At 69.3% G+C, this 55340-nt stretch carries 57 protein-coding genes, 1 pseudogene and 1 riboswitch (2 of these 59 cut by a window edge); of the genes and pseudogenes, 33 read left to right on the forward strand and 25 right to left on the reverse strand.

Annotated elements, in window-relative coordinates:
* The 13 genes from trmD to ACFYMC_RS12480 form a co-directional block, all read left to right on the forward strand.
* A protein-coding gene (gene trmD / locus ACFYMC_RS12420) for a tRNA (guanosine(37)-N1)-methyltransferase TrmD (RefSeq protein WP_388522840.1) crosses the window boundary here: on the forward strand, positions 1-174 show its final stretch. 648 nt of this gene lie to the left of the window's left edge; 174 of the gene's 822 nt are visible here — the last part of the coding sequence; its start codon lies off the left edge, out of view; its stop codon occupies positions 172-174.
* Positions 175-307: 133 nt separating this feature from the next.
* A complete protein-coding gene (gene rplS / locus ACFYMC_RS12425) occupies positions 308-658 on the forward strand; it encodes a 50S ribosomal protein L19 (protein WP_388522843.1) in 351 nt (116 codons plus the stop codon).
* Positions 659-701: 43 nt separating this feature from the next.
* The gene (gene lepB / locus ACFYMC_RS12430; protein ID WP_388522846.1) at positions 702-1469 is read left to right on the forward strand and encodes a signal peptidase I; all 768 of its coding nucleotides are present in this window, start codon (positions 702-704) and stop codon (positions 1467-1469) included.
* The gene (gene lepB / locus ACFYMC_RS12435; protein WP_388522849.1) at positions 1462-2505 is read left to right on the forward strand and encodes a signal peptidase I; all 1044 of its coding nucleotides are present in this window, start codon (positions 1462-1464) and stop codon (positions 2503-2505) included. The genes lepB (ACFYMC_RS12430) and lepB (ACFYMC_RS12435) overlap by 8 nt, the downstream gene beginning before the upstream one ends.
* On the forward strand, positions 2411-3271 hold the full coding sequence (gene lepB, locus ACFYMC_RS12440; RefSeq protein WP_388522850.1) for a signal peptidase I: 861 nt from the start codon (positions 2411-2413) through the stop codon (positions 3269-3271). Before lepB (ACFYMC_RS12435) ends, lepB (ACFYMC_RS12440) begins: the two co-directional genes overlap by 95 nt.
* 70 nt (positions 3272-3341) lie before the next feature.
* Positions 3342-4106: a signal peptidase I gene (gene lepB / locus ACFYMC_RS12445; protein WP_388522853.1), complete on the forward strand. Its 765-nt coding sequence runs from the start codon at positions 3342-3344 to the stop codon at positions 4104-4106.
* The gene (locus ACFYMC_RS12450; protein WP_388522856.1) at positions 4096-4602 is read left to right on the forward strand and encodes an NUDIX hydrolase; all 507 of its coding nucleotides are present in this window, start codon (positions 4096-4098) and stop codon (positions 4600-4602) included. The genes lepB (ACFYMC_RS12445) and ACFYMC_RS12450 overlap by 11 nt, the downstream gene beginning before the upstream one ends.
* A 55-nt stretch (positions 4603-4657) precedes the next feature.
* On the forward strand, positions 4658-4966 hold the full coding sequence (locus ACFYMC_RS12455; protein WP_003965949.1) for a DUF2469 domain-containing protein: 309 nt from the start codon (positions 4658-4660) through the stop codon (positions 4964-4966).
* A gap of 88 nt (positions 4967-5054) precedes the next feature.
* A complete protein-coding gene (locus tag ACFYMC_RS12460; RefSeq protein ID WP_388522859.1) occupies positions 5055-5426 on the forward strand; it encodes a YraN family protein in 372 nt (123 codons plus the stop codon).
* Entirely contained in the window at positions 5426-7072 is a 1647-nt protein-coding gene (locus ACFYMC_RS12465) for a YifB family Mg chelatase-like AAA ATPase (RefSeq protein WP_388522862.1), read from the forward strand. Before ACFYMC_RS12460 ends, ACFYMC_RS12465 begins: the two co-directional genes overlap by 1 nt.
* The gene (gene dprA / locus ACFYMC_RS12470; RefSeq protein ID WP_388522864.1) at positions 7069-8262 is read left to right on the forward strand and encodes a DNA-processing protein DprA; all 1194 of its coding nucleotides are present in this window, start codon (positions 7069-7071) and stop codon (positions 8260-8262) included. Before ACFYMC_RS12465 ends, dprA begins: the two co-directional genes overlap by 4 nt.
* 233 nt (positions 8263-8495) lie before the next feature.
* Positions 8496-9335, forward strand: a complete 840-nt coding sequence (gene whiG / locus ACFYMC_RS12475; protein WP_388522867.1) for an RNA polymerase sigma factor WhiG — start codon at positions 8496-8498, stop codon at positions 9333-9335.
* Positions 9336-9430: 95 nt separating this feature from the next.
* Entirely contained in the window at positions 9431-9973 is a 543-nt protein-coding gene (locus ACFYMC_RS12480; RefSeq protein WP_388523084.1) for a TetR/AcrR family transcriptional regulator, read from the forward strand.
* A 119-nt stretch (positions 9974-10092) separates the two neighbouring features.
* Here ACFYMC_RS12480 and ACFYMC_RS12485 read toward each other — a convergent pair whose 3' ends face one another.
* Positions 10093-10695 carry a M23 family metallopeptidase gene (locus ACFYMC_RS12485; protein WP_388522870.1) on the reverse strand — a complete coding sequence of 201 codons (603 nt, stop codon included), beginning with the start codon at positions 10693-10695 and terminating at the stop codon, positions 10093-10095.
* A 270-nt stretch (positions 10696-10965) separates the two neighbouring features.
* Here ACFYMC_RS12485 and rpsB point away from each other — a divergent pair, with 270 nt between their 5' ends.
* The 5 genes from rpsB (at position 10966) to ACFYMC_RS12510 (ending at position 15493) form a co-directional block, all read left to right on the forward strand.
* The gene (rpsB, locus tag ACFYMC_RS12490; RefSeq protein ID WP_388522873.1) at positions 10966-11877 is read left to right on the forward strand and encodes a 30S ribosomal protein S2; all 912 of its coding nucleotides are present in this window, start codon (positions 10966-10968) and stop codon (positions 11875-11877) included.
* Between the two features lie 132 nt (positions 11878-12009).
* Positions 12010-12846, forward strand: a complete 837-nt coding sequence (gene tsf, locus ACFYMC_RS12495; RefSeq protein WP_388522876.1) for a translation elongation factor Ts — start codon at positions 12010-12012, stop codon at positions 12844-12846.
* 159 nt (positions 12847-13005) lie between these two features.
* The gene (pyrH, locus tag ACFYMC_RS12500) at positions 13006-13794 is read left to right on the forward strand and encodes a UMP kinase (protein WP_388522879.1); all 789 of its coding nucleotides are present in this window, start codon (positions 13006-13008) and stop codon (positions 13792-13794) included.
* 50 nt (positions 13795-13844) lie between these two features.
* Positions 13845-14402 carry a ribosome recycling factor gene (frr, locus tag ACFYMC_RS12505; RefSeq protein WP_388523087.1) on the forward strand — a complete coding sequence of 186 codons (558 nt, stop codon included), beginning with the start codon at positions 13845-13847 and terminating at the stop codon, positions 14400-14402.
* Positions 14402-15493 (forward strand): phosphatidate cytidylyltransferase, encoded by a 1092-nt coding sequence (locus ACFYMC_RS12510; RefSeq protein ID WP_388522882.1) that lies wholly within the window; start codon positions 14402-14404, stop codon positions 15491-15493. The genes frr and ACFYMC_RS12510 overlap by 1 nt, the downstream gene beginning before the upstream one ends.
* A 253-nt stretch (positions 15494-15746) precedes the next feature.
* On the opposite strand, the gene ACFYMC_RS12515 is transcribed toward ACFYMC_RS12510, so the two are convergent.
* From ACFYMC_RS12515 to ACFYMC_RS12590, 16 genes and pseudogenes are all read right to left on the reverse strand, one after another.
* A complete protein-coding gene (locus ACFYMC_RS12515; protein WP_388522885.1) occupies positions 15747-16367 on the reverse strand; it encodes a DUF4145 domain-containing protein in 621 nt (206 codons plus the stop codon).
* 143 nt (positions 16368-16510) lie between these two features.
* On the reverse strand, positions 16511-17746 hold the full coding sequence (locus tag ACFYMC_RS12520) for a tyrosine-type recombinase/integrase (protein WP_388522887.1): 1236 nt from the start codon (positions 17744-17746) through the stop codon (positions 16511-16513).
* Positions 17747-17821: 75 nt separating this feature from the next.
* A complete protein-coding gene (locus ACFYMC_RS12525) occupies positions 17822-18049 on the reverse strand; it encodes a helix-turn-helix transcriptional regulator (RefSeq protein WP_388522890.1) in 228 nt (75 codons plus the stop codon).
* 166 nt (positions 18050-18215) lie between these two features.
* The gene (locus ACFYMC_RS12530) at positions 18216-19424 is read right to left on the reverse strand and encodes a DUF3631 domain-containing protein (protein ID WP_388522892.1); all 1209 of its coding nucleotides are present in this window, start codon (positions 19422-19424) and stop codon (positions 18216-18218) included.
* Positions 19421-19771, reverse strand: a complete 351-nt coding sequence (locus ACFYMC_RS12535; protein ID WP_388522895.1) for a hypothetical protein — start codon at positions 19769-19771, stop codon at positions 19421-19423. Before ACFYMC_RS12535 ends, ACFYMC_RS12530 begins: the two co-directional genes overlap by 4 nt.
* Entirely contained in the window at positions 19768-20685 is a 918-nt protein-coding gene (locus ACFYMC_RS12540; RefSeq protein ID WP_388522898.1) for a bifunctional DNA primase/polymerase, read from the reverse strand. The genes ACFYMC_RS12535 and ACFYMC_RS12540 overlap by 4 nt, the downstream gene beginning before the upstream one ends.
* 87 nt (positions 20686-20772) lie before the next feature.
* Positions 20773-21303, reverse strand: coding sequence for a hypothetical protein (locus tag ACFYMC_RS12545; protein WP_388522901.1), 531 nt, complete (start codon positions 21301-21303; stop codon positions 20773-20775).
* Between the two features lie 19 nt (positions 21304-21322).
* The gene (locus ACFYMC_RS12550; protein WP_388522904.1) at positions 21323-21517 is read right to left on the reverse strand and encodes a hypothetical protein; all 195 of its coding nucleotides are present in this window, start codon (positions 21515-21517) and stop codon (positions 21323-21325) included.
* A gap of 254 nt (positions 21518-21771) precedes the next feature.
* A complete protein-coding gene (locus ACFYMC_RS12555) occupies positions 21772-23946 on the reverse strand; it encodes a hypothetical protein (protein WP_388522906.1) in 2175 nt (724 codons plus the stop codon).
* Between the two features lie 111 nt (positions 23947-24057).
* Complete coding sequence (locus tag ACFYMC_RS12560; RefSeq protein WP_388522909.1) at positions 24058-26037, reverse strand: hypothetical protein; 1980 nt, start codon at positions 26035-26037, stop codon at positions 24058-24060.
* 3 nt (positions 26038-26040) lie between these two features.
* Positions 26041-26426, reverse strand: a pseudogene (locus tag ACFYMC_RS12565) (RRQRL motif-containing zinc-binding protein).
* The gene (locus ACFYMC_RS12570; protein ID WP_388522912.1) at positions 26423-26932 is read right to left on the reverse strand and encodes a hypothetical protein; all 510 of its coding nucleotides are present in this window, start codon (positions 26930-26932) and stop codon (positions 26423-26425) included. Before ACFYMC_RS12570 ends, ACFYMC_RS12565 begins: the two are co-directional and overlap by 4 nt.
* Entirely contained in the window at positions 26929-27933 is a 1005-nt protein-coding gene (locus ACFYMC_RS12575) for a DUF2637 domain-containing protein (RefSeq protein ID WP_388522915.1), read from the reverse strand. The genes ACFYMC_RS12570 and ACFYMC_RS12575 overlap by 4 nt, the downstream gene beginning before the upstream one ends.
* Complete coding sequence (locus tag ACFYMC_RS12580; protein WP_388522919.1) at positions 27930-28214, reverse strand: DUF6303 family protein; 285 nt, start codon at positions 28212-28214, stop codon at positions 27930-27932. The genes ACFYMC_RS12575 and ACFYMC_RS12580 overlap by 4 nt, the downstream gene beginning before the upstream one ends.
* Positions 28211-28513, reverse strand: a complete 303-nt coding sequence (locus ACFYMC_RS12585) for a hypothetical protein (RefSeq protein WP_388522922.1) — start codon at positions 28511-28513, stop codon at positions 28211-28213. Before ACFYMC_RS12585 ends, ACFYMC_RS12580 begins: the two co-directional genes overlap by 4 nt.
* A gap of 698 nt (positions 28514-29211) precedes the next feature.
* A complete protein-coding gene (locus ACFYMC_RS12590) occupies positions 29212-29928 on the reverse strand; it encodes a GntR family transcriptional regulator (protein ID WP_388522925.1) in 717 nt (238 codons plus the stop codon).
* A 56-nt stretch (positions 29929-29984) separates the two neighbouring features.
* Here ACFYMC_RS12590 and ACFYMC_RS12595 point away from each other — a divergent pair, with 56 nt between their 5' ends.
* From ACFYMC_RS12595 to ACFYMC_RS12615, 5 genes are all read left to right on the forward strand, one after another.
* Positions 29985-30806 (forward strand): class I SAM-dependent methyltransferase, encoded by an 822-nt coding sequence (locus ACFYMC_RS12595; RefSeq protein WP_388522928.1) that lies wholly within the window; start codon positions 29985-29987, stop codon positions 30804-30806.
* A gap of 171 nt (positions 30807-30977) precedes the next feature.
* A complete protein-coding gene (rlmN, locus tag ACFYMC_RS12600) occupies positions 30978-32084 on the forward strand; it encodes a 23S rRNA (adenine(2503)-C(2))-methyltransferase RlmN (protein ID WP_388522931.1) in 1107 nt (368 codons plus the stop codon).
* 109 nt (positions 32085-32193) lie between these two features.
* Positions 32194-32304, forward strand: a riboswitch (TPP riboswitch).
* Positions 32305-32398: 94 nt separating this feature from the next.
* Entirely contained in the window at positions 32399-33505 is a 1107-nt protein-coding gene (locus ACFYMC_RS12605; protein ID WP_388522933.1) for a thiamine ABC transporter substrate binding subunit, read from the forward strand.
* 80 nt (positions 33506-33585) lie between these two features.
* Positions 33586-35217: an ABC transporter permease gene (locus ACFYMC_RS12610; protein WP_388523089.1), complete on the forward strand. Its 1632-nt coding sequence runs from the start codon at positions 33586-33588 to the stop codon at positions 35215-35217.
* Complete coding sequence (locus tag ACFYMC_RS12615) at positions 35217-36248, forward strand: ABC transporter ATP-binding protein (protein WP_388522936.1); 1032 nt, start codon at positions 35217-35219, stop codon at positions 36246-36248. Before ACFYMC_RS12610 ends, ACFYMC_RS12615 begins: the two co-directional genes overlap by 1 nt.
* A 38-nt stretch (positions 36249-36286) precedes the next feature.
* On the opposite strand, the gene ACFYMC_RS12620 is transcribed toward ACFYMC_RS12615, so the two are convergent.
* The 5 genes from ACFYMC_RS12620 to ACFYMC_RS12640 all read right to left on the reverse strand — a co-directional run bounded on the left by ACFYMC_RS12620 (position 36287) and on the right by ACFYMC_RS12640 (position 41418).
* The gene (locus tag ACFYMC_RS12620) at positions 36287-37408 is read right to left on the reverse strand and encodes an LOG family protein (protein ID WP_388522938.1); all 1122 of its coding nucleotides are present in this window, start codon (positions 37406-37408) and stop codon (positions 36287-36289) included.
* A 27-nt stretch (positions 37409-37435) separates the two neighbouring features.
* Complete coding sequence (locus ACFYMC_RS12625; RefSeq protein WP_388522941.1) at positions 37436-38518, reverse strand: hypothetical protein; 1083 nt, start codon at positions 38516-38518, stop codon at positions 37436-37438.
* Positions 38500-39234, reverse strand: coding sequence for an ABC transporter ATP-binding protein (locus tag ACFYMC_RS12630; RefSeq protein WP_388522943.1), 735 nt, complete (start codon positions 39232-39234; stop codon positions 38500-38502). Before ACFYMC_RS12630 ends, ACFYMC_RS12625 begins: the two co-directional genes overlap by 19 nt.
* A gap of 319 nt (positions 39235-39553) precedes the next feature.
* The gene (locus tag ACFYMC_RS12635; protein ID WP_388522946.1) at positions 39554-40933 is read right to left on the reverse strand and encodes an aspartate aminotransferase family protein; all 1380 of its coding nucleotides are present in this window, start codon (positions 40931-40933) and stop codon (positions 39554-39556) included.
* Positions 40918-41418 (reverse strand): Lrp/AsnC family transcriptional regulator, encoded by a 501-nt coding sequence (locus tag ACFYMC_RS12640; protein WP_388522949.1) that lies wholly within the window; start codon positions 41416-41418, stop codon positions 40918-40920. The genes ACFYMC_RS12635 and ACFYMC_RS12640 overlap by 16 nt, the downstream gene beginning before the upstream one ends.
* Before the next feature lie 183 nt (positions 41419-41601).
* On the opposite strand from ACFYMC_RS12640, the gene ACFYMC_RS12645 reads away from it, so the two are divergent.
* On the forward strand, positions 41602-43038 hold the full coding sequence (locus ACFYMC_RS12645; RefSeq protein WP_388522953.1) for a gamma-aminobutyraldehyde dehydrogenase: 1437 nt from the start codon (positions 41602-41604) through the stop codon (positions 43036-43038).
* Positions 43039-43153: 115 nt separating this feature from the next.
* Positions 43154-44353 (forward strand): spermidine/putrescine ABC transporter substrate-binding protein, encoded by a 1200-nt coding sequence (locus ACFYMC_RS12650; protein ID WP_388522956.1) that lies wholly within the window; start codon positions 43154-43156, stop codon positions 44351-44353.
* Between the two features lie 30 nt (positions 44354-44383).
* Here the strand turns inward: ACFYMC_RS12650 and ACFYMC_RS12655 are convergent, their stop codons facing one another.
* Both ACFYMC_RS12655 and ACFYMC_RS12660 read right to left on the reverse strand, forming a co-directional pair.
* Positions 44384-45127, reverse strand: coding sequence for a glycerophosphodiester phosphodiesterase (locus ACFYMC_RS12655; RefSeq protein ID WP_388522959.1), 744 nt, complete (start codon positions 45125-45127; stop codon positions 44384-44386).
* Positions 45128-45147: 20 nt separating this feature from the next.
* Positions 45148-46191 carry an adenosine deaminase gene (locus tag ACFYMC_RS12660; protein ID WP_388522962.1) on the reverse strand — a complete coding sequence of 348 codons (1044 nt, stop codon included), beginning with the start codon at positions 46189-46191 and terminating at the stop codon, positions 45148-45150.
* A 108-nt stretch (positions 46192-46299) separates the two neighbouring features.
* Between ACFYMC_RS12660 and ACFYMC_RS12665 the strand changes: the two genes are divergently transcribed.
* Complete coding sequence (locus tag ACFYMC_RS12665) at positions 46300-46887, forward strand: DUF4190 domain-containing protein (protein WP_388522965.1); 588 nt, start codon at positions 46300-46302, stop codon at positions 46885-46887.
* A gap of 45 nt (positions 46888-46932) precedes the next feature.
* Here ACFYMC_RS12665 and ACFYMC_RS12670 read toward each other — a convergent pair whose 3' ends face one another.
* Positions 46933-47484, reverse strand: a complete 552-nt coding sequence (locus ACFYMC_RS12670; RefSeq protein ID WP_388522967.1) for an NADAR family protein — start codon at positions 47482-47484, stop codon at positions 46933-46935.
* A gap of 174 nt (positions 47485-47658) precedes the next feature.
* Between ACFYMC_RS12670 and ACFYMC_RS12675 the strand changes: the two genes are divergently transcribed.
* From ACFYMC_RS12675 to ACFYMC_RS12705, 7 genes are all read left to right on the forward strand, one after another.
* The gene (locus ACFYMC_RS12675; RefSeq protein WP_388522970.1) at positions 47659-49173 is read left to right on the forward strand and encodes a gamma-aminobutyraldehyde dehydrogenase; all 1515 of its coding nucleotides are present in this window, start codon (positions 47659-47661) and stop codon (positions 49171-49173) included.
* A gap of 54 nt (positions 49174-49227) precedes the next feature.
* A complete protein-coding gene (locus tag ACFYMC_RS12680; RefSeq protein WP_388522973.1) occupies positions 49228-50478 on the forward strand; it encodes a PotD/PotF family extracellular solute-binding protein in 1251 nt (416 codons plus the stop codon).
* Positions 50479-50532: 54 nt separating this feature from the next.
* Positions 50533-51684, forward strand: a complete 1152-nt coding sequence (locus ACFYMC_RS12685; RefSeq protein ID WP_388522976.1) for an ABC transporter ATP-binding protein — start codon at positions 50533-50535, stop codon at positions 51682-51684.
* On the forward strand, positions 51681-52610 hold the full coding sequence (locus tag ACFYMC_RS12690) for an ABC transporter permease (protein ID WP_388522979.1): 930 nt from the start codon (positions 51681-51683) through the stop codon (positions 52608-52610). The genes ACFYMC_RS12685 and ACFYMC_RS12690 overlap by 4 nt, the downstream gene beginning before the upstream one ends.
* A complete protein-coding gene (locus tag ACFYMC_RS12695; protein ID WP_388522981.1) occupies positions 52610-53425 on the forward strand; it encodes an ABC transporter permease in 816 nt (271 codons plus the stop codon). Before ACFYMC_RS12690 ends, ACFYMC_RS12695 begins: the two co-directional genes overlap by 1 nt.
* A 37-nt stretch (positions 53426-53462) precedes the next feature.
* The gene (locus ACFYMC_RS12700) at positions 53463-54878 is read left to right on the forward strand and encodes an NAD(P)/FAD-dependent oxidoreductase (RefSeq protein ID WP_388522984.1); all 1416 of its coding nucleotides are present in this window, start codon (positions 53463-53465) and stop codon (positions 54876-54878) included.
* 172 nt (positions 54879-55050) lie between these two features.
* Positions 55051-55340 carry the 5' portion of a hypothetical protein gene (locus tag ACFYMC_RS12705; protein ID WP_388523092.1) on the forward strand. 154 nt of this gene lie beyond the right edge of the window, so the window shows 290 of its 444 coding nt (coding positions 1-290); its start codon is at positions 55051-55053; its stop codon lies off the right edge, out of view.

A 55340-nucleotide genomic window follows, 5' to 3' on the forward strand; every position in this document is an offset into this window, starting at 1 on the left:
CGCTGGCGGCGGGACGAGGCATTCCGCCGGACGGCCCGGAACCGACCCGATCTGATCGAGCGGTGTCCGGCCGCCGTCTTCGACAAGAAGGACCGGGAACTCCTTTCGATCCTCGGCTGGAGCCCCACCCCGGACGGCCGATTTTGGCGTAGGCCGAAGGCCGTGGAAGAATAAGCGGCTGCTGTACGCCCGACCCCGCGCCCCTGCCACAGGGGGACCGTCGCGGACGGGGCGGCACGGCTTCGAATTCTCTACGAACTCCCGCCCGGCGACCTGTGGCGTCGTGCGAAGAAAGCAGACGAAGAACATGTCTCACCTGCTCGATGGCGTCAACGCCGCCTCGCTGCGCTCCGACGTTCCGGCCTTCCGTCCGGGTGACACGGTCAACGTGCACGTCCGCGTGATCGAGGGCAACCGCTCCCGTATCCAGCAGTTCAAGGGCGTTGTCATCCGCCGTCAGGGCTCGGGGGTCTCCGAGACCTTCACGGTCCGCAAGGTCTCCTTCAGCGTCGGCGTGGAGCGTACTTTCCCGGTGCACTCCCCGATCTTCGAGAAGATCGAGCTGGTCACCCGTGGCGACGTCCGTCGCGCCAAGCTGTACTACCTCCGTGAGCTGCGCGGCAAGGCCGCGAAGATCAAGGAGAAGCGCGACAACTGAGCTCCCGCCCGGGTCCGGGGGGCGGCCGGATAGGCTCCCCTCGATGGACACCGAAGCACAGCTCTCCAAGCGCGACCTCTCCCCGGCACCGGCAGGTGTGGGGGAGCGGTCGCGCTTCGTGCGTTCGGCGGCGATCACCGGAGCCCTGCGGTTCCTCCGCAGCGGCGGGCCCTGGCGCCGCGCCGGCCTGCTGGGAGCGGCCTGCGCGGTCTTCCTGCTGTTGCTGAGCAGTTTCGTGCTCCAGCCGTTCCTGATCCCCAGCCGTTCCATGGAGCCCACCCTGCAGGTGGGGGACCGGGTGTTGGTGAGCAAGCTGGCGTACCGTTTCGGCCGTCAACCGAGCCGTGGTGACGTCATCGTCTTCGACGGTCGGGGCTCCTTCGTTCAGGAGGACCTGAGCTCCGACCCGCTGGCCACGCTGGTCCGAGGTGCCGCCTCGGCACTCGGCCTGGCCGAGCCGGCCGAGACCGACTTCGTCAAGCGGGTCGTGGGAGTGGGCGGTGACCGCGTGGTCTGCTGCGATCGGTCGGGACGGCTGACGGTGAACGGAGTGGCGGTGAAAGAGACTTACCTGCACCCCGGTGACGCGCCCTCGAAGGTGCCGTTCGCGGTCGTGGTGCCGCAGTCGAAGCTGTTCGTGTTGGGTGACCACCGTTCCGCTTCCAGCGATTCCCGGGACCACCTGGGTTCACCCGGCGGCGGCATGGTGCCGCTGGAGCGCGTCATCGGAAGGGTCAACTGGATTGGCTGGCCGCCGGCCCGCTGGGCGTCCTTCAGTCCCCCCGAAGCCTTCGGCGCAGTTCATGGGTAACCGTGGACGGCCGCGCCGCGGGGGAGCCAAGACCCCGGACGGCCAGGCGCCGCTGGGTCGTGCCGAGCGGCGCAGGCTGGCCCGCCGGGTCAAACGGCGTAGACGCACCCGCAGGGTCGGCGAGATCCCCCTGCTGATCGGGGTGGCGTTGCTGATCGCACTGGTTCTCAAGACGTTTCTGGTGCAGGCCTTCGTCATTCCGTCCGGGTCCATGGAGCAGACGATCCGGATCGGTGACCGCGTACTGGTCGACAAGCTCACCCCGTGGTTCGGATCCAGACCGGAACGCGGCGACGTGGTGGTGTTCAAGGACCCCGGGGGCTGGCTCCAGGGCGATGCGGCTCTCGGTGCCCCGGATCCGGTGGTGCTGCGACAGCTGCGGGTGGCGCTGACGTTCATCGGCTTGCTGCCCTCGGCCGAGGAGCAGGACCTCATCAAACGGGTGATCGGCGTCGGTGGCGACACCGTCAAGTGCTGCGACGGCAGTGGGCGGGTCACGGTCAACGGCGTACCGCTCGACGAGCCGTACGTGAATCCAGGCAACGCCCCTTCCGATCGCAAGTTCGAGGTGAAGGTGCCGGCCGGTCGGCTCTTCGTGATGGGTGACCACCGGGCGAACTCCGCGGACTCCCGCTTCCACCTCGACGACGGCAAGCAGGGAACCATCTCCGAGGAGGGAGTGGTGGGACGGGCAGTGGTCATCGCTTGGCCGTTCGGCCACTGGCGTCAACTGCAAACGCCCGGGACCTTCGCGTTGATCCCGGACGCGCGCGGCGCCGGCCTCACGGCCGCGGGGTCGTCGCATAGGCTGTCTCCTCGGGAATCGCCTCTGGCGGTCCTGCTCCCGAGCCCTGCGGAACTCCCGCTCGTTATGGGAGTAGTGGGCCCGCGTCTGTTCAGGCGCAGGCAGCGGCACGGAGTGAGGAGTGGATGTGGGGGACGTGGCGGTGGGTGCACGATCCGAGCACGAGGAGCCGGAGGAGCGTCCTTCCAACGAGGGCGCGCAGGCGCCCGGCGAAGAGGCGGCGGACACTGAGGCCGGAGGCAAGCAGCGGTCCTTCTGGAAGGAGCTGCCGCTGCTGATCGGTATCGCCTTGCTGCTCGCCTTGCTGATCAAGACCTTCCTGGTGCAGGCGTTCTCGATCCCCTCCGACTCGATGCAGGACACCTTGCAGCGGGGCGACCGAGTACTCGTCGACAAACTGACCCCGTGGTTCGGATCGGAACCCGAGCGGGGCGAGGTCGTGGTCTTCCACGACCCGGCCCAGTGGCTGGAAGGTACCGCCACCCCCGAGCCCAACGCGGTGCAGAAGTTCCTCAGCTTCATCGGCCTGATGCCGTCGGCGGAGGAGAAGGACCTGATCAAGCGGACCATCGCGGTGGGCGGCGACACGGTGGAATGCCAAAAGGGCGGGCCGGTCAAGGTCAACGGCAAGGCGCTGGACGAGCCCTACATCTACCCGGGCAACACTCCTTGCGACGACAAGCCCTTCGGCCCGCTGAAGGTCCCCGCCGATCACATCTGGGTGATGGGCGACCACCGGCAGGACTCGTTGGACTCCCGCTACCACATGGACGACCAGACCCGAGGTTTCGTCCCGGTGGACGAGGTCGTCGGGCGGGCCGTGGTGATCGCCTGGCCCATCACCCGATGGTCGACGCTGCCGATCCCAGCGACCTTCGACCAGCCGGGGCTCAACAGCGCGATGGGGGCCGTTCCGGTCACGCTCGGCGTCGCAGGCGCCGTGCCGCTGGTGCTGTGGCGTCGACGCCGGTTGACCTCCACGAGCCACTCCCGGTGATGGCTGCCGCGTAGTACTGACGGGTAGGGTGCGCCCAGACCGAAGATCTCCAGGTGTGGGGGCGCTGCAAATGGGCGGAACGGGACGGACCGGTACCACCGGTCGTGCTGAGCGGACACGAGAAGGCCACCGTCGAGGCCTTGGCAGCGTGCTGTCGGGGCTGGTCGTGGCCACGGGTTTCGTGCTCTTCCTCGGCGGGTTCATCTGGGCCGCGGTGGTCTACCAGCCCTTCCTCGTGCCCACGGATTCGATGACTCCCACGGTCAAGCCCGGTGAACGGGTGCTCGCCCAGCGCATCGACGGGGACCAGGTGCGGCGCGGGGACATCGTGATATTCCGCGACGAGGTCTGGGGCGACCTGCCCATGGTCAAACGGGTGGTCGGGGTAGGCGGGGACAAAGTGGCCTGCTGCCGCACCGGCGGTCGGCTCACGCTCAATGGCGCGCCCGTCGAGGAACCGTATCTGCACGATGCCGGGGACGCCTCGACGACGCCCTTCGAGGTGACGGTCCCCGAGGACAAGCTCTTCCTGCTGGGAGACGACCGGAGCGCGTCCCTGGACTCCCGAGCCCACCTGCAGGAGGCGGGGCAGGGCACCGTCTCCCGCTCGGCGGTCCTGGCACGACTCGACGCCGTCGTCTGGCCGCTGGGCAACATGATCGAACGCCCTGCCGCCTACGAGCACCTGCCCGGCGGCACCTCCGCTCCCGGCCCCCTGAGGACCCAGGCCGCGGTCACCGGCGGCGGGGCCCTTCTCATTGTGCTCGGAGCTTCCTACGGGCCGCTGGCGCGCCTGTTCCGGCGCGGCCGGAAGGAGCCGGCCGGTGTCCGCTGAGGCCGACCGGAGCCCCCGCAGGGTGGCCCGGGTCGTGCTCCTGGACCCGGACGACCGCATCCTGCTCCTGCACGGTTTCGAGCCGGCCGATCCCTCCGCCACCTGGTGGTTCACTCCGGGCGGCGGCGTCGAGGGTGAGGAACGTCGGGAACAGGCCGCATTGCGGGAGCTCGCCGAGGAGACGGGGATCACCGACGTGGCACTGGGGCCGGTGCTGTGGCAGCGGTTCTGCTCCTTCCCCTTCGACGGCCGTCGCTGGGAGCAGGACGAGTGGTACTACCTGGCCCGGACCAGGACGGCCCGCACGCCGACGCAGATGAGCGGCCTGACCGAGTTGGAACGCCGTAGCGTGGCGGGAGCGCGGTGGTGGACCTCCGCGGAACTCGCGATCACCCATGAGACGGTGTACCCGAACAGGCTCGCCGGGTTGCTCCGCACGCTGCTCGACGAGGGTCCGCCGCTCACGCCGGTCGTCCTGGCGCCCGAAATCGCTTAATGGCGTCGGGAGGTGCCGCACAATAGGTGGACGCACGGCTGAAGGGGAACATGCCATGAGCGCCGAGGACCTCGAAAAGTACGAGACCGAGATGGAGCTGAAGCTCTACCGGGAGTACCGCGACGTCGTCGGGCTGTTCAAATACGTGATCGAGACCGAGCGTCGGTTCTACCTCACCAACGACTACGAGATGCAGGTGCACTCGGTCCAGGGTGAGGTGTTCTTCGAGGTCTCGATGGCTGATGCCTGGGTCTGGGACATGTATCGGCCGGCCCGGTTCGTCAAGCAGGTACGGGTGCTGACGTTCAAGGACGTGAATATCGAGGAGCTCAACAAGAGCGACTTGGAGCTTCCGGGAGGGTGAGCGAGTTATCCACAAGGCCTGAGTTGTCCACCGGCCCCGACGAGATCGCGGGGAAGACGGGATCTTCGGTACCGGAGGTGGTGCCGAGATGGACACACGAGGTGGAGCCCGGAGGGCCTTGGGGCGGTACGGCGAGGACCTTGCTGCGCGCAGACTGACCGCGACCGGGATGGCGGTGATCGAGCGGAACTGGCGCTGTAGAAGCGGGGAGATCGACATCATCGCCCGCGACGGGGACGCGCTGGTGGTGTGCGAGGTGAAGACCCGCCGGGCCGGGACCTTCCAGCATCCGATGGCGGCTTTGAGGCCCGCCCAGATCGACCGTTTGCGCCGGCTGGCCGACCGCTGGCTCAGCGAACACGGAGGACCGCCACCGGGCGGGGTGCGGATCGATCTGGTCGGCGTGCTGCTACCGCGCAGGGGCGCGGCCACCGTCGAACACGCCAAGGGCGTGGCCTGATGGGGTTCGGGCGTACCTGCGCGGTAGCGCTCATCGGGGTCGAGGGCGTGGTGGTGGAGGTACAGGCCGACCTCGAACCGGGTGTGGCGGCCTTCAGCTTGGTCGGCCTGCCGGACAAGAGTCTGGTCGAGAGCCGCGACCGGGTCCGAGCCGCGGTGGTCAACTCGGGCGCCGAATGGCCCCAGCGCAAGCTCACGGTCGGACTGAGCCCGGCGGCCGTCCCCAAGAGCGGGAGCGGATTCGACCTCGCTGTTGCAGCGGCCGTCATGGGAGCCGCAGATCGGATCCCACCCACCGCTCTGTCCGGGCTCGTGCTGATCGGCGAGCTGGATCTGGACGGGAGGGTACGCGCGGTGCCGGGAGTGCTGCCAGCCGTACTCGCTGCTGCCGATGCCGGGTTCCGCCAGGTGGTGGTTCCGCAGGCGTGCGCTGCGGAAGCCGCCCTGGTGCCCGAGGTGTCGGTCCTTGGTGTGCGCAGCCTCGCCCAGCTCATCGCCGTTCTCACCGGGGCGGAGGTGCCCTTCGAAGAAGCACAGGTCCCAGGTGCGGCGTCCGCCCTCCGAGGACCAGACGGCGCGGTCACCGGTCTCCTCCTGCCGGCGGCCGGCGCCGGCCTCCTCAGTTCCCGGACCGGCTCGGGAGCTACCGCAAGGTCTCCCGACCTCGCCGATGTGGCTGGTCAACCGGCAGCCCGCCGGGCCGTGGAAGTGGCCGCGGCAGGTGGCCACCATCTCTACCTGTCCGGACCGCCTGGCGCTGGTAAGACGATGCTGGCCGAGCGACTGCCCGCGCTCTTGCCCACACTCAGCCGTCGGGACTCCCTGGAGGTCACCGCGGTGCATTCGGTCGCGGGCATCCTTCCACCCGGTGAGCCGCTCGTGCGGACCGCGCCCTACTGTGCACCGCATCATTCGGCGACCATGCAGGCGCTGGTCGGAGGTGGATCGGGCGGCGGACCGAGACCCGGCGCGGTCTCGCTCGCTCATCGAGGAGTCCTCTTTCTGGACGAAGCTCCGGAATTCAGCTGCCGTGCCCTGGACGCACTGCGACAACCGCTGGAGTGCGGCCATGTGGTGGTGGCCCGAGCGGCCGGGGTGGTGCGGTTGCCGGCGCGCTTTTTGATGGTGCTCGCTGCCAACCCCTGTCCGTGCGGGCGCCACTACGCGCATGGCACGGGCTGTGACTGCCCGCCGGCAGCCATTCGCCGATACCAGGCCCGGCTGTCCGGGCCGTTGCTGGACCGGGTGGATCTGCGGGTGGAGGTCGAGCCGGTCAGTCGGTCCGACCTGTTGGGTTCTGGTGGGCGCAGTGAGTCCACCGAGGTGGTGGCCGCCCGGGTCCGTGAGGCGAGGGAGCGCGCTGCCGCCCGCTTCGCCCACACCACCTGGACACTGAACGCCGAGGTGCCCGGCCACGAGCTGCGCACCCGGTGGCCGGTGGCGCCCGGTGCGCTCGACCTTGCCGAGCGCGATCTGGAGCGCGGTCTGCTCACCGCCCGGGGCCTCGACCGGGTGCTTCGGGTCGCTTGGACGCTGGCGGACCTCGCCGCTCGCACCCGCCCGGGAGCCGATGAGGTGGCCACCGCGTTGGAACTGCGCACGGGCGTGCCGCGAGGCGTGGCTTTGCCGCGGGAGGAGCGCAGGTGAGCGGCCAGGCCGCTGAGGACCGGAGCCCGCGGGCGGAGCGCGCCGCGCGGGCCGCGTTGACCCGGGTGCTGGAGCCTGGCGATGAGCAGGGCGGGCGCTGGCTAAGGGAGTTCGGCGCCGTGGAGGTGATGAGGCGGCTGCGGTGTCCGCGGTCTGACGAGAGGGCGTTGCCGGGAGCCCGGGAGTCTCGGTTGGAGGGCTATCGGGCGCGTGCCGCAGTCGCTGATCCCGAAGCGGACCTGGCCGCTATGACCGCGGCCGGCGGGAGGTTCGTGGTTCCCGGTGACGCCGAGTGGCCGCGACAGCTTGAGGACCTCGGCGATGCAAGGCCGATCGGCCTCTGGCTTCGTGGGCGGCCCAACCTGCGGATATGGGCGCTGAGATCGGTGGCGTTGGTCGGCGCCAGAGCCTGTACCTCCTACGGTGCCCACATGGCCACGACCATGGCCGCCGGACTGGCTGAGCGCGGCTGGGTGGTCGTCTCGGGCGCCGCGTACGGTGTGGACGGCTCAGCTCACCGGGGCGCCCTCGCCGTGGGTGGAGCTACCGCTGCCGTGCTGGCGTGCGGAGTCGATTGTGTGTATCCACGTGGTCACGGCGGCCTGCTCCGGCGGATCGCGGAACAGGGCCTGATCATCGGTGAGCTGCCGCCCGGCGCTCATCCCACTCCGAGCAGGTTCGTTCTGCGGAACAGAGTCATCGCCGCCCTGACGCGGGGCACGGTGGTGGTGGAGGCCCGGTACCGGAGCGGTTCACTGGTTACCGCCCGTGCCGCTCAGCGCCTTGGGCGTCTCGCCATGGGTGTGCCAGGACCTGCGACCAGCGGACTCTCCGGTGGGGTGCATGAACTGCTGCGCGGAGAGGCAAGCTTGGTCACCGATGCGGCAGAAGTAGTGGAACTCGTCGGCGACATGGGTGAACTTGCACCTCCGCGGACCGGACCGGTGTTGGCGCGCGACCTGTTGACGCCCGATGCCGCACGCGTTCTCGAAGCGCTGCCCGGGCGGGGGACCGTCACGGCTGAGGAAACGGCCCTACGCGCGGGTACCGGTATCGATGAGGTCATCTGCAGACTGTACGAACTTCACTCTCTGGGGTTCGTCGAACGGCAAGGCGACGAGTGGCAGTTGGCATTGGTCCAAGATGATTGCGGGCAGCGGACCGGGAATCCACGGCGAGGCGGTCCTTGACCTGGGGCGATCCGGTGAAAGGGTGATGCCGATGAGATTCGCGGTCCTCCCGACGGCATCCTGCGATTCCGAGCACCGAGCATCGGATGCGGGTCTGTCGTGCGGGTCTTGCTCCTGCCCCGTCCCAGCTCGATCCCGTAACCTTCGCGCACCGCGATTCCGCGATGACGCTACGCTCGCGAAAATTTGGAACCGGCCACCCGCTCAGACAGCAGAACGGCTCAAGGCGACGCATGCCACAGCACATCTCCGGGTCTGACCGCGCGGCGGTGCCCCCCGCCGCCCGCGGCGGCGTGCGCCCCACCACACCTTCGTCCGTGGACGAGCTGTGGCGGGCCTACAAGGAATCAGGCGATGAGCGCCTGCGCGAACAACTGATCCTGCACTACTCACCGTTGGTGAAATACGTGGCGGGCCGGGTCAGTGTGGGTCTGCCGTCCAGCGTGGAACAGGCCGATTTCGTCTCCTCCGGAGTGTTCGGCCTGATCGACGCCATTGAGAAGTTCGACATCAGCCGGTCCATCAAGTTCGAGACGTACGCGATCACTCGCATCCGTGGCGCGATGATCGACGAGTTGCGGGCCCTGGACTGGATTCCGCGCTCGGTGCGGCAGAAGGCCCGGGCCGCCGAGCGCGCGTACGCCACGTTGGAGGCGCGACTGCGGCGCACGCCCACCGACGTTGAGGTCGCTGCCGAGATGGGGGTTGCGCTGGAGGAACTCCAAACAGTTTTCAGCCAGTTGTCCCTCGCGAACGTGGTCGCATTGGAAGAGCTGCTGCACGTCGGCGGGGAGGGCGGCGACCGCCTGTCCCTCATGGACACCCTGGAGGACACGAGCGCCGACGATCCGGTGGAGGTGGCCGAGGACCGCGAGCTTCGCCGGCTGCTCGCCCGTGCCATCAACACACTGCCCGAACGTGAGAAGACCGTGGTCACCCTCTACTACTACGAGGGCCTCACCCTGGCCGAGATCGGTCAGGTCCTCGGGGTCACCGAGAGTCGGGTCAGCCAGATCCACACCAAGTCGGTGCTCCAGCTGCGAGCCAAACTCGCGGACGCCACCCGCGGCTGAAAATTCTCGGCTTGCGCCGCTTCACGGAGCCCGGGCGTCCGTAGAGTGGAGGGGTGCCAAGGATTAGAGCGGCCTCGGTGGCCGAGCACCGGACGATGCAGCGCGCCGCCCTGTTGAACGCCGCCCGTTGCCTGCTGTCCGACGGGGGTACGGAGGCCCTGACCTTTCCGGCGCTGGCGGAACGCACCGGTCTGGCCCGGTCCTCCGTCTATGAGTACTTCAGATCGCGGGCGGCCGTGGTCGAGGAACTGTGCGCCGTGGACTTCCCCGTCTGGGCCGCTGAGATCGAGGCCGCGATGGATCAGGCGCGGACCCCCGAAGCGAAGATCGAGGCGTATGTCCGCCGTCAGCTTGCGCTGGTCGGGGACCGACGCCACCGGGCCGTGGTGGCGATCTCGGCCAGTGAGCTCGACGCGGGGGCTCGTGAGAAGATCCGGGCGGCACACGGCTCTCTCGTCGCGATGATCGTCGAAGCTCTGGCGGCCCTTGGGCGCGGCTCCCCCCGGCTTGCCGCCACCCTGCTCCAGGGTGTGGTCGACGCCGCTGTGCGCAGGATCGAACTCGGTGCCGCCGAGGACCCGGAGGAGATCATCGAGGCTGCCGTTTCGCTGGCTCTGAACGGTGTCCGTGGCCGCTGAACCGGTCACCACGCCCTCGGCCGGTCGACATCGGAGTCGGGCCTCCCGCCGCCTGGACGTCCTAGGTGTTCAGCGCGGTGCCGCACGGCGCGGGTGGCACGGGGCGTGGCGGACGGGCCTCAAGCCGGGGGAGGGCCGAGGTATGGCAACAGTCGAGGAACCGGGCGGGGAAGCAGTTCCAACGGATTGAGGTACTCCGCCCCGCGGCGTAGCCCCCAGTGGAGGCAGGAGACGGCCGGGCAGTGCCCACCGGAGGGGGACAGCACGGCGACGACCTGCCCTGCGTCCACCTCGTCCCCAGTGGCCACGAGCGGGTGCACTGGTTGATAGGTGGTGCGCAGCGGCGGGTCCCCGCTGTCGGCATGGATCAGGGACAGCACGCCGCGCCCCGCCACCGGCCCCGCGAAGTGCACCCGGCCCCGGGCCGTGGCCCGCACCTCTGCGCCCGGTGGTGCGGACAGGTCCACGCCGCGGTGTCCGGCCGTGTAGCGGGTGGCCGGCGGCAGCCAGCCCCTGGGCATCTGCAGCGGTCCGTCGAGCGGGCGACCGGCGCCCTCTGCGCGCTGCGACTGGCGGTCTCCGGGCGCCCCGGAGGCCTGCGCCGGTGTCTGCGCCGCCCAGCCCTCGGCGGGGCCTCCGGAAGCCGTCAAGGTCAACAGCAGGAGCGCCCCCGCGAGCGCGGTGGCTGCCCTCGCTGCCCGCGGGGCCTGTGTTGATGTCATGGGGACAGCGTGGGTGAAGTTCGGGCAGGGCCGCGTGGGCCTGTGGGTAACTGACCGGTTGTGGACAGGTGCGTCACCCGGCACACTGCCGGGTCCCGTACACTTCTTGTGGCGATCCGGGTCACCGGGTCGACTTCGCACGCCCCGCCACCAGGCCCCATCTGGGCCAGTGGCCGCGCTCCTCGGTCCCTCGTGGCACGGCGCGTCGGGGCGTCAGGCGCGACCACCGTCCGGCGGTCGCGATAACCGAGCACCTCAAGGAGTACGGCCATGGCCGTCGTCACGATGCGGGAGCTGCTGGAGAGCGGCGTCCACTTCGGTCACCAGACCCGTCGCTGGAACCCGAAGATGAAGCGCTTCATCTTCACCGAGCGCAACGGCATCTACATCATCGACCTGCTCCAGTCGCTGTCGTACATCGACCGCGCCTACGAGTTCGTCAAGGAGACCGTCGCCCACGGCGGTTCCATCATGTTCGTCGGCACCAAGAAGCAGGCGCAGGAGGCGATCGCCGAGCAGGCGACCCGTGTCGGCATGCCCTACGTCAACCAGCGCTGGCTGGGCGGCATGCTCACCAACTTCTCCACCGTCTACAAGCGCCTTCAGCGTCTGAAGGAGCTTGAGGCGATCGACTTCGAGGACGTGGCCGCCTCCGGCCTCACCAAGAAGGAGCTCCTGGTCCTCTCCCGTGAGAAGGCCAAGCTGGAGAAGACCCTCGGTGGTATCCGCGAGATGCAGAAGGTGCCCAGCGCCGTCTGGATCGTCGACACCAAGAAGGAGCACATCGCCGTCGGTGAGGCGCGCAAGCTCCACATCCCGGTCGTCGCGATCCTCGACACCAACTGTGACCCCGACGAGGTCGACTACAAGATCCCGGGCAACGACGACGCGATCCGCTCCGTCACCCTGCTCACCCGCGTGATCGCCGACGCCGTCGCCGAGGGCCTCATCGCCCGTTCCGGCGTGGCCGCCGGCGACTCGAAGCCGGGCGACAAGGCCATCGGCGAGCCCCTCGCCGAGTGGGAGCGCGACCTGCTTGAGGGCGAGAAGAAGGCCGAGGAGGCCCCCGCCGCCGAGGCTCCGGCCGCCGATGCCCCCGCTGCCGAGGTTCCGGCTGCCGAGGCCCCCGCTGCTGAGGCTCCGGCTGCTGAGGCTCCGGCCGCGGACGCCGAGCAGGCCTGATCCACTGAGAGTGCCCTGCGTTCACGCGTAGGGCACTCACAGCACGGACGATGACGGCGGGGGACGGTGCCACGGGCGCCTCCCCCGCCGTTCACCCGTAGATCTACGACTTCGAGAGAGAATCACAGACTCATGGCGAACTACACCGCCGCTGACGTCAAGAAGCTCCGCGAGCTCACCGGCGCCGGCATGATGGACTGCAAGAAGGCGCTCGACGAGGCCGAGGGCAACGTCGACAAGGCCGTCGAGGCGCTGCGTATCAAGGGCCAGAAGGGCGTCGCCAAGCGCGAGGGCCGTTCTGCCGAGAACGGCGCCGTCGTCTCCCTCATCGCCGAGGACAACACCTCCGGTGTGATCGTCGAGCTGAAGTGCGAGACGGACTTCGTCGCCAAGGGCGACAAGTTCCAGGCCGTGGCCAACGCCATTGCCGCCCACGTCGCCGCCACCGCCCCGGCGGACCTCGCGGCGCTGCTCGCCTCCGAGATCGAGGCAGGCAAGACCGTGCAGGCGTTCGTGGACGAGGCCAACGCCAACCTGGGTGAGAAGATCGTCCTGGACCGCTTCGCGCAGTTCTCCGGCGGTTTCGTCACGGCGTACATGCACCGCACCATGCCTGACCTGCCCCCGCAGATCGGTGTCCTGGTCGAGCTCGACAAGGCCGACGCCGATGTCGCCAAGGGCGTCGCGCAGCACATCGCCGCCTTCGCTCCCAAGTACCTCTCCAAGGACGACGTTCCCGCGGAGGTCGTGGAGACCGAGCGCCGCGTCGCCGAGGAGACCACCCGCGCCGAGGGCAAGCCGGAGGCCGCCCTCCCGAAGATCGTCGAGGGTCGCCTCAACGGCTTCTTCAAGGACGCCACCCTCCTGGGCCAGCCCTACGCGCTGGACAACAAGAAGTCCGTCCAGAAGGTCCTGGACGAGGCCGGTGTCACCCTGAAGCGCTTCTCGCGCATCAAGGTCGGCATCTGAGTCCGTACGCGAGCGGACCGCAGACCCCGGTAGGGTCTGAAGCAGTCGCCCGCCTTCGCGTAGGACGACCGCAGATCTGACGAGGAGGCCATTGCCGCAGAGGGAACCGCAAGGACCCACCGGCAATGGCCTTCTCGGTATGTGCACGAGGAGATCTCCATGAACCAGGCCGCGGACCTCCACCAGGACTCCGACGACATCGACGGTACGAGCGAGTACAAGAAGAAGGGCCGCCGCTTCATGCTGAAGCTGTCGGGCGAGGCCTTCTCCGGGGGCGGCGGGCTGGGGGTCGACCCCGACGTCGTCCACAAGATCGCACGGGAGATCGCGGCCGTCGTCCGCGATGGTGCAGAGATCGCCGTCGTCATCGGCGGCGGCAACTTCTTCCGTGGCGCCGAGCTCCAGCAGCGCGGCATGGACCGGGCCCGCTCCGACTACATGGGCATGTTGGGCACCGTCATGAACTGCCTCGCCCTCCAGGACTTCCTGGAGAAGGAGGGCATCGACTCCCGCGTCCAGACCGCCATCACCATGGGGCAGGTCGCGGAGCCCTACATCCCGCTGCGCGCCGTACGGCACCTGGAGAAGGGCCGTGTGGTCATCTTCGGCGCCGGCATGGGCATGCCTTACTTCTCCACCGACACCACCGCCGCCCAGCGTGCGTTGGAGATCGACGCCGAGGGCTTGCTCATGGGCAAGAACGGTGTCGACGGCGTCTACGACTCCGACCCGAAGACCAATCCCGACGCGGTCAAGTTCGACGCGCTGGAGTACGGCGAGGTGCTCTCCCGCGGCCTCAAGGTCGCCGATGCCACCGCCATCACCCTGTGCATGGACAACAAGCTGCCGATCCTCGTCTTCGAGCTGCTGGCCGAGGGCAATATCGCCCGGGCCGTCAAGGGTGAGAAGATCGGAACGCTGGTGAGCGACCAGGGCACCCGGGCCTGAGGCGAACCGCCCCGCCCCAACCATCCACTCAAGACATGCAGGAGCACGTGGTGATCGAAGAAATCCTCCTCGAAGCCGAGGAGAAGATGGAGAAGGCCGTCGTGGTCGCCAAAGAGGACTTCGCCGCGATCCGCACCGGTCGTGCGCACCCGGCGATGTTCAACAAGATCGTGGCCGACTACTACGGCGCCATCACGCCCATCAACCAGCTGGCTTCCTTCGCGGTTCCCGAGCCGCGCATGGCCGTGGTCACCCCGTTCGACAACAGCGCCCTGCGCAACATCGAGCAGGCCATCCGTGACTCCGACCTCGGCGTCAACCCGAGCAACGACGGCCGTATCATCCGGGTGGTGTTCCCGGAGCTGACCGAAGAGCGTCGCAAGGACTACATCAAGGTCGCACGGACCAAGGGCGAGGACGCCAAGGTCTCCATCCGCTCCGTCCGCCGCAAGGCCAAGGACGCCCTCGACAAGCTCGTCAAGGACAAGGAGTCCGGCGAGGACGAGGTGCGCCGCGCGGAGAAGGAGCTCGACGACACCACCTCCAAGTACGTCGCGCAGGTGGACGAGCTGCTCAAGCACAAGGAAGCCGAGCTGCTCGAGGTCTGATGAACGACTCTCCCTGGGGGGCCGCGCCGTCCGTCGGTTACGCCGGCGGCCGGCGGCCGTCCGATCAGGGGTCCTTCCCGGAGGGCACTCCGGCGGGTCCCGCCCACGATGCGCACGCGGCCCGGCATCCTACTGGGACGCAGCCCCCCATGCCCACCGTGTCCGACGTAGGCAGCCAGATCCCGCAGGAGCCCATGCCCACCCCACCGCCGGCCACCCCGGCTGCCCCCCAACCCGACCAGCCGGGGCCGGAGCAGCCGCAGCAGCCGCAGAAGAAGCGTGCGGGCCGGGACCTGCGCGCGGCCATAGGGGTCGGTGTCGGGCTCGGCGCCGTCATCTTCGCCTCGTTGTTCGTCGTCAAGGCCGTCTTCGTGGGCGTCATCGCCGTCGCCGTGGTCGTGGGGCTCTGGGAGCTGACCTCGCGCCTCGCCGAGCGTAAGCAGATCAAGGCTCCGCTGGTCCCGCTCGCGGTCGGTGGAGCGGCGATGGTCGTGGCCGGCTACGTGAGGGGCGCCGAGGGAGCCTGGGTGGCCATGGCCCTGACGGCGCTGGCGGTCCTGGTCTGGCGGATGACCGAGCCCCCCGACGGGTACCTCAAGGACGTCACGGCAGGAGTCTTCGCCGCCTTCTACGTGCCCTTCCTGGCCACCTTCGTGGCGCTGCTGCTGACGGCCGAGGACGGTCCGATGCGGGTGCTCACCTTCCTGCTGTTGACCGTGGTCAGTGACACCGGCGCGTACGCGGTCGGCTGGCGCTTCGGGAAGCACAAACTGGCCCCGAGGATCAGCCCCGGAAAGACCCGTGAGGGGCTGTTCGGCGCGGTGGCCTTCGCGATGGGCACCGGTGCACTCTGCATGGAGTTCCTCATCGACGGTGGCTCCTGGTGGCAGGGGCTGCTCCTGGGGCTGGCGGTCGCGGTGAGCGCCACCCTCGGTGACCTGGGCGAGTCGATGATCAAGAGGGATCTGGGCATCAAGGACATGGGCACCTTGCTGCCGGGTCACGGCGGCATCATGGACCGGCTCGACTCGCTGCTCCCCACGGCGCCGGTGGTGTGGCTGCTGCTCGCGGTCTTCGTCGGGCAGACCTGACCGGCGCGGTCCGAGCGGACCCACAGGCGCGGCAGACGCAGGGGTGCACGTCCGCGAGGACGTGCACCCCTGCGCCCTTTGTGGGGCCCAGCCCGTCCGGCGGGCCCACCGGATTCGATCTGCGAGACTGGAGGGACCATGCCTAAGCCCGGAGAACTGGCGGCCATCCGGCATCGAACGGCCCTTGACCAGCACGTTTAGTGCTTGACAGGGGCGCTTCGCGTACTCCTGGGCCGTCTCTGGGCCGTGGAGGTCAGAACGGCGGCTCGTCAGGTCCGCTCACGAGTTCACCCGTGGGCACCTCTTGTGATGCGTCAGGGGCAGCGTTGTTGCCGTTCTTGAGACGCCGTTCGCGTTCAAGGCGCTGGGCCTTGCGGCGCCTGACTCCTGCCGGGGACTGAAACACTTCGTCCAGTATCTCGTCCATCAGACCCAGGATCTCCGCTGCCGTGACGTTGTCCATGGGCTCGGCAACGAGATCGCCGTGGGCCACCTCGTTGCCACCGAACCGGACCTCATGGGCTGCATCGCGGACGTACTCACGAATGAGCTGCTGCTCGAATAGCTTGTCGATCTTCTTTTCGAGAGTGCCAGTCTTGATCCCGCGATCCTTCGCCGTGGCCTCCACGACCGCACGCGCCAGTGCCACAGATGCCCTATTGGCTTCAATGGACAGGCACTGGTGCGCCTCAACGGCCATGCCAGCGATGCTGGCTGGGACATCGTCATAGACACGTTTGCCGACCTGCCGAGGAATCCACTTGCTGGGGCCGTCCACCAACAAACGGGCGGCGTCACCATTGTCGAATCCGCCCGACTCGCGTCGGCCTGTTGCGATGCTGAGGCGACCGCAGCCATCGCACTGAAAGGCCATCTCGACTGGCTGGGGTTGACCCCACCCGACGGTGCCAACGTCAACGGTGTGGACGTTCCGCATATTGCATCGGTCGTTGCACCAGCCACATGCTCTAACTACTCCCATACGGGCAGGTTAGAGAGGCTGTGCCAAGAGGGGCACTAGTTTTCTGCTCTTTGCCCAAGGGCGGCGTCGACCGCCTTACGAGTTCGCTCCTGACTTGCTGGCATCAGGTGCGCGTACACCCGCAGCGTGAGTGCGGGGTCAGTGTGCCCAAGGTACTGGCTAACCGCTTTGATGCTCTCGCCAGCGTCCAGCAACACCGATGCGTAGAAGTGCCGAAGCGCGTGCATGCCGTGTTCGCGGGCGGACTCGTACTTCCCGTCCCGGGCGCTCGGGATGAGGCCGGCCAGCGCGAGGGCGGGCTTCCATTCCTGGATGTTGAAGTTGCTCCGCCAGACGACTCCGGACGCGGTGTTCGTGAACAGGAGACGAGCCGTCACCTTCGGGCCGTCAGGCTTCCGCCACGGCAGGGTGACCTCAACCGGCTTGCAGTTGTCCATGTGCGCTCGCAGGGCTTCGGCGACGGAGGACGGGAGCGGGACGTCTCGCTCCTTGCCGCACTTCGGTGGGGCGAACACGGCCTTGCCCTGAATGAGCTTCATCTGCCGAACTACCCGCAGGATGCCAGCTTCGAAATCGATCGCGTCCTCAGCAAGTCCCACGATTTCACCCTGTCGGAGACCGCAGCCAGCGCCTGTGTCCACCATGGTCCGGTAGCGCTCAGGAAGGGCCCGGCGGACCGCCTGCACCTGCGCGGGCAGCCACGGGATGACCCGGCGGCGTTCGACCGATGGTGGCCGCACGGACTTTGCGGAGCACGGGTTACGGGGGAGGAGACCGTCGTCCACGGCTGCACTCAGTACGGCTCGAACGTCGCCGTAGATGTTGCGTGCGTACGCCCCGCTCACGCCCGGGTTGGACTCAAGGGCGCTCACCAGGTTGCGAAGGTGTTCCGGCCGGAAGGAGTCGAGCGGGCGCGACCCGAGGATGGGGAAGGCGTGCAGGCGTAGCCGCTGCTCGGTGACGATCTGGCTCGACAGGTCCGCGCTGTGCGCCTTGAGCCACCTCTCGGAGTAGCCCTTGAACGTGACTCGGGCCGCGCGAGGGTCGATGTACTGGCCCCGGGACATGTCAGAGGCGACGTTGGCGAGCCACTGCTCAGCTAGGCGCTTCTGTCGGTCGGGGAAGCTCTTGGACTTCTCGGTGCCATCGGGGCCGACGTAGCGGGCCCGGTAGCGGAGTCCGGAGCCGTATCGGTCGCTCTTGACCCGGCGCTGCTTTCCGTCGGGTCCGGGTTCGGTCTTGTACCAGCGGTCTTGGATGTGGCCGGCCACTCGGTGCTCCTGTTTGGGATGGGGCAGGGGCGCGACCGGTGGTGGTCGCGCCCCTGTGGGTGGTTGTGGTGTTGGTCAGGCGGCGTCGTGCTCGGCTTCGGTGAGCGTGTTGATCCAGGCGTGGACGGCGGTGGGGTCGTAGCGGAGGTGCTTGCCGATGCGGAAGCCGGGCGGGCCGGTGCGCTTCTTGCGCCAGGCGTAGACGGTTTCGAGCGGGACGGAGAACAGGGCGGCGATGTCCTCGGGGGTCAGGCAACGGTCGGGGAGGCCGCCCCGGAGGGCGGCGCGGGGGTCGGATGCCATGGGTTCTCCCGGGCGCGGGGATGCGGGGGCGTCGCCCCCTCCTGTCAGGTCCGCTACCTCCGCTACCTCCGCTACCGCCCTGGTCAGGGGCTTGTTTGGGGTAGCGGATGGGTGCCGCTACCGGCTCCGCCCTGTGGTGGGGGGTGGGGCCGGTAGCGGGTAGCGCTCAGGTAGCGGAGGGGAAGAGGGTTGCCGCTACCGTTTCCGGGGCGCTGACCTGCGCGGTAGCGGAGGTAGCGGAGGTAGCGGCCCCTGAGGGGGGTGGGGGGCAGTACCGCTGCCACGCGTCGTGGAGATCGGTGGCGTAGTAGCCCTTGAGGACTGTTCCGGCGGTCTTGATGTTGCGGGCCTTGACCGGGGTGTTGTCCTCGGTCATGTACTCCCCGAGCATCTTGGCCAGGCCCCGGGAGTCCAGCGGGCGTCCGCTCATGTCGGCCCAGGGGGCTTCGTCCAGGGCGCAGAGTCGGTCCAGGATCGCGACGGTCGGCATCCGGTCGATGCCCGCCATCACGTGGTCCCGCAGATCGGTGAGCAGCCGGATACCGACGCTGCCCTTGTCGTCGGCGCGGGCGGCGTTGACCAGCTCCACGCAGGCGGCGCGGGCGCGTTCGGGCCAGTCGCCCCCGGTGGCGTCCGCGACGGACAGCAGCGGCTCCCACACATCCGCCGGCCGGTCCGTGACCCCGTCGGGCATCGCGGGCCAGCGTCCGGAGATGTCCTCCCGGACGGTGTCGGCCCACTGGGCGAGCCGCTCGCGCAGCTCCTGCCCTTCGGCCTCGTGGAGCCGGGCCCGGAAGGGCTCTACGCTCTCGTTCCGTGCTCGTCGGCGCATGCGGATGATGACGGAGCGAGTGGTGATGGTGTCGGGCAGGTAGCCCAGACCTGCGACGGCAACGGCGGTGTAGGAGGGGAACTCCACCACCGTCTGGTTGCCCCCGTCGCCGATGCACCGGTAGGTGACCCCGGAGCGGCGGTGACCGGCGTTGAGGAAGCCGCGGAGCTCCTCGTTGTCCCCGGCCTTGGGGCCGAAGATGGTGTCGATCTCGTCGAACAGGATCGTGGGCCGTCCGGCGGGGTCGGACACGGACCGGAACAGGGCCGCGGCCCGTGCGTTCACGGCGAGCATCGGCCGGGGTACCAGGGTCTCCACCACCTCCAGCGCGCGGGACTTCCCCGATCCGGGTTCGGGTGAGAGGAAGGCGAGGCGGGGGGTGGAGTCGAACGCGTCCAGCAGGTGCGCGTGCGCGTCCCACAACGCCACGGCCACGTAAGCGGCCTCGCGGGGGAAGACATTGAAGCGGCGGTGGAAGGCTTCCACCTCGGTCAGCAGCGCCGCACCATCGATGGGCCCGGCAGTCGGGTTGGGGGTGTTCATGCGGCGTTCCTCCGGTGCTGCTCGGCGTGCGGGCAATGGTCGACGCGGGCGCGGGTGGTCAGCTCGGTCACGGCGTTGCGCCCGCGGGCGTGCTCGTGGTGGCCGCAGGCGCACAGCCAGTCAGCCGTGGGGATCTGGCTGCGACCGAACCCCTGCACCGTCAGGCCCGGTCGGATGCCGGTCACGGTGACCGTGTGCGGGTCAGGGAGAACAGCAACGGGGACGGCCTTACCGCCGACGACCTTCGGCGCACCACTGCCGGATGCGGCCGAGGCCGGTTCGGCGGAGCCGGGGTGGGTGGTGGTCGGGATGAGGCTCTTCAGCACGGAGCGGGGAGGGGTGTTCATGCCGTCCTCGCCTGCGGGCTGTTGCGGGCGATGGACCAGTTCAGACCGCTGCGCACGGTCGAGGTGCACTGGCGAGCGGACAGGCCGGCCGACTCCCCTGCCTCCTGAAGAGCCTCCTCAACCACCGACCGGTCCAGGTCGCCCCACGCGATGAACCGCCCCAGGGCTCGCGCCGCCGACAACAACGTGCAGTCGCGCTCCCCGGTCGGCGCACTTCGTACCGTCGCGGTCTCCGCCCGCAGCGCCGCCACCGCGTACCGGGATGCCCGGGGCGAGGACGCCACAGCAGTCAGGGCCCGGGACGACTTCCGGGTGGTCAGCAGTGCGTGCAGCCAGTCGGGGAGCGGGGTGGGGGGTGTGGGGTCGGTGACGGTGTAGGGGCCGGTGGCGGTGAAACTGCCCGCGGCGACCACGTAGCCGCCGTGGGCGCGGGTGTCGATGAGCTTGCCGAGCCTGCCCGCACTGTTCCCCAACCGGACCCCGGGCGGGGCGGTGAAGTAGAGGTGGTGTCCGCCGGACGCGGTTCGGGTGCGGTAGGTGGTGGGGACGGGTTGCCCGGCGCGCTCGCAGAGCGCCGTGAAGGTCGTCACGCCGGAAGGCGTGTCCGTGCTGCTGTTCCGCTTGGGCACGTCCAGGTCCACGACCAGCAGCCCGCTGGGCCCGGTGGCGATGCCGATGTTGAACGGGCGCTCCGCCCAAGCGCGGCGGATGCGGTCGGGGTCGATGGTGGCCCGGTCCTCCCACTTGCGGTGACCGCCCGCGCAGTCCCCGATCAGCGGGCATACGGCCTCGCCGTGGAGGGCGGGGCGCTTGTCCGCGGGGCGGAGCGGGAAGACGTGCCAGCCGCGCTCGGCGGCGGCCAGGGCGGCGGAGAGTTGTGTGCCCTCTCGTCGGATGGGGGCGGGTTGGGTCATGCTGGTGGCCTCCACTGTTGAGTTGGGTGGAACGAGGGCGGCCCCGGTCATTGGCGTGAGGGGGCCGCTCTCGGCGTTTGGTGGCGTTCAGCCGTGGAAGTGGCTGCGCTTGATGACGGCCTTGCGGATGTTGACCGTGGTCCCGGTGCGGCCAGTGGTGCGGGCACGGCGGCTGGTGAGGAAGAGGGCCGCGAGGACGGCCAAGACGGCGATGGACATGACGGCCTGACCGAGCGCGGCCAGGATGTCGTCGATGTGGGCGAGGCCGGGGGCGGCGGCGCCGATGCCGTATCCAGCGAGGGCGACGAAGCCTCCGGTGGACAGGGCCAGCGCGCTGTACTGCCACACCCACCCGGGCACCCCCGTGGCGGCGGGGGCCTGTTGTCGGTTGGGGTTGGTGAGTGCGGCGGGCACCGGGGGCGTGACCTGGTCGTGGGCCGGGGTGGTCTGACCGGTGCGGGTTTCCTCTTCGCGGCGGATGAGGGACCAGACGCGGGCCATGTACAGCTCGTCGGAGAGCAGTTCGCGTGCCTCGGCCGGGTCGATGGGCGCGCGGTCAGCGATGGCCGGGGCAGTGGGGGCCCGGTGGGCGGAGGCGAAGGTGGTGTGGGTGTTCACGCGGGGGCTCCTCGGTTGGTCAGGCGGTGAGCTGGGCGAGGGCGGTGGCGATGCTGTTGAGCGTCTCGTTGATGGCGGGGGCGACGCCGGTGGAGGCGGCGAAGAAGCCGAGCAGGGCGGCGGCGAGGGCGGCGCCGAAGCGGAGGTATCCGGTGCGGAGCATGATCAGGACGATGACCAGGAACAGGACGACGGCGGACACGGTCAGAGCCATAGGGGCGACCTCACGTGAGTTTTGGTTACCAGGAGTGATGTGTGGGGTGTGGGGTCACACGGCCCGCTGAGAGGCCCCGGAACCCTCTCCGGGGAGGGGGTTCCGCGATTCTTCCGGCGGTGGTTGTGTGTGACGCACACGCCCCACACAGGCAGGTCAGGGACCCAACGCGCCCGTGTGACGCACACGGGCTGTGTGGGTCGGGGTGTGTGGGTCTGTGTGGGGCGGCTGTGTGGGTCAGGTACCGGGCCGGGTCACTGTGTGTTGCGGTAGCACTGGATGGCTTCGGCCAGAGTTTCGGCGAGGTAGCCGCTCTTGGACTCGTCTCCGATGCGGACCGTGCCGACTCCCGGGCGTTCGACACCGACGTCGCGTAGCAGGCGGTTCAGCTCGGTGCCGAAGGCGCGCGGGTCCAGGCCGTGGGCGGCGGCGAGGTTGCTGCTCCACATCCGTCCTCCGGCAGCGACGACGTGCTGGTGCGCCTCGGCCAAGAGACGGGGGACGGGGTTGGGCCGGTCGTCGGGGGTCCCGGCCTGCTGGATGACGCGGCCGAAGTCGGCCCGGATGACCGTGGCATCGTCCCCGCCACCGCTGGTGGAGGTCGGGGCCGGGGCATGGGCGGGGGTGGTGCGGGCGGCGCTGAGGATGGTCGACAGCAGATCGCTCCCGACCGCCGGTCCGGGTCGGGCCGCTTCCTGCGTGGTCGCGGCGACGGTGCGGGGCGCGGGGGAGTTGTCGTCGTCGGGGTCGGTGGCGGTGGTGATGGGGATGCCGGTGAGGGGGTTGATCGGCGGGTAGAGGGTGTCGTCGCTGGTGTAGGGGGCGGTGGTGGGGGCGAGTTGGGCGGGCTTGTAGAGGCGGGGCAGGATGCGGCCCCACCGGCTGGCGTAGTACTCGCCCGGCTCGGTGTCGAGGAAGACGTCTTCGAGCTTCGGCCGGCGCTCGGCGTACGTGACGGACAGGGCCCGGATCTGCTTCGGGGTGATCCGGTACGCCTTGAACGCGGTCGGATCGGACACGACGTCGTCGGCGTTCGGTGAGGAGTAGAACCCGCAGCCCTTGTACGGGGCCGACTTGGGGTTGATGCGGGCCCCGCCGGTCGGGAACAGGTGGGACAGCTCCTCGGGGTCGGAGACGCGCATCCCGACCCGGACCCGGGACTGCTTCTTCATGGCGGCGGTGATGACGTCCTGGGTCGCCCTGAGTCCGCAGATCAGCACGCGTACGCGGACGGCGCGGCCGGTGTTGACGATGGTGTCCAGCTTGCGGAGCAGGGCGGGCGGGAGTTCCGCGATCTCGTCGACGACGACGAGGACTTCAGGCAGGTCGTGGGTGACGGTGAGCTTGTCGTCCTCGGCGAGCTTGTCCTGATGCCCGGTCTTGCGGGCGCCGATCCCAGCGATGACGGTGTCACACAGGATGTGGGCTTCTTCGACGGTGTCGGCGGTCCAGTCGATCAGCGGCACCCCCGCGGTCCCGTCAACGGCCCAGGAATGGAGCCACGGCAGGCTGATACCGGCGCCGGTGACGTCGATGTGCATCACCACGGTGTTGTTGGTGCGCAGAGCCCCGGCGTTGGCCACGTTGACGGTGTTGGTCTTCCCGGACCCGGTCTGCCCGACGACCAGAGCGCACTCGTCTGCGACGGCGATGCGGGCTTCGTCCGCGTCGGGCTGGAGACCGAGCGGGATGCCGTCGTAGATGTTCGTGATGGTGGTGTCCGGCGGGGTGTCGGGGAGGTCGATCTGCTGGGCGAGAACGTCGACTGCGGTGACCCGGATCAGGGTCTGCCCGTAGGTCTCGCCGTCGAGGATCTGGATGCCGCCGCCCTTGGGGAGGCGCAGGTCGACGGCAAGCTTGCGCACGGCGTCGGCGGGGAGTTCGGGGGTGTCGGAGGGCATGGTGACCAGGACGGTGTAGCCGACGTCGCCCTTCCAGGGGCGGACGCCGTCGACCTGGTGGCTTTCCAGGCGGAAGAGGCGGTGCAGGCGGTCGTGCCATTCACCGGCCTGCTTGTTGGCCCACTTCTGCAGCTTGCGTTCGTGGCGTTCGGTGCGGGCGGTTTCCTCAGCTTGGACCAGGCCGCGGGCCAGGGTCATGCCGGCCACGGTTCCGGCGGCCCACCAGCCGGTCATGCCCCAGGTGAGGGGGGTGTGGTCGGCCAGCGCGGACGCGGTCCAGCCTCCGGCGGTGAGCCAGGCCGCGCAGCGGGCGACGATGTGGCCGGCGGGTCGGTGCTGGACCAGGTCGGCCACGCTCTGGGCGGCGGCCCCGGCCCCGGCGACCATGAGGGCGTGGGTGGGGGGAAGGCCGGTGACGGACCCGGTCGCGGCCAGCGCGTAGGCGCCTCCGGCGACCAGGGCGGCGGATGTGGCGGGGGTGTGGTTCCAGCTCCAGTCCAGGACCGGAGCAGCGGACTTGGCAGCCATCAAGGCTCCTTCGACGAACACGGATCAGGGCAGGGGCATGGGGTACGCCTGTGGGCTGTGCACCCTGGTGCACAGCCCACAGGCGTTGAGCGGGGCGGGGGTGTCCGGTGGTCAGACGTCCCACATGGCTTCGGACTCTTCCCCGTTGCGGGGGGCTTCGTGGCGGGCGATGTCGGGGGCGTGCAGACGCCGGAAGGACGGCATCAGCTCCTGGGCGGCGGACGCGGCCTGCATGAGGATCTGGTGGACGTCCGTGATCGCGTCGACGACTGCCTTGTCGACGGGGTAGCGGTCGTTGGAGCGGACCTGGAGCAGGCTGATCGCGGCGGCGATGTTCTCGATCCCGGCCGGAATGCCCTCGTACTCGGCGGCGACCTGGTTCATGTGGCCGGGCTCGTAGCGGGCGTAGACGTGGGCGACGTCCTGGGCGACCGCGACGAACCGGGAGGGCTCACGCTGGTCGAACCCTCCGTCCGCACGGCGCTCCAGGATGTTCCACATGTGCTCACCCGGGCGGGGCTCCTCGAAGCGGCGCAGGTCGTTCTCGTGGACCTTCGCGAAGAGGGGGCCGACCTCGGCGGCCTTCTGGGCGGCCTGGTGGAGCAGGGCGTAGACCGCGGCGACCTGGTCGGCCATCTTCGCGTCGGCGGGGTACTTGTCGGCGGTGTTGACCGCGAGCTGCCGCACCGCCTCGGCCACCGAGGTGACGCCCTCGGGCAGGCCCCAGTACTCGGCGGCCACGGCGAGCATCATCGGCGGGTCGTAGGCCGCGTATGCCTCGCGCACGGCCTCGGTCTCGGTCTGGAACACGGACACGAGGTTTCCTCCGAAGTAGTCGGCACCGAACGGGCCGTCGGTGGGCGGGCGGGTGTGGCCGGGCTCGTCGAAGTCGGTCAGGACGTCCGGCCGGGTCTCGTCCACCAGCTGCTTCTTCGCCTTGGCCATCAGCCGGGTGTGGACCTTCTTGGCCAGATGGAGGGACCGGCGGGTGAAGTAGACCCCCCACTTGGTCCCGGTGCGCGGTGCCAAGCGCAGCAGCCGCAGGAGACCGCCCATCGCGGCGGCCCCGGTCCGCAGCAACAGCCCCGGGACCAGGGCCAGGGCGCCGACCGCACCGGCCGCGACCTTCGCCGCCGCACTGCGCAGCACGTACCGCACCCCGGCCTTTCCCTTCTTGACCAGGCTCCGGCGCCCGGTACGGATACGGTCCGACAGAGCACGACCAGCCGCGGAGTCACGGGCTACTCGGCCCGCACCCATGGTCTTGGCGAGGGTTCGCATCCCGGACCGGGCGGCCCGCCGCGTCCACGCACCGACCGTCGACCGCCCCGGCCCGCCACCACGGCCACCACCCGATCCACGGCCCTTGGACAGCGAGCCCGAACCGGCCCCACCAGCGCCGTCGCGGCGCTGGGAAAGCCGCCGCAGCAGACCGCCCTTCCCACCAGTCCCCGACCCTGCACCAGGACTGGACGGCGATCGGCCGGCGAACCCGCCCGCGCCCGCCCCGCTACCGCCCGTGCGCTTGTTCAACCTGTTCAGCACGGGGCTTGTCCCGGTGGGCGAGGTGGAAGACGGGCGGGAGCCGCGGCGAGGGGAAGAGGCTCCGGAGCTGACCGCACCGAGCCCGGAGGAACGCCCTCGGCCCCCCGTACGGTGACCACGGCCGCCGGAACGGCCCCGGCCTGACAGGGCGTTGGACGTCGTGCGAGGACCGGAGGGGCGCAGTACGCGCCCTCCGGGCCTCTTCGGGCTGGTGGTGCGGGAGCGGTAGGCGGCCACCCCGGCGGCGATCAGACCGCCTCCGGCAGCAACCCCCGCAGCCGTCAGCACGCCCGCCGTGCCGGCCGCCGCGTAGGCGGCTGATGCCCCGGTGGTGGCGGCCTCGGTGCCGAACAGGGCCACCGGCCACGCCCGCAAACGCCCCGCACCCACTTGAGCAGGCACGGGATCGGTGCTGTCGGCGGGCTGCTGGTTGAGGGTGATCTCGATCGGCACCGACTGACCGTCCGGCCCGTCGACCGAGGCCAGCGCCTCGGACGTGGGCGGGGTGTCGGGCGGTGCTTTCGTACTCGTCTCGGTGGTGGACACTGGTCACGCTCCTTCGGGAGTGAACGGCGGGTGTCCGGCCGGGCCCTGGAAAGCAGGCCGGGCACCCTCAGGGGTGTCATGGCAGGTCACGCAGATGCCGAGCGAACGCGGGATGCAGTACCCGACGTCCACCAGGCAGTTGGGGCAGGTGCGACGGGCCCGCATCGCCGCGGCGAGCGCCGTGCGGCGGGCCGCGGTCATGGGCCGGACCGGGCGGGCGCAGTCGATGCGGTAGAGGTAGGCCACCAGCGGGCCCGCCGGCGGCGAGGCCGGTGAACCTCCGCGACGACGTCCTGACCACCCGGCCGCAACCCCAGAGCGCGGAGCTGACGGCGGGTAGCCAGCCCTTCGGGGGCGAGGTGCCACCGGTAGGTGGGCAGGGTGCTCATGGTGTCGGGGTGCCGAAGGGGAGGGGCTGGACCCTCCAGGTGACCTCGCAGGCCGGGGGCAGCGCGGCCCCCGGGGTGTGGGTGGTCCAGCCCGAGCGCGGCGCGCCTTCGGCCTCGGCGGCGATCTCAGCGGCTTCCACCGTGGGGTGGACGCTATGCAGGCGGCCGTAGTGGAAGAGGGCGTAGACGCGTTCGGCCCGCTGGTTCTGCTTGCGGGTGGCACGCAGCAGTGTCCGAAGGGCCTGTCGGTCCTCGGTGTCCAGCAGCGACTGTGCCCGCAGGGCCTCCAGCTCTCCTTCGAGCCGGGCTGCATCCCGCGTTGCGCGGGTGAGAGCGACCCGCAGTTCCTCCACAGTGATCCCGGCCCGGATCGCCGCGTCGGTGGCGAGGTCCCGTTCCAGCTCGTGCTGCTCGCCCTTGGCGCGGGCGGCCCGGGCGTCGGCTTCGCGCTTGGTGAGGTCGGTACGCAGATCGTCGAGAATTCGGGTGCGGATCAGGGTGATCATGCGGTGGCTCCCTCAAGGTCCAGGGCGGGGGTGGTGTCGCGGTGTTCCTGGTAGCGGGCGGTCACCCACCCGACCGACCAGCCACACAGCTCGGCCGCCTGCCGGATCGGCAGACCGGCGTCGAACGCGGCCCGGACCGTGGCCCGCGCCAACGGCTCCTCCTGCCGCTCCTCGGCGGGCCCGGCGGACAGCAGAGCCTGGCGTTCACGCTTGGCCCGCTGCTGTTCACGCTCGTGCTCACGGCGTTCACGGGCCTCCCGCTCCCGTGCCTCCAGCTCCCGCCGCTGAGCCGCCTCCCGCTCGGTGCGTTCACGCTCCCGCTCACGCTGTTCACGCTCGGCCTCACGGCGCTCACGGTCTTCCCGCTCGGCCCGCTCCTTCGCCTCGGCCCGCTCGCGCTCCTCACGCAGTGCGGCCTCTTCCCGGGCGGTCTGCTCCCGGGCCAGCATCGCTTCGTGTTCACGCTGTTCACGCGCCAACTGGGCCGCGTGCTCGCGCTCCTCACGGCGCCGACGCTCAGCGGCTTCCCGGCGCTCTTCGGCGGCCCGCTCCCGCTCCGCACGCTTCGCGAGCTGCTGGGCTTCGCGGGCGGTACGGGCGGCGGTGATGGCCCGCCGGTAGGCGAGACCGGTCTCGGCCGTGACGATCAACAGCAGCGGTGCGACCGAGTGGACCGCGACGCCGACCAGGTCTTTCTTCAGCGCGCTGTCAGCGATGTTCAGGGCCAGGGTCATGGCGCCGGTCATCCACCGCAGCGCGATGGGCCACCGGCCACCGTCCCCGCCCATGGCGGCCAGAACGGAGTCCAGACGGACCACGATGACCACGGCGGCGTCCACGACGAGGGGCAGGATCGGGGCCGTCCACTCCCAGCCCTTGGGGCTGTGGCGCTCCATCAGCGGGGTGACCGTGAGGATGGAGAACAGCATCGCCCCGCCCACGATCAGCCATGTGCCGACCGACAGGGCGCGTTCCGCTGAACGGATCTGAGCACTGTTCACGACCGGCCCCCGTCCCGTGAACGCACCTTGATCGAGGCCAGCAGCCGGACCGGCGAGGTGCCGTCGTCCGGCTGCTCCGGGTACTCCGTCCACTCCCACTCGGCCCCGGCCGTGAACACGAAACCGAGCCCGGTGAGCGCCCGTGAACGCTCCGCCGGGGTCGGCACCACCTTGGTGTCGAAGTCGTGCTCCGGCCACTGCGAGACCGGAACACCCATGAGGGCGATGTACAGGGTCCACCTGCCGGTACGGATGGACAGTTGCGCGGTGTGATCACTCATGCGGCCACCGCCGTGCGCTCGTGCACGGGGCGCCGCACAGCAGCGCGGCGGGTACGCCGGCAGGAGGTGCGGGACTGCTTCAGCGGGAGGGCCCGCAGCAGGCTCTCCGCGTAGGCCGCGGTCTCCGGGTCGCTCTCCCGGAGCTCCGCGAGGACCTCGCGGGCCACGTCCAGGCGGGCCGCCCGGTCCATCACGGACTCGGTGGGCGAACTGGTGAACAGCTCCAGGTCGATCCCCAGAGCCAGCTCAACGAACTCGGTCGCGGTAACGGGCTCGCGACCAGCAACGATGGACTTCATGAGTCGTTCTCTCCCTGTGAAGGTGTGGCGGCTCGACAACGGCCCCGGGGTGCATCCCGGGGCCGTGCTGTGCTTCAGGTGGTAGTGCGCCTCATCAAGCGGGCAGGCCATCCGACGCAACGGCCGATGCCCTGCCCGCATGACGAGTGACGGGAAGCCCGTCACTGTCGTGCCGCAGTTCCATGCGCGCCTTACGCTCCTTCGCTTGGTCGGCGCGCGGTTACTGCGGTCCCTCAGTCGCTACTCGCTGAGTGGATCTCCCTCCCTCACGGGTGTCATGGACCGGGTGCAGCCCAACCACCGGGGTCCCCCCGATCCGATCCCCCGGGGACTCTCCCGAGGGCCAGACCGACGACTTAGCCGATGACACCGATCACTCCGTGAAGACGCCGGACTTTTACGCCTCCCCTGCCGCTCGGACCGCGTGTAAGCAAGTCCGGCGGGGGCCCCGCTGTTCGTGCAGGTCGAAGCAGCCCAAAGAAGGCCCCTTCTGCGTGGTTCACCGCCCTCCCCGGAAGTTCCGGATCGGGCGGTGGCCACAACCAAGAGACTGGACCGGTGGACCGGTCCAGTCAAGCGATGGGGTCACGCTTCGTCGTGTCGATGCGACAGAAAGTGCAGGTGAGGCGGCGCTTCTGGGTGATAAAAAAAAGCTGAACCGGTGGACCGGTCCAGCAGTTCCGTTTGCCGCTTTCTGCCTACATTGCGTAGGTGTCGACCTGTTCGAACAGTGAGGACGGTGTGACGCCTTCCTCGCAGACCAACGGCTTCCCCTGCTCGTCGTACGCGGTGTGCAGCAGCACGGCTACCGGCGTCCCCTCCGGTACCCCCAGGCGGTCCGCTTCCGTCTCCGACGCGCCGCGCACAGTGGTTACGTCCACGCCTTCTGCCGGGCCCCGCCCGGTCTGACGTCGGACGTATCGCGTCGTCCCTTCCGCGATCGGGGCGGTGTCTGCCAGGCGCGGTGAGACCTCCGCGACCTCCGGAGGGAACCACGCCTCAACGCAGCTATTCGGCGTTCCGTCCGGGAGCTGGAGCACGCGAACGCGCCGAAGCGCCTTCGCCCCGGGTGAGAGTCCAAGGGTGGCGGCGACCCGGGCGGGGGGTTCCGCCCAGTCGGGCTCACCGATGCGCAGGAACGGCATCCCGCCCAAGATGCGCGCCGACCCGGCACGGCGAGCGCCGGCGGGACGTGCCACGGGCGTTTCCGTGACGACGAACCCGGTCCCCTGCTTGGCCACGACCACGCCATCGTTTCGCAGTACGTCGACTGCCTTGATTGCGGTTGCGCGTGACACATCCCACTGCTCGGCCAGCTCTCGGCCGGACGGAATTGTGTCCCCGGGCGCGATCTCACCAGCGGCGATGCGGGCGCGCAGGAACTCTGCGATCTCTTCGTACTTCAGAACTGCCATGGCTTCCCCTATTTCCTGCGCTGGACTGGTCCACCGGTACACACGATACTGCGACCATGTCGAATCTCGAATTGGCTCCCTCCGTGATGCGGTTCTATGGCGAGACGGTCAACGAGGACAACCGCCTGCGCAGCTCGGCAGACGGTCGGATGGAACTGGTCAGAACTCAGGAACTCCTCCGACGCTTTCTGCCCCCCGCGCCGGCGCGCGTGCTCGACGTGGGCGGGGGGACTGGGATTCACGCTGAATGGCTGGTGAAGGACGGCTACGACGTCGCCCTGGTAGACCCGGTGCCCCGTCACGTTGAAGCCGCGATGGCGGTGTGCCCGGCGGTGGTCGGTGACGCGCGCGACCTGCCCGAGCCGGACGACACATTCGACGTTGTCCAGCTCCTCGGGCCGCTGTACCACCTGCCCGACCCGGCCGACCGGCAACGGGCACTCGCGGAAGCCTCCCGTGTGGCCAAGCCCGGCGGATTGGTGGCCGCCGCCGCGATCAATCGCTATGCGTCGCTCTTCGAGCACGTCACGTACGCCCACCTGCACACCGAGCGGATTCACAACTCCGTCTCCAAGATCCTGGAGACGGCCGTCTATGACGGATCGCGGGGGTTTACCCTCTCGTACTTCCACCGAGCCGAAGAGCTGGTGGCAGAGCTGGTCGCCTCCGGGCTGGAGGATGTGCAGGTCTTCGGCATCGAGGGTCCCGCGTGGTCGCTGGTGAAGGCGGCAGAACAGCAGCCGGGCGAGGGCCCCACGGATGAGCTGATCGCCTCAGCCATGGACGCGGCCCGTATGGCAGAGCCGTACCCGGAGCTCCTCGCCGCTAGCTCGCACCTCTTGGCCGTCGGTACGGTTCCCGCCGGCAGCGGCGACTGACGGCCCTGACCTGCGGACGAGGTCATGGGGCCGGGCCGTCTGTGGGCCGTCGGGGGGCAGCCAACGACAACCCACAACCACCATCAACGACCGGCACCGGCCCGCCCGGGTCGCCGCTGAGCTGGGCGACGACCCAGGGCACCTCGGCGTGTCTGCCACACTGGATGAACCATGCCTAAGCCCGGAGAACTCACTTTCGTCGCCCCCCGCGGAGCCAAGAAGCCGCCGCGGCACCTTGCTGACCTCACGCCGGCCGAGCGCCGCGAGGCCGTTGCCGCGATCGGGGAGAAGCCCTTCCGCGCCAAGCAGCTCTCGCAGCACTACTTCGCGCGGTACGCGCATGACCCGGCCGAGTGGACCGACATCCCCGCCGCGTCCCGCGAGAAGCTCCGGGCCGAGCTTCTTCCTGAGCTGATGACGGTGTTGCGGCACATCAGCTGCGATGACGACACCACCCGCAAGACGCTGTGGAAGCTGCACGACGGCACGTTGGTCGAGTCCGTGCTGATGCGGTACCCGGACCGGGTCACGATGTGCATCTCCTCGCAGGCCGGCTGCGGCATGAACTGCCCGTTCTGCGCCACCGGGCAGGCCGGTCTGGACCGCAACCTGTCCACCGCCGAGATCGTGCACCAGATCGTGGACGGCATGCGCGCGCTTCGGGACGGCGAGGTGCCCGGAGGGCCGGCGCGCCTGTCGAACATCGTGTTCATGGGCATGGGGGAACCACTGGCCAACTACAACCGGGTCGTGGGCGCGATCCGGCGGCTGACCGACCCCGAGCCCGATGGCCTCGGGTTGTCACAGCGGGGGATCACCGTGTCCACCGTCGGCCTGGTGCCGGCGATGACACGTTTCGCCGACGAGGGGTTCAAGTGCCGTCTGGCCGTCTCGCTGCACGCACCCGACGACGAACTCCGCGACACCCTGGTGCCGGTCAACACCCGTTGGAAGGTGCGCGAGGTCCTCGACGCGGCGTGGGAGTACGCCGAGAAGTCAGGGCGTCGAGTGTCCATCGAGTACGCCCTGATCCGCGACATCAATGACCAGGCCTGGCGGGGTGACCTGCTGGGACGCCTGCTCAAGGGTCGGCGGGTGCACGTCAACCTCATCCCGCTGAATCCGACTCCTGGCTCGAAGTGGACGGCCTCTCGGCCCGAGGACGAGAAGGCGTTCGTCGAGGCGATCGCCTCACACGGCGTGCCGGTGACCGTCCGTGACACCCGTGGTCAGGAGATCGACGGGGCCTGCGGTCAGCTCGCCGCTGCCGAGCGCTGAGGTCGAGTCGGGCCAGGCCCGCGGGATCGAAAGCCCGGTCCGTCTGCCGGATGGGATCCGGCCGGAGGCTCAAATCGGCCCCGGGGTAGTCTGGGGCCGAACCAACTGCATATTCCGACAGGGGAGCGCCACAGCGCTGAGAGTGCGGGCACCGTCAAGCCGCAGACCCTCTGAACCTCGCCCGGGTCATTCCGGGTAGGAAGTTCGGTCACCACTCAAGCTGTTGCGCCCTGCCCGGCGACCGCTCCGGTCCTCAATGATCGAGCGCCGGGTGGGGCCGCGTCTTCTCCTGGTCACCCAGGAGGAAAACACCAGTGAGCACCACCAAGAAGATGGCGGGCGCCGCCCTCGCCGCGGCCCTCGGCGTCAGCACGCTCGCGGCCTGCTCCGGCTCCGAGGAAACGGCCAAGGACACGGGGTCCTCTGCCAGCTCCAAGGCCGTCTCCAAGACGGTCACGGTCGTCAGCCACGACTCCTTCACTCCGTCGGACGCCGTGTTGAAGGAGTTCGAGAAGCAGTCCGGTTTCACGGTCCGCAAGCTGAAGAGCGGGGACGCCGGGGCCGCCCTCAACCAGGAGATCCTCACCAAGGGCTCGCCGCGCGGCGATGTCTTCTTCGGCGTGGACAACACGCTGCTCTCGCGCGCCCTCGACAACGGCATCTTCACCCCTTACGAGGCCAAGGGCCTCGATCAGGTGAAGGAGGAGTTCCGTCTCGACCCCCTGCACCGGGTGACGCCCGTGGACACCGGCGACGTCTGCGTGAACTACGACAAGAAGTACTTCGCAGACAAGAAGCTCGCTCCTCCGCAGACCCTCGATGACCTGGTCAAGCCCGAGTACAAGAACTTGCTGGTCGCGGAGAACGCAGCGACATCCTCCCCGGGGCTGGGCTTCCTGCTCGCCACCGTGGGCAAGTACGGCGAGGAAGGCTGGAAGGACTACTGGAGCAAGCTCAAGGCCAACGGCGTGGAGATCGTCGACGGCTGGGAGCAGGCCTACAACCAGCGCTTCTCCGGGTCCGGGGGCGGTAAGAAGGCAAAGGGGGACCGTCCGCTGGTCGTCTCCTACGCCTCCAGCCCGCCCGTCGAGGTGCTGTACGCCGACCCGCAGCCGAAGACCGCCCCGACCGGAGTGTCCACCGGGACCTGTTTCCGCCAGGTCGAGTTCGCCGGCCTTCTGGAGGGGGCCAAGAACCCGACGGGTGGTAAGGCGCTTCTCGACTTCATGATCGGCCTGCAGTTCCAGGAGGACCTGCCGCTGAACATGTTCGTCAACCCGGTGACGGGGAACGCGAAGCTCCCGGAGGTCTTCACCCAGCACGGCGAGGTGATCGCCAAGCCGGAGACCGTAGCTCCCGAGGCCATCGCCAAGAACCGTGAGCAGTGGGTCAAGGCATGGTCCTCGATCGTCGTGAAGTAACGGCGCCGCCAGCCCCACCGGCCCCGGCGTCCGCCGGCGCACCCGAAGTGCCGGTCGGTCCCGGTGCCGGTGGCACCTGGGTGCGGCTCGGGCTGATGGCCCTGCCCGTCGCCTTCTTCGCGCTCTTCTTCGCCTGGCCGGTGACCTCCATCGTCGGCCGGGGTCTGAAGACCGAAACCGGCTGGCACCTCGGCCGGGTCGGTGAGGTGTTGGGTGACCGGGACATCGTGGACGTGCTCTGGTTCACCACCTGGCAGGCGCTTGCCTCCACGGTTCTGACGCTGCTGATCGCGTTGCCTGGCGCGCATGTGTTCGCGCGCTTCGACTTCCCCGGCAAGCAGGTGCTCCGGGCCGTGGTCACGGTGCCGTTCGTGTTGCCCACGGTCGTGGTCGGCACCGCCTTCCTCGCCCTGGTGGGGCGCGGCGGTCTGTTCGACGAGCTCTGGGGTGTGCGGCTGGACACCACGGTGTGGGCGATCCTGCTCGCCCACGTGTTCTTCAACTACGCCGTCGTGGTGCGCACCGTGGGTGGGTTGTGGTCCCAGCTCGACCCTCGCCAGGAGGAGGCCGCCCGGGTACTGGGCGCCACTCGCTTCGAAGCCTGGCGCCGGGTGACGCTGCCGGCCCTCGGCCCGGCCGTGGCTGCGGCGGCGCTGATGGTCTTCCTCTTCACCTTCACTTCCTTCGGTGTCGTCCAGATCCTCGGTGGGCCCGCCTTCGCCACGCTGGAGGTCGAGGTGTACCGGCAGACAGCGCACCTGCTGGACCTGCCCACCGCCGCAGTCCTGACCCTGGTGCAGTTCGCCGCGGTGGGTCTCATCCTCGCCGTCCATGCCTGGACGGTGCGCAGGCGGGAGAGTGCGCTCACGCTCGTCGCCCCCGAGCAGACCTCCAGGCGCCCGGTGGGACCCGCGCAGTGGGGCCTTCTCGGCGCGGTCCTGTCGAGCATCGCCCTGCTGATCGTGTTGCCGCTGGGAGTGCTGGTGGAACGCTCCCTCGACGCACCCGGCGGCTACGGTCTCGGCTTCTACCGGGCGCTGTCCGACCCGGACGCCGGTGGGGGCACCTTCCTGGTGGCGCCGCTGCGGGCGGTGGGCAACTCCCTGCTGTACGCGCTGGCGGCCACCGGCATCGCCCTGCTGATCGGGGGGTTGGCCGCGGCGGCGTTGACACGCAGGCCAGGACGCCTGGTGCGTGGTTTCGACGCCCTGTTGATGCTGCCGCTCGGGGTGTCCGCCGTGACGGTGGGCTTCGGTTTCCTGATCACCTTGGACGAGCCTCCCCTCGACCTTCGAACGTCATGGATCCTCGTCCCACTTGCGCAGGCACTGGTCGGAGTTCCTTTCGTGGTGCGGACCATGCTGCCGGTGCTGCGTGCGGTGGACGGGCGGCTGCGCGAGGCGGCTGCCGTGCTGGGCGCCTCCCCGTTGCGGGCCTGGCGGGAGGTGGACCTGCCACTGGTGTGGCGGGCTCTGTTGATCGCCGCCGGTTTCGCCTTCGCGGTCTCGCTAGGCGAGTTCGGGGCGACCGTGTTCATCGCCCGACCCGATCGCCCCACCCTGCCGGTGGCCGTGGCGCGGCTCCTGGGGCGGGCCGGTGAACTCAACTACGGGCAGGCGATGGCCCTGAGCACCATCCTCATGTTGGTCTGCGCAGTGGCGCTGCTCGTACTGGAGCGGCTGCGCACCGACCGAACCTCCGGAGAGTTCTGATGGCGCTACTCGAACTGGACGAGGTCACGGTGCGTTTCGGGGCACGGGCGGTCGTCGACGCCGTGGACCTCGCCGTCGCCGAACACGAGGTCGTCTGCGTCCTCGGTCCCAGCGGCAGCGGGAAGTCCACCTTGCTGCGGGTGGTCGCCGGCCTTCAGCCGGTGTGTGCCGGGCGGGTCCGCCTGGGCGGTGTGGACCAGGCGGCCGTGCCGGTCCACCGGCGCGGTGTAGGGCTGATGTTCCAGGACCACCAGTTGTTCCCACAGCGGGATGTGGGCGCCAACGTCGCGTTCGGCCTGCGGATGCGCGGGGCCGAGCGGGGGGAACGGACCCGGCGGGTGGCCGAACTCCTGGAACTGGTGGGCCTGCCTGGTGCTCAGCGGAGAGCTGTCGCATCGCTGTCCGGCGGCGAACAGCAGCGGGTGGCGCTGGCCAGGGCACTCGCTCCCTCGCCCCGGCTGTTGATGTTGGACGAGCCCCTGGGCCAACTTGACCGGGGGCTTCGGGAGCGGCTGGTGGTCGAGTTGCGCTCGCTCTTCGCGCGGCTGGGCACCACGGTCTTGGCCGTCACCCACGACCAGGGCGAGGCCTTCGCGCTGGCTGACCGGGTGGTCGTCATGCAGCAGGGCCGCATCGCTCAGGTCGGTACGCCGACCGAGGTGTGGCGGCGGCCCGCTTCGGCCTTCGTGGCGCGGTTCCTCGGCTTCGACAACGTGGTCCCGGCGACGGTCACCGGATCGGCGGCCCAGACCGCCTGGGGAAGGATCGGGGTGCCGGCGGGCGCCGCAGAGGGGGAGTGCCAACTCTTGGTCCGCCCCAACGGTATCCGCCTGGTGGCGCCTGCCGATGGCCTCAGGTGCACCGTCGAATCGAGGACCTTCCGCGGTCAGCATGTCGCCCTGCGGCTGCGTCCGGGGACGCACGCGCCGGTAGTGGAGGCCGAGGCGCCGTTGACGCAGGCGCCGGCGTCCGGTGCGGAGGTCGGCATCGTCTTCGACCCGGCCGAGGTCGTCCTGCTGCCCTCCCGCTGAGCGGTTCCGCCGGCGGTGGTGCGGGACAGGGCGGTTCCTCAGCCTGCCCGGCGTCCCGTCAGGGTGGCCAGGGTCCCGGGGACTTCGTCCACGGAGTCCACCAGGGCGATCCTGGATTCCAGGGCGCGTCCGCGCGCGATGGACTTCAGTAGCGGCCAGGCCGGCAGTCGGGTGGTCCAGTGCTCACGGCCGACGAGCACCATGGGCGTGGGTTCACCGCGGGACTCGTAGTAGTTGGGGGTGGTGTTGTCGAACATCTCCTGCACCGTGCCGGCTGCGCCGGGGAGGAAGACCACACCGGCGTTGCACCGTGAGAGCAGTCCGTCCTCGCGGGTGGCGTTCGAAAAGTACTTCGCGACGTGCCGGGCGAACGCGTTCGGCGGCTCGTGTCCGTAGAACCAGGTGGGGACGCCCACCGAGTCGCCGCCGGCGGGCCAGCGTTCGCGTACCTCGAAGGCGGCGCGCGCCCAGTCGGTCACCGAGGGGGTGAAGGAAGGGTGTTTGGCGAGCAACTCCAGGGACTCCAACAGCGCTTCCTCGCCGTGGGGTGCCAGATAGGCGCCGAGGTTGGCGGCTTCCATCGCGCCGGGTCCGCCACCGGTGGCGACCATCAGTCCTGCTCGGGCCAGGGCCCGCCCGAGTCGGGCTGCGCCCTCGTAAGCGGTGCTGCCGCGGGGCGCCGCATGGCCGCCCATGACTCCGACCACCTGAGATTCGAGCAGGAGTTCGTCCAGGGCGTCGGACACCGCGTCGTCGTGGATCGAGCGGAGCAGCGAGGCGAGGACGTCGCGGTCGGTCCTGGTCTCCTGGAACCACCGGTGGGTGAGATGGTCCAGGGTGGCTTCGTAGCCGTCGCCGAGGCCCGCGAAGAGTTCGGTAGCCGTGTAGAGCAGTCCCCGGTAGGGGTTGAACGGCAGGTCCGGCACCGGAGGGAAGACCAGGGCGCCGTCCCCGCGCACCTTCGCGGCGGCGTCCGGCTCCATCGGGCAGCCCAGGAAGACCGCGTGGGAGGCGTCGGTGGCGAGCAACGCGAAGGTGCGCTCTCGTAGGTTCACCGACTGGATGCGGAGCCCGCTCAGTGTTCCGGCGGCAATGACCTGGTCGAACTCGGCCAGCGTCTCGATTTCGTGGTCGGCGTGGCGGTGGGCTGCGTGGAACATCGGGCCACGATAGCGGCGCCCCGGCGCTTAGCCCCCGGTCAGCGGCAGGGCTGTGAGGAGGGACACCGCCCAGGTGAGCGGGATGAACACGGTCAGCAGCGCTGCCGCACGGACCGTGACCGCGCTGCGCAGGAGCGCGCGGGGAGTGCCGAGGTCCAGCAGGGCGGTGGACGTAGGGGCCCGTTGCTGTCGTGATTCGGCCGCGGCGATCAGCAGGGCCGCCGCGCAGCAGGCCACCACCAGGGCTACCGCAGGTCCGGTCATCGTGCCCAGTGGTTCGGGGGTGGCGGAGGGCCCGTACACGGTCAGGGGCGTGAGGAGCCCGGCGAGTACGGCGCTGAGCACTCCGAGGGGGCGGCCGATGCGGAGCGCCTCCTCCTGGAGGGCCCGGCCCGCGAGGAGCCGCAGGGGACCGGGCTGGGCGGACTGTAGGAGCTGTCCGCAGACGTGGGTGAGGCCGGGCCCCGCCAGGGCGAGGCCCACTGCGGTCAGGGTCCAACCAGCGAGGATCCCCGTGGGGCCGTCGCCCGCGTACGCGCCCGCCGCCAGACCGGTGCCGAGGAGCGCCACGCCCCAGGGCAGGGTCTCGCGGTGTCGCCAGGGCGGGCCCTCGCGCGGGCGCAGTGCCAGGGCGGCAGCCGCCGCTGAGGCCACGGGTTGCAGGGTGAGCAGGGTGAGAAGGCCGGGGACGGGCAGGGGGTCCGCGGCGCGGAGTTCGCCGGCGGCGGCGCCGGCGAAGGGCAGTCCGAGGATGCCGTTCCGCAGGTGGAGGAAGAGCACGAGTGCGATGACGGCGCCCACCGCGCAGGTCATGGCGGTGGACAGGGCGGTGATCAGGGTGAGTCGTACGGGGCCCAGACCCACCGCCGAGAGTCCACTGCGGGGCTTGTTCGCGGGGTCGGTACGGGCCACGGCCACGGCGAGGTGAACGGAGGCGGCCAGCGGGACGAGGCACCACAGCAGCCGGAGCGGAGATCCGACCGTGCCGACGGAGGCCTGTACCAGGGTGTGCAGCAGCAGGAGGGCCACGCTCGTCGAGGCGGTGGCCACCAGGAGTCGGCGCATCTGCACCGGGGGGCGGGAGCCGCGGGTCAGACGGAGAGCGAGCACGCGGCCTGACCTTCCAGTTCGCCGGGCTGTCCGCTCGGGGGCCCGGCTCGATGTCCGTCCACCACCTGCACGGTGCGGTCGGCTTGGGAGGTCGCTTCTTCCTCGTGGCTGCTGAGGATCACCGTGATGGAGTGTGAACGGGCAGCTGTGGTGAGGGTGCGCAGCAGTTGGGCGCCGTCGGCCCGGTGTAGGGGGGCGGTCGGTTCGTCGGCGAAGATCACCGCGGGTAGCGGGGCCAGGGCGCGGGCCAGCGACACGCGTTGGCGGTCCGCCTGGGTCAGGGACTGGGGCCGCCGGCGGGCGAGGGCGCCGATGTCGAGGCGGTCCAGCCATGCGCCGGCGATGCGCCGTGCCTTGCGGTGGGTGGTGCCGGACAGGAGCAAGGGCAGCGCCGCGTTTTCCCAGACGTTCAGTTCCGGGACCAGGTGTGGTTCGGAGCCGATCCAGCCGAAGCGGTCTCGGCGCAGCCGTTCCCTGGAGAGGGCGTTCATGGAGTGCACGGGAAGGCTGTTGAACCACACCTCGCCCTGGTCGGGGAGGAGTTGGCCGGACAGGCAGCGCAGCAGGGTGGTCTTGCCGCTGCCGCGGGGGCCGACAACGGCGAGGATCTCGCCCGCGCGGGCATTGATCGACATGCCGGTGAGCGCGGGTGTGGTGCGGTGCGAGTAGTGCAGGGAGCGTGCCCACAGCACGTCGTTGTCCGGCGGGGACACCATGGCGTACACCTCGGTTCACATTGACTTCGGATCGGCTTGGCTACCTGGCTCCCCCTTCTGGGGGAACGAGGTGGAAGTCCGATCGGTCACTGGTGGGCACCGTAAGGAGCGAGCCGGTTGGTGGGTGGACGGCACACGGCCCGGACCCGCTCGTTCTCACTCGAACGGGCGAATCCGGGCCGGTGGGATGACGGCGGTGAGGGGTGCCGTCATGGTGCTCCGGGGGCCGCGGCGTCCCGAAGCGTCGGCGCCACCCCTTCGATCCGCAACATCGAAGGGGTGGCGCCGGGCTCGTCTGGCCGAAGTGGGCTTCGGGCCGTCAGAGCTTGGTCCAGGCCTCCGTCAGGACCGAGCGGAGGATCGCCTCGATCTCGTCGAAGGTGGACTGGTCCGCGATCAGCGGCGGCGCCAGCTGGATGACCGGGTCGCCACGGTCGTCGGCGCGGCAGTACAGGCCGGCCTCGAAGAGGGCCTTGGACAGGAAGCCGTAGAGCACCCGCTCGGTCTCCTCGTCCGTGAAGGACTCCTTGGTGACCTTGTCCTTGACCAGCTCGATGCCGTAGAAGAAGCCGTTGCCGCGGACGTCGCCGACGATCGGCAGGTCGTGCAGCTTCTGCAGGGTTGAGAAGAAGGCGCCCTCGTTGTCCAGGACGTGCTGGTTGAGGCCTTCCTTGTCGAAGATGTCGAGGTTGGCGAGCGCCACCGCGGAGGAGACCGGGTGTCCACCGAAGGTGTAGCCGTGCAGGAAGGTGTTCTCGCCCTTGTAGAACGGCTCCGCGAGTCGGTCCGAGATGATGCAGGCGCCGATCGGGGAGTAGCCCGAGGTCATGCCCTTGGCGCAGGTGATCATGTCCGGTACGTAGCCGAACTTGTCGCAGGCGAACATGGTGCCGAGTCGACCGAAGGCGCAGATAACCTCGTCGGAGACGAGCAACACGTCGTACTGGTCGCAGATCTCGCGGACCCGCTGGAAGTAGCCGGGCGGCGGCGGGAAGCAGCCACCGGCGTTCTGGACCGGCTCCAGGAAGACCGCGGCGACGGTGTCGGGGCCCTCGAAGAGGATCTGCTGCTCGATCTGGTCGGCGGCCCAGCGGCCGAAGGCCTCCGGGTCGTCACCGAACAGCGGAGCCCGGTAGATGTTGGTGTTGGGGACCTTGTGGGCGCCCGGTACCAGCGGCTCGAAGGGGGCCTTGAGGGCCGGCAGGCCGGTGATGGAGAGGGCGCCCTGCGGGGTGCCGTGGTAGGCGACCGCGCGGGAGATGACCTTGTACTTGGTCGGCTGGCCCTTGAGCTTGAAGTACTGCTTGGCCAGCTTCCAGGCGGTCTCGACGGCCTCGCCGCCGCCGGTGGTGAAGAAGACCTTGTTGAGGTCCCCGGGCGCGTACTGGGCGAGTCGCTCGGCCAGTTCCACGGCCTTGGGGTGGGCGTACGACCAGACGGGGAAGAACGCGAGTTCCTGGGCCTGCCTGTAGGCGACCTCGGCCAGCTCCTTGCGGCCGTGTCCGGCGTTGACCACGAACAGGCCGGCGAGACCGTCCAGGTAGCGCTTGCCCTTGTCGTCGTAGATGTAGGTGCCCTCACCGCGGACGATGGTGGGCACGGGGGAGTTCTCGTACGAGGACATGCGGGTGAAGTGCATCCACAGGTGGTCGTACGCGGTCTTGGACAGGTCCTGGGTCACGGTTATCGGGTTCCCCACATGTAGGTCTGCTTCTTCAGCTTCAGGTAGACGAAGCTTTCGGTGGAGCGCACGCCGGGGAGCGTGCGGATCCGCTTGTTGATCGTTTCCAGCAAGTGGTCGTCGTCCTCGCAGACGATCTCCACCATGAGGTCGAAGGAGCCCGCGGTCATCACCACGTACTCGCACTCGGCCATCGCGGTCAGCGCGTCCGCCACGACGTCGAGGTCGCCCTCGACGTTGATGCCGACCATCGCCTGGCGCCGTAGACCCACGGTGAGCGGGTCGGTGACGGCGACGATCTGCATGACGCCCTGGTCGAGCAGTTTCTGCACGCGCTGACGCACGGCTGCTTCCGACAGGCCGACGGCCTTGCCGATCGCCGCGTACGGACGACGTCCGTCCTCTTGCAGTTGCTCGATGATCGCCAGCGACACAGCATCGATCGACGGGGACGTCGCGGGTGATGTCTGCCTGTGCCTGGAATCTGCGTTTCGACTGACCACGAGCACACTCTGCACGAGGACTCGATAGTTCCGCAAGACAGAATCGATGAATTTCGTTGTTGTGGGGTTCGAATCTCACTGATTTCGTAGTTGAGCCTGGGTGGCTCTGTCGAAAGCGTCACCAAACCGACTAGGCTGGGGCGTCGTCTCACTCATTGGACACTGATCAGGAGAGTGGCTGTAGTGACCACCGAACTGCGTCGTCTGCGCAACTACATCGGCGGAGAGTTCAAGGACGCGGCCGACGGGCGGACCACCGAGGTGGTCAACCCCGCTACCGGAGAGGTGTACGCCACCGCCCCGCTGTCCGGCCAGGCGGACGTCGACGCCGCCATGGCCGCCGCCGCTGCCGCGTTCCCGGGCTGGCGGGACACCACCCCCGCGGACCGCCAGAAGGCCCTGCTGAAGATCGCCGACGCCTTCGAGGCCCGCGCCGACGAGCTCGTCGCCGCGGAGTCCGAGAACACCGGTAAGCCCCTCGGTCTGACGGCCAGCGAAGAGCTGCCGCCCATGGTCGACCAGATCCGCTTCTTCGCCGGTGCCGCCCGGCTGCTCGAAGGCCGCTCGGCCGGCGAGTACATGGAGAACATGACCTCGATCGTCCGCCGCGAGCCGGTCGGAGTGTGTGCCCAGGTCGCACCCTGGAACTACCCCATGATGATGGCCGTGTGGAAGTTCGCGCCGGCCATCGCGGCCGGTAACACCGTGGTGCTCAAGCCGTCCGACACCACCCCCGCCTCCACCGTGCTGATGGCCGAGATCATCGACTCGGTCCTGCCCAAGGGCGTCTTCAACGTCATCTGCGGTGACCGTGAGACCGGCCGGGCCATGGTCGAACACGAAGTTCCGGCGATGGCCTCCATCACCGGTTCGGTACGCGCCGGCATGCAGGTCGCCGAGAGCGCCGCGAAGGACGTCAAGCGCGTCCACCTGGAGCTCGGCGGCAAGGCGCCGGTCGTGGTCTTCGAGGACGCCGACATCGCCAAGGCCGTCGAGGACATCGCGGTCGCGGGCTACTTCAACGCCGGTCAGGACTGCACGGCGGCAACCCGGGTGCTCGTCCACGAGTCGGTGCACGACGAGTTCGTCGCAGCCCTAGCCAAGGCCGCAACGGACACCAAGACCGGCCAGCCGGACGACGAGGACGTGCTGTACGGCCCGCTGAACAACCCCAACCAGCTCCAGCAGGTCGCGGGCTTCATCGAGCGCCTCCCCGCCCACGCCAAGGTCGAGGCCGGTGGTCACCAGGTAGGCGAGAAGGGCTACTTCTACGCTCCGACCGTCGTGTCCGGCCTCAAGCAGGACGACGAGATCATCCAGCACGAGGTCTTCGGTCCGGTCATCACCGTGCAGTCCTTCGCCGACGAGGCCCAGGCCCTCGCGTACGCCAACGGCGTGGAGTACGCCCTGGCCTCCTCGGTGTGGACCAAGGACCACGCCCGGGCGATGCGGATGTCCAAGAACCTCGACTTCGGCTGCGTGTGGATCAACACCCACATTCCGCTGGTCGCCGAGATGCCGCACGGCGGGTACAAGAAGTCCGGCTACGGCAAGGACCTCTCCGCCTACGGGTTCGAGGACTACACCCGGATCAAGCACGTCATGACCTCGCTGGGCTGACGCGACCCGCGGTGACGATGGCGCCGGTTCCGGTGCTGAGTTGAGCGGTCCCCGGGGCGGGCGGTAGACACTCTGTCTATTGTCCGCCCCGGCCCTTGCGCCCAGTCTTGGGGCCATGCCTGAACTCGGTAACCCCCGGGGGATCTCCCGGCGTGCGGCGCTGCGCGGACTCGGCGGACTCGGCGCGGTGAGCATGGTCGCCACCCTCACCGGCTGCGGTGTCCCCGCCGCCTACGTGGAACAGGGCAGTCGCAGCGCCCGGGACCGTTCCGCCGGTGAGCCCGTGGTGGACTTCGCCAACTGGCCCCTCTACATCGATACCGACGAGGAAGACGAGACGAAGCGTCCGACTCTCGCAGCCTTCACCGAGCGGACCGGAGTCAAGGTCCGCTACACCGAGGACATCAACGACAACGACGAGTTCTTCGGCAAGGTCAGTCCCGCCCTGATGAACCGCCAGGAGACTGGTCGGGATCTCATCGTGGTCAGCGACTGGATGGCCGCCCGCTTCATCCGGCTCGGCTGGGTGCAGAGCATGGACCGTCAGGGTCAACCGAACGTGGCCCGCTACCTCGACCCGCAGCTGTTGCGGCCGGCCTTCGACCAGGGCCGCCGCCAGAGCGTGCCCTGGCAGTGCGGGATCACCGGCATCGCCTACAACCGCAAGAAGCTGGGCCGAGAACTGAAGTCCACGGCGGACCTGTGGCGGCCCGAACTCGCCGGCAAGGTCACTCTGCTCTCCGGGCTGGACGAGGCCTTCGCCCTGTTGATGCAGGGCAACGGGACGGACGTGACCCGCTGGACCGAGGACGACTTCCACCGCGTCTGCGACCAGGTGCGACGCATGGTGGCCAAGAAGCACATCCGGCGTTTCACCGGCAACGACTACATCAAGGACCTCTCGACCGGCGACGTGCTGGCCTGCCAGGCCTACTCCGGTGACGTGGTCCAACTCCAGGCGGACAACCCCGACATCGAGTTCGTGGTGCCAGAGGAGGGCGGGGAGCTGTGGGCGGAGAGCCTGATGATCCCCAACCTCGCCAGACACAAGTCCAACGCGGAACGGCTCATCGACCACTACTACGATCCGGAGATCGCCGCGGAACTCGCCTCCTGGGTCAACTACGTCTGCCCCGTGCCGGCCGCCCGAGACGTCCTGGCCTCCTCCGGGGACGAGGAGACCGCCGCACTGGCCGAGGATCCGCTGATCTTCCCCGACGACGACATGCGCCGCCGGCTGGCCACCGCCCGGGACATCACCGCCGCAGAACGCGCCACGCTCGCCAAGGAGTGGAACGCGATCGTCGGCCTGTGACGTCCGGTGCTCCCGGCCCGGGGCGGGGGCTCATCCGCCTCGACCGCCCCGTACCGCATCCCGCTCCTTGACCAGAGCCGTCACCCGGTTGGTGGTCACCGAGTCGACGCCGGCGGCCAACAGTGCGCGCATGGTGCGTCGGGTGTCCGCGGTCCAGGCCGAAACCAGCAGTCCTTCCGCGTGCGTCTGGTGCACCAGTTCCCGACTGATCAGGCCGAAGCGGTAGTTGAGCCAGCGCGGGGCAAGCGCGCTGAGGAGCGACCGTCGAGGCGGACATGAGGTCGTCCAGGTGAGGGCGATCTCGGCGGTCGGATCGGCGGCGCGGACCGCGAGCATGGTGTTCGCGCCCGCGCAGTAGCAGACACGCTGATCGGCTCCGCAGGCCTGCACCGTGTCCACCACGGCCGCGGCGGTCGAGGCCGTCGCGCCGGGAAGATCGATCATGAAGCGGCCGGGGCAGGCTTCCAACGCCTCGTGCAGCGTCGGCACCTGCCCGCCCGTCAGGTCGCGAACGTCCCGCGCCGACAGCCCGTAGAGCGAGCGCTCCTTTCCCCAGAGCCGGCTGAGGTTGTCGTCGTGGAGCAGCACCGGCACCTTGTCGGTGGTCAAACGGACGTCGATCTCCACGGCGTCCGCGCCCTGGGCGAAGGCGTTGCGCAGCGAGGCCAGCGTGTTCTCCCGGGCCCGGTAGGGGTCACCGCGGTGGCCGACGACCTGAAGGCGGCGCTCGGAGCCGACGGCGGCGGGGTCGAGTACGGCGGGGTCTGTGTGCATGCCGCCATTGTGGTGGCCGGTCAGCCGCGCAGCCACGCCCGCGTGTACGTGTCGATCTCCGCCGCCAGCAGGGACTTGCCGGCCGGATCGAGGAAGGATGCCTCCACGGCGTTCTTGGCCAGCGCCGCCAGCCCGAGCTCGTCCAGTTCCAGCAGTCGCGCGGCCACCGCGTACTCGTTGTTGAGGTCACTGCCGAACATGGGCGGGTCGTCACTGTTGATGGTGACCAGCACACCGGCAGCCATCATCTCCTTGACGGGGTGCTCGTTGAGGTCGGTGACCGCGCGGGTGGCGATGTTGGAAGTCGGGCAGACCTCCAGGGCGATCCGGTGCTCCGCCAGGTGAGCCAGCAGCCGCGGGTCCTTGGTCGCGCTGGTTCCGTGGCCGACGCGCTCGGCTCCGAGATCGTTGAGCGCGTCCCAGATGGTCTGCGGCCCGGTCGTCTCGCCGGCGTGCGGCACGCTGTGCAGTCCGGCGGCGATGGCCCGGTCGAAGTACGGCTTGAACTGCGGACGCGGTACTCCTACCTCGGGGCCCCCGAGCCCGAAGGACACCAGGCCCTCGGGACGCAGGTCCACCGCCAGCCGCGCGGTTTCGGCCGCGGCCTCCAGCCCGGCCTCGCCCGGGATGTCGAAGCACCACCGCAGTACCACCCCGAGCTCGGCCTCGGCGGCCTTGCGGGCGTCCTCGATGGCGTCCATGAAGGCGACCTCGTCGATGCCTCGACGGGTGGAGCTGAAGGGGGTGATGGTCAGCTCGGCGTAGCGGATGTTCTGCCGGGCCATGTCACGGGCGACCTCGTAGGTCAACAGGCGGACGTCCTGCGGAGTACGGACCAGGTCCACCACCGACAGGTAGACCTCGATGAAGTGGGCGAAGTCGGTGAAGGTGAAGTAGTCCGCGAGTGCTTCGGGGTCGGTGGGGACCTTCGAGTCGGGGTGGCGGGCGGCGAGTTCGGCGACGATCCTGGGCGAGGCCGAGCCGACGTGGTGCACGTGCAGTTCCGCCTTGGGCAGCCCTGCGATGAAGGGCTGCAGGGGGTGCGGGGGCTGCTGGTCGGTCATGGGTCCTCCGGTACGGCGCAGGCGAGTCGAGTGGCGTTCATCGTAGGCATCCCGCCAAGGGGGTTGCCGCGGGCCGTAGCATGACCCGTACGAACAGGGGGCGGGGACATGTCAGAGAAGGGGCGTCCGGGAGGTCCGGATCCGGCCTCCCCGGGTGCGCGGGACCGCGATCCGTGGGAGCCGCCCGAGCGTCGCGCGCCGCAGCTCGGCGGAGACCCGGGCCGCGCCCCTCACCACCCTTTGACCCGTGCCCCCTCTCCGTCGGGGGACTTCGGCGCGTTCGCCGCGCCCCCCTACGTCCCGGGCGGTGGGCATCCACCGGCGAAATCCGCGGGGTACCACAACCATCCGGGCAACGGCCTCGGCACCGCGGCCCTGGTACTCGGCATCCTCTCGACGTGCAGCTTCTGCACCGGTGTCGGGGCCGTGGCCCTGGGGATCGCCGCAGTCGTGTGCGGAGTCCTGGCCAGGGCCAGGGTCAGACGCGCAGCCGCCAGCAATCCGGGACAGGCGCTGGCCGGGATCATCCTCGGTGCGCTCGGCTTCCTCCTGGGCGCAGTGATGTTGGTGTTGGTCGTCGTGGGCATCGGCTACGCGGGGCGGGGCGGTGGTACGGATGACGGGCCACCGCCTGCGGCGCCCCGCCCAGATGACCTCTTCCACGTCTCCTGGACCGCCGGCCGCACCGCCGACTGAGGGCTTCACCGCACGGCTGGGGCGCCATCCTCGCGCTCCACGGCCTCAGGCCGCCGCCCGCAGCTGCTCGCGGGCGCCCATGAGGGCGAAGCCGAGCAGGTTCAGTCCGCGCCAGCGGGCCGGATCGTGGGCCCTCTCGTCCGTGCTCGACAGGCCGATGCCCCAGATGCGGTCCCTGGGGCTTGCCTCCACCAGCACCCGGGAGCCGGTGGAGAGCAGGAAGGCCCGCAGGTTCGCGTCGGAGCCGAACTTGTGGACGTTGCCCTGGACGACCAGCGCGTACCGCTCGCGCCGCCATATCGACTCGTCGAAGCCGCGCACCAGGCGACCGGCCCGCTGGGCCTGTGCCGGGTGCGCGGCTTCCAGCGCCATCCGCTCGGCCCGTGCGTCCTCGAAGAGGCGGGCCTTGGCGGCCATCATCCAGTGCTCGGCGGTGGCGTACCGGACGTCACCGACGGTGAACGGGGATGGCCACCACTGGCTGAGGCAGCTGGCCCCGAGCCTTCCGTCCGGCCGGGGACGGTGGCCCCAGAAGTGCAGGTACTTCACGCTCGCCCCATGGCTGAGCCGTTCGATCAGTTCTGCGGACCGTTCCATGCACGCGAGTGTGGCAAGAACCACTGACACTCCGTACGGGATTTAGGGTCGGATGCGACACATGGTCGACCGATTCCGTCGCGTAATCAAAAGGCAACAACGGAATCACTTGGCGGGGGGCATCTCCTCTGTCAGGATCGGCACTCAATTCGAGCTTGAGCTACGGAGAGCGCGATGGGCAACCGCTTCCAGGTAAAGGACCGCTTCGCAGACGGTGCGCAGTACATCGGTGGGCGTCTGCGGCCGGGGAACTCGGGCGAGTCACACACCGTGGTCGACCCGGCCACCGGCGACGAGGTGCTGACCTACGAACTCGCCTCCACGGCGGATGTGGACGAGGCCGTCGCCGCGGCCAAAGCGGCCTTCCCGGCCTGGTCGGGTGCCACCCCGGGCGAGCGCTCCGACGCACTGCACCGCTTCGCCGCGGTGCTCGCCGAGCAGGCCGAGGACTTCGCGTACGCCGAGTCTCTTCAGTGCGGCAAGCCGATCAAGCTCAGCACCGAGTTCGACGTACCAGGCACCATCGACAACACGGCCTTCTTCGCGGGTGCCGCACGCCACCTCCAGGGTCAGGCGGCCGGTGAGTACTCCGGCGACCACACCTCGTACGTGCGCCGTGAGGCCATCGGCGTGATCGGCTCCATCGCGCCCTGGAACTACCCGCTGCAAATGGCCGCGTGGAAGGTCCTGCCGGCCATCGCCGCCGGCAACACCATCGTGCTCAAGCCTGCCGAGCTGACCCCGCTGACCTCGCTGATGTTTGCGCAGGCGGCCCAGGAGGCGGGCATTCCGGACGGCGTGATCAACATCGTCACCGGTGCCGGCCGGGTGGCGGGCGAGCACCTCGTCGGGCACCCGGACGTGGTCATGACCTCCTTCACCGGCTCCACCGCGGTGGGCAAGCGGGTTGCGGAGATCGCCACCGCCACGGTCAAGCGGCTCCACCTCGAACTCGGCGGCAAGGCCCCCTTCCTCGTCTTCGACGACGCCGACCTGGAGGCCGCCGCGCACGGCGCGGTCGCCGCCTCCCTCATCAACACCGGACAGGACTGCACCGCCGCCACCCGCGCCTACGTGCAGCGCCCCGTGTACGAGGCCTTCGTCGCCAGGGTGGCCGAGCTGATGGAAACCGTCCGTCTGGGAGACCCCTTCGAACCGGCCACCGACCTCGGACCACTGGTCTCCCACGCGCAGCGCGACCGGGTCGCGGGCTTCGTGGAGCGGGCCCGCGGCTACGCCACCGTCGTCACCGGCGGCGAGATCCCCGGCGGCCCGCTCGCCGGTGGCGCCTACTACCGCCCCACCCTCATCGTGGACGCCCCGCAGGACAGCGAGGTCGTCCAGGCAGAGATCTTCGGGCCGGTCCTGGTGGTCCTGCCCTTCGACGGGGACGACGAGGGCCTGGAGCTGGCCAACGACACCCCCTACGGACTGGCCGCGTCCGCCTGGAGCCGGGACGTCTACCGGGCCTCCCGCGCCACCCGGGAGATGAAGGCCGGCTGTGTCTGGGTCAACGACCACATCCCGATCATCAGCGAGATGCCGCACGGCGGCTACAAGGCCAGCGGCTTCGGAAAGGACATGTCTGCCTACTCCTTCGAGGAGTACACGCAGATCAAGCACGTCATGTACGACAACACCGCGGTCGCCGCGAAGGACTGGCACCGCACGATCTTCGGGGACCGATAGGCGATCCGCCCGACCAGCGGACACGGACACGACACTCCCGAAAGGGCACAGCGCATGGACCAGTACGAGCCCGAACGCCTCTCGGCGCCCCAACTCGCCGCGATGCGACGCAGCCTGGAGAGCGGTCGCGGCGCCATGACCCGGCGCTCGCTGTTGCGGGCTTCCGGAGTCGGGGCGCTGACCCTCGGCGGTCTCGCCGCGCTCACCTCCTGCGGAATCCCGCCAGCCAAGCGGGAGGGCGACGCGGCCACGGCCTCGGATGACCACTCGGCCCGGGAGAAGGTGATCAACTTCTCCAACTGGACCGAGTACATGGACATCAGCGAAGACGAGAAGAGCCGCCCCACCCTGGCCGACTTCTCCAAGCGCACCGGCATCAAGGTCAAGTACACCGAGGACATCAACGACAACGTCGAGTTCTTCGGCAAGATCCGTCCCCAACTCGCCGCCGGCCAGGACACCGGCCGGGACCTGATCGTCGTCACCGACTGGCTCGCCGCCCGCATGATCCGCCTCGGCTGGGCGCAGAAGCTGGACGCCGCCCGCCTGCCGCACGCCTTCGCCAACCTCTCCGCACAGTTCCGGACCCCCGACTGGGACCCCGGCCGGGCCTACACGTACCCGTGGACCGGCATCTCCACGGTCATCGCGTACAACGTCAAGGCCACCCGCGGAAAGAAGGTCGACTCGGTCACCCAACTGCTGGACGACCCCTCACTCAAGGGCCGGGTCGGCTTCCTCACCGAGATGCGCGACACCGTCGGCATGACCCTTATCGACCAGGGCAAGAACCCCGGCGAGTTCACCGACGCCGACTTCGACGCCGCGCTGGGGCGGTTGCAGAAGGGCGTGGACCGAAAGCAGATCCGGCGCTTCACCGGCAACGACTACACCGCCGACCTGAACAAGGGCGACCTCGCCGCCTGCCTGGCCTGGGCCGGCGACGTCATCCAACTCCAGGCCGACAACCCGAACATCAGGTTCGCGATCCCGCCGGCCGGCTACATCACCTCCAGCGACAACCTGCTGGTCCCCGCGGGCGCCCGGCACAAGAGCAACGCCGAGCAGCTCATCGACTACTACTACGAGCCGCCGGTCGCCGCCCAGCTGGCCGCCTACATCAACTACGTGTGCCCCGTCGAAGGGGTCAAGGACGAGCTCGCCAAGATCGATCCGGAGCTCGCCAACAACACCCTGATCCTCCCGGACAAGGCCATGGCGGCGAAGTCGCATGCCTTCCGCTCGCTCAGCAGCGAGGAAGAGACGGCGTACGAGGAGAAGTTCGCCAAGCTCATCGGCGCCTGACCGGCACCGAACCCCGCGCCCCCTCCCGCCCCCTCACCACCCAAGGCCGCGACCATGACTGAAAAGACCGCGGGCGGCGATGTCCGCCTCACCGGGATCAGCAAGCACTACGGCTCCTTCACCGCCGTCCACCCGCTGGACCTGACCATTCCGCAGGGCTCCTTCTTCGCGTTGCTCGGCGCTTCCGGCTGCGGCAAGACCACGACCCTGCGCATGATCGCCGGACTGGAGGACCCCAGCACCGGTACCGTCCACCTGGGCGACCGCGAGGTCACCGGCCTGCCGCCGTACAAGAGGCCCGTCAACACCGTCTTCCAGAGCTACGCGCTCTTCCCCCACCTCGACATCTTCGAGAACGTCTCCTTCGGCCTGCGTCGGCGCGGCGTGAAGTCGGTGAAGAAGCAGGTGGACGAGATGCTCGAACTCGTCGAACTCGGCCAGTTCGCCCGACGCAAACCGCATCAGCTCTCCGGCGGCCAGCAGCAGCGTGTGGCCGTGGCCCGTGCGCTGATCAACCACCCTCAGGTGCTCCTCCTCGACGAACCGCTCGGCGCGCTCGACCTCAAGCTGCGCCGCCAGATGCAGCTGGAGCTCAAACGGATCCAGACCGAGGTGGGCATCACCTTCGTGCACGTCACCCACGACCAGGAGGAGGCCATGACCATGGCCGACACGGTCGCGGTGATGAACGGCGGCCGGGTCGAGCAGTTGGGTGCGCCGGCCGAGCTGTACGAGAACCCGCGCACCACGTTCGTCGCCAACTTCCTGGGGACCTCCAACCTCATCCAGGCCACCGTTGAGCAGGCCGCCGGCGGTGAGGTGCAGGTCACCTCCGCCGGCACCAAGCTCAGCCTGCCGGCAGAGCGCTGCTCCACCACGCCGCGGGCCGGCGGCGACCTGCTGGTCGGTGTGCGTCCGGAGAAGATCTCCCTGGTCCACGTCGAGGACGCGGACACCATCCCCACGGGCCGCAACCGGGTCACCGGCCGGATCGCCGCATCCTCCTTCATCGGCGTCTCCACCCAGTTCGTCGTGGACAGCCCCGTCTGCGAGGAACTGGAGGTGTACGTACAGAACGTCGAGCGGGACGTCCGGCTCAGGCCGGGCGCCGAAGTCGTCCTGCACTGGAACCCGGCGCACACCTTCGGACTCGACGCGGCCCAGGACATCGACGCCGGCGTGGAGAGCGTCGAGGTGGACGCATGACCCTGACCGAAACTCCCGCGCCCACGGTCCCCGCCGAACAACCGGTGGTGCACCGTCCGTCCGTACGGCGCCGTTTGGTGCCCTACTGGCTGTTGCTGCCCGGCATCCTGTGGCTGCTGGTCTTCTTCGTGCTGCCGATGATCTACCAGGCCTCCACTTCGGTGCAGACCGGTTCCCTCGAAGAGGGCTTCAAGGTCACCTGGCACTTCCAGACCTACTGGGACGCGCTGACCGAGTACTACCCGCAGTTCCTGCGCTCGCTCCTCTACGCGGGCACCGCCACCTTGTTGTGCCTGCTTCTCGGCTACCCGCTGGCCTACCTGATCGCCTTCAAGGCCGGTCGCTGGCGGAACCTGCTGCTGATCCTGGTCATCGCGCCGTTCTTCACCAGCTTCCTGATCCGAACCCTGGCCTGGAAGACGATCCTTGCGGACGGCGGGCCGGTGGTGGAGGTGCTCAACACCCTCCACGTCCTCGACGTCACCAGCTGGATCGGCATGACCGAGGGCAACCGGGTGTTGGCCACGCCGCTCGCGGTGGTCACCGGTCTGACGTACAACTTCCTCCCGTTCATGATCCTTCCGCTGTACACCTCCCTGGAACGGATAGACACCCGGCTCCACGAGGCCGCCGGTGACCTGTACGCGAAGCCGATCACCACCTTCCGCAAGGTCACCTTCCCGCTCTCGATGCCCGGTGTGGTCTCCGGGACCCTGCTCACCTTCATCCCCGCGAGCGGTGACTACGTGAACGCCGAGCTGCTGGGCTCCACGGACACCCGGATGATCGGCAGCGTCATCCAATCGCAGTACCTGCGGATCCTCGACTACCCGACGGCCGCCGCGCTTTCCTTCATCCTGATGGCCATCGTGCTGATCATGGTGACCGTATATATCCGCCGGGCAGGAACGGAGGACCTGGTCTGATGAGTGCGATCTCCACCGGCGTGCACTGGCTACGCCGCAACCTGGTCGTCATCGCGGGCCTCATCACGCTCGCGTACCTGATCCTGCCGAACGTCGTCGTGACGGTGTTCTCCTTCAACAACCCCACCGGGCGCTTCAACTACACCTGGCAGGAGTTCTCGCTGGACGCCTGGAAGGACCCGTGTGGCGTCGCCGACCTGTGCGGCTCGCTCTCGCTGTCCCTCCAGATCGCCTTCTGGGCCACTCTCGGAGCGACCGTGCTCGGCGCGATGATCGCCTTCGCCTTGGTGCGTTACCGCTTCAGGGCGCGCGGGGCGGTCAACTCCCTGATCTTCCTGCCCATGGCCATGCCGGAGATCGTGATGGCGGCTTCGCTGCTCGCGCTCTTCCTGAACATGGGCGTCAAGCTGGGCTTTTGGACCATCCTGATCGCCCACATCATGTTCTGCCTCAGTTTCGTGGTGGCCGCGGTGAAGGCGCGCGTGCTCTCCATGGACCCGAGGCTGGAGGAGGCGGCCCGCGACCTGTACGCCGGCCCGCTCCAGACCTTCCTACGGGTGACCCTGCCGATCGCCGCTCCCGGCATCGCCGCCGGTGCGCTGCTGTCCTTCGCGCTGTCCTTCGACGACTTCATCATCACGAACTTCAACTCGGGCAACACCGTCACCTTCCCCATGTTCGTGTGGGGCTCCGCCCAGCGCGGTACTCCGGTGCAGATCAACGTCATCGGCACGGCCATGTTCGTCATCGCGGTGCTGGTGGTCCTGACCGGTCAGATCGTCACCAGCCGGCGGAAGAAGTCCCAGCACAGCTGAACCAGTACGTCTGCAATTCCTGAAGGAGTTGGAAACCATGGCCCCAGGCGCCATGCGTACCGCTGCACAGTCCCTTTCCGAAGCGCTTCCCCGGTCGTACTGGCTGGACGACCCGGGCAAACCCGCCCCGCAGCCCGCCCTCACCGGTGACGAGAGCTGCGACCTGCTGGTCGTGGGTGGCGGCTACAGCGGCCTGTGGACCGCGCTGCTGGCCAAGGAGCGTGACCCCGACCGGGACGTCGTACTCATCGAGGGCCAGGAGGCGGGCTGGGCCGCCTCCGGCCGCAACGGCGGATTCTGCGCCGCCTCCCTCACCCACGGGCTATCCAACGGACTGTCCCGCTGGCCCGGGGAACTGGCGAAGCTGGAGGAACTCGGCAGCCGCAACCTGGACGCCATCGAGGAGGCGGTGGCCCGTTACGACATCGACTGCGATTTCGAACGCACCGGCGAGATCGACGTGGCCACCGAGCCGCACCAGGTGGCGGAGCTGAAGGAGCTCCACGCAGAAGCCGAACGGCTCGGGTTCACCGGCTCACAGTGGCTGGACCAGGACCAGGTGCGTGCCGAAGTCGACTCGCCGACCTTCCTCGGCGGCCTCTGGGACCGTGAGGGCGTCGCGATGCTCCACCCCGCCAAGCTCGCCTGGGGTCTCAAGCGTGCCTGCCTCGGGCTCGGGGTGCGGATCTATGAGCACACCGAGGGCCTCGACCTGGGTTCCTCCGGCGCGGGCATGGCGGTCCGCACGCCCTACGGCCGGATCTTCGCCCGCCAGGTGGCGCTCGGCACCAACATCTTCCCGTCGCTGGTCAAACGGGTGCGCGCGTACACCGTCCCGGTCTACGACTACGCCTTGATGACCGAGCCGCTCACGGACGCACAACTGGCGTCCATCGGCTGGAAACGGCGTCAGGGGCTGGGGGACAGCGCCAACCAGTTCCACTACTTCCGGATCACCGCGGACCAGCGCATCCTGTGGGGCGGCTACGACGCGATCTACCCCTACGGCGGCAGGCTCGCCGCCGAGTACGACCACCGCCCCGAGACCTACCTCAAGCTCGCCGAGCACTTCTTCACCTGCTTCCCGCAGCTGGCGGGGCTGCGCTTCACTCACGCCTGGGGCGGGGCGATCGACACCTGCTCGCGGTTCTCCGCGTTCTTCGGCACCGCGCACTCCGGCAAGGTCGCCTACGCCGCCGGCTTCACGGGGCTCGGCGTCGGCGCCACCCGCTTCGGCGGGGAGGTGATGCTGGACCTGCTTGCCGGGGAGCGAACCGAGCGCACCGAACTGGAGATGGTGCGCAGCAAGCCGATGCCGTTCCCTCCCGAGCCGCTGGCCTGGACCGGTATCTCCCTGACCAAGTGGTCGCTGGCCCGGGCCGATGACCGCGGTGGTCGGCGCAACCTGTGGCTGCGGACCCTGGACCGATTCGGCCTGGGTTTCGACAGCTGAGACGGGCGAGGTGACGGGTGCGCCCCTGGGTTCCGGGGGCGCACCCGGTGGCGTCGGTGTGACCCCTCTCACCCCGTCCGTCGGGTGAACCCGCGTCATCCGCGAGAGCTTTCGCGCTCTTCTTCGATGAGACCGCGCCGTGGGCGTGGCCGCGTGGAAGGGACTTTCGGCGATGGTCGGTTCGGGATCGATGACTGCGGTGGAGTGGCTGGTGTCGGTGGCCCCGGACCCGCTGGCCTGTCGGCGGGAATGGGAGCGTAACCCGCTCGGGGTGGCACTACTGCCCGCCGGTCTGGCCTGGGACGTGTTGATACTGCCCGGCGCTCTGGGGCGTGCCACCTTGCGGGTGCTGTTGATGACCGCTCAGCCCGGGCCGGTGCTCGCGGACTTCGGGGCGTCCCGCACGGGATTCTTCGTTCCGCCGGGGACGGCCGTCCGCTGGATGGGTACCGGAGTGCGGGG

Origin of the sequence: Streptomyces sp. NPDC006879, from assembly GCF_042869595.1 — a bacterium.
Lineage (GTDB): Bacteria > Actinomycetota > Actinomycetes > Streptomycetales > Streptomycetaceae > Streptomyces.

Coding starts and splice junctions, on each gene's coding strand:
- ACFYMC_RS12695 (WP_388522981.1), top strand. CDS start 52,610: ATGAGTGCGATCTCCACCGGCGTGCACTGGCTACGCCGCAACCTGGTC.
- ACFYMC_RS12655 (WP_388522959.1), bottom strand. CDS start 45,127: ATGCACACAGACCCCGCCGTACTCGACCCCGCCGCCGTCGGCTCCGAG.
- ACFYMC_RS12620 (WP_388522938.1), bottom strand. CDS start 37,408: ATGTTCCACGCAGCCCACCGCCACGCCGACCACGAAATCGAGACGCTG.
- whiG (WP_388522867.1), top strand. CDS start 8,496: ATGCCACAGCACATCTCCGGGTCTGACCGCGCGGCGGTGCCCCCCGCC.
- lepB (WP_388522846.1), top strand. CDS start 702: ATGGACACCGAAGCACAGCTCTCCAAGCGCGACCTCTCCCCGGCACCG.
- ACFYMC_RS12685 (WP_388522976.1), top strand. CDS start 50,533: ATGACTGAAAAGACCGCGGGCGGCGATGTCCGCCTCACCGGGATCAGC.
- ACFYMC_RS12670 (WP_388522967.1), bottom strand. CDS start 47,484: ATGGAACGGTCCGCAGAACTGATCGAACGGCTCAGCCATGGGGCGAGC.
- rplS (WP_388522843.1), top strand. CDS start 308: ATGTCTCACCTGCTCGATGGCGTCAACGCCGCCTCGCTGCGCTCCGAC.
- ACFYMC_RS12465 (WP_388522862.1), top strand. CDS start 5,426: ATGGGGTTCGGGCGTACCTGCGCGGTAGCGCTCATCGGGGTCGAGGGC.
- ACFYMC_RS12525 (WP_388522890.1), bottom strand. CDS start 18,049: ATGGCATCCGACCCCCGCGCCGCCCTCCGGGGCGGCCTCCCCGACCGT.
- ACFYMC_RS12700 (WP_388522984.1), top strand. CDS start 53,463: ATGGCCCCAGGCGCCATGCGTACCGCTGCACAGTCCCTTTCCGAAGCG.
- ACFYMC_RS12550 (WP_388522904.1), bottom strand. CDS start 21,517: ATGGCTCTGACCGTGTCCGCCGTCGTCCTGTTCCTGGTCATCGTCCTG.
- tsf (WP_388522876.1), top strand. CDS start 12,010: ATGGCGAACTACACCGCCGCTGACGTCAAGAAGCTCCGCGAGCTCACC.
- ACFYMC_RS12460 (WP_388522859.1), top strand. CDS start 5,055: ATGGACACACGAGGTGGAGCCCGGAGGGCCTTGGGGCGGTACGGCGAG.
- ACFYMC_RS12675 (WP_388522970.1), top strand. CDS start 47,659: ATGGGCAACCGCTTCCAGGTAAAGGACCGCTTCGCAGACGGTGCGCAG.
- ACFYMC_RS12485 (WP_388522870.1), bottom strand. CDS start 10,695: ATGACATCAACACAGGCCCCGCGGGCAGCGAGGGCAGCCACCGCGCTC.
- ACFYMC_RS12680 (WP_388522973.1), top strand. CDS start 49,228: ATGGACCAGTACGAGCCCGAACGCCTCTCGGCGCCCCAACTCGCCGCG.
- rpsB (WP_388522873.1), top strand. CDS start 10,966: ATGGCCGTCGTCACGATGCGGGAGCTGCTGGAGAGCGGCGTCCACTTC.
- rlmN (WP_388522931.1), top strand. CDS start 30,978: ATGCCTAAGCCCGGAGAACTCACTTTCGTCGCCCCCCGCGGAGCCAAG.
- lepB (WP_388522853.1), top strand. CDS start 3,342: ATGGGCGGAACGGGACGGACCGGTACCACCGGTCGTGCTGAGCGGACA.
- ACFYMC_RS12665 (WP_388522965.1), top strand. CDS start 46,300: ATGTCAGAGAAGGGGCGTCCGGGAGGTCCGGATCCGGCCTCCCCGGGT.
- ACFYMC_RS12530 (WP_388522892.1), bottom strand. CDS start 19,424: ATGAACACCCCCAACCCGACTGCCGGGCCCATCGATGGTGCGGCGCTG.
- ACFYMC_RS12585 (WP_388522922.1), bottom strand. CDS start 28,513: ATGAAGTCCATCGTTGCTGGTCGCGAGCCCGTTACCGCGACCGAGTTC.
- ACFYMC_RS12480 (WP_388523084.1), top strand. CDS start 9,431: ATGCAGCGCGCCGCCCTGTTGAACGCCGCCCGTTGCCTGCTGTCCGAC.
- ACFYMC_RS12580 (WP_388522919.1), bottom strand. CDS start 28,214: ATGAGTGATCACACCGCGCAACTGTCCATCCGTACCGGCAGGTGGACC.
- ACFYMC_RS12630 (WP_388522943.1), bottom strand. CDS start 39,234: ATGGTGTCCCCGCCGGACAACGACGTGCTGTGGGCACGCTCCCTGCAC.
- ACFYMC_RS12615 (WP_388522936.1), top strand. CDS start 35,217: ATGGCGCTACTCGAACTGGACGAGGTCACGGTGCGTTTCGGGGCACGG.
- ACFYMC_RS12570 (WP_388522912.1), bottom strand. CDS start 26,932: ATGATCACCCTGATCCGCACCCGAATTCTCGACGATCTGCGTACCGAC.
- ACFYMC_RS12515 (WP_388522885.1), bottom strand. CDS start 16,367: ATGGCCTTTCAGTGCGATGGCTGCGGTCGCCTCAGCATCGCAACAGGC.
- ACFYMC_RS12690 (WP_388522979.1), top strand. CDS start 51,681: ATGACCCTGACCGAAACTCCCGCGCCCACGGTCCCCGCCGAACAACCG.
- ACFYMC_RS12535 (WP_388522895.1), bottom strand. CDS start 19,771: ATGAACACCCCTCCCCGCTCCGTGCTGAAGAGCCTCATCCCGACCACC.
- ACFYMC_RS12455 (WP_003965949.1), top strand. CDS start 4,658: ATGAGCGCCGAGGACCTCGAAAAGTACGAGACCGAGATGGAGCTGAAG.
- lepB (WP_388522849.1), top strand. CDS start 1,462: ATGGGTAACCGTGGACGGCCGCGCCGCGGGGGAGCCAAGACCCCGGAC.
- pyrH (WP_388522879.1), top strand. CDS start 13,006: ATGAACCAGGCCGCGGACCTCCACCAGGACTCCGACGACATCGACGGT.
- ACFYMC_RS12595 (WP_388522928.1), top strand. CDS start 29,985: ATGTCGAATCTCGAATTGGCTCCCTCCGTGATGCGGTTCTATGGCGAG.
- ACFYMC_RS12590 (WP_388522925.1), bottom strand. CDS start 29,928: ATGGCAGTTCTGAAGTACGAAGAGATCGCAGAGTTCCTGCGCGCCCGC.
- ACFYMC_RS12540 (WP_388522898.1), bottom strand. CDS start 20,685: ATGACCCAACCCGCCCCCATCCGACGAGAGGGCACACAACTCTCCGCC.
- ACFYMC_RS12650 (WP_388522956.1), top strand. CDS start 43,154: ATGCCTGAACTCGGTAACCCCCGGGGGATCTCCCGGCGTGCGGCGCTG.
- ACFYMC_RS12510 (WP_388522882.1), top strand. CDS start 14,402: ATGAACGACTCTCCCTGGGGGGCCGCGCCGTCCGTCGGTTACGCCGGC.
- ACFYMC_RS12660 (WP_388522962.1), bottom strand. CDS start 46,191: ATGACCGACCAGCAGCCCCCGCACCCCCTGCAGCCCTTCATCGCAGGG.
- ACFYMC_RS12555 (WP_388522906.1), bottom strand. CDS start 23,946: ATGGCTGCCAAGTCCGCTGCTCCGGTCCTGGACTGGAGCTGGAACCAC.